This window comes from Bacillus ndiopicus (genome assembly GCF_000612805.1).
Taxonomy (GTDB): domain Bacteria; phylum Bacillota; class Bacilli; order Bacillales_A; family Planococcaceae; genus Metasolibacillus; species Metasolibacillus ndiopicus.
Genome location: NZ_HG964408.1, coordinates 1 through 57671 on the forward strand (window position 1 = coordinate 1; position 57671 = coordinate 57671).

The 57671-nt window shown below is 37.8% G+C and carries 58 protein-coding genes and 3 riboswitches; of the genes, 50 read left to right on the forward strand and 8 right to left on the reverse strand.

The features are described from left to right. Positions 1 to 422: 422 nt before the first annotated feature. From TY13_RS15155 to TY13_RS15200, 10 genes are all read left to right on the forward strand, one after another. Positions 423 to 1157 (forward strand): pseudouridine synthase, encoded by a 735-nt coding sequence (locus TY13_RS15155; protein ID WP_042477866.1) that lies wholly within the window; start codon positions 423 to 425, stop codon positions 1155 to 1157. A 217-nt stretch (positions 1158 to 1374) separates the two neighbouring features. Next, entirely contained in the window at positions 1375 to 1911 is a 537-nt protein-coding gene (gene resA, locus TY13_RS15160; RefSeq protein ID WP_042477869.1) for a thiol-disulfide oxidoreductase ResA, read from the forward strand. Between the two features lie 11 nt (positions 1912 to 1922). Then, entirely contained in the window at positions 1923 to 3578 is a 1656-nt protein-coding gene (gene resB, locus TY13_RS15165) for a cytochrome c biogenesis protein ResB (protein WP_042477871.1), read from the forward strand. Continuing rightward, the gene (ccsB, locus tag TY13_RS15170) at positions 3575 to 4807 is read left to right on the forward strand and encodes a c-type cytochrome biogenesis protein CcsB (RefSeq protein WP_042477873.1); all 1233 of its coding nucleotides are present in this window, start codon (positions 3575 to 3577) and stop codon (positions 4805 to 4807) included. The genes resB and ccsB overlap by 4 nt, the downstream gene beginning before the upstream one ends. Positions 4808 to 4992: 185 nt before the next feature. Next, positions 4993 to 5709: a response regulator transcription factor gene (locus TY13_RS15175; RefSeq protein WP_042477876.1), complete on the forward strand. Its 717-nt coding sequence runs from the start codon at positions 4993 to 4995 to the stop codon at positions 5707 to 5709. Continuing rightward, positions 5702 to 7474 (forward strand): ATP-binding protein, encoded by a 1773-nt coding sequence (locus tag TY13_RS15180; RefSeq protein WP_042477878.1) that lies wholly within the window; start codon positions 5702 to 5704, stop codon positions 7472 to 7474. Before TY13_RS15175 ends, TY13_RS15180 begins: the two co-directional genes overlap by 8 nt. A gap of 141 nt (positions 7475 to 7615) precedes the next feature. Next, a complete protein-coding gene (locus tag TY13_RS15185; protein ID WP_042477880.1) occupies positions 7616 to 8143 on the forward strand; it encodes an RNA polymerase sigma factor SigX in 528 nt (175 codons plus the stop codon). Then, positions 8143 to 9363, forward strand: a complete 1221-nt coding sequence (locus TY13_RS15190) for a hypothetical protein (RefSeq protein WP_042477881.1) — start codon at positions 8143 to 8145, stop codon at positions 9361 to 9363. The genes TY13_RS15185 and TY13_RS15190 overlap by 1 nt, the downstream gene beginning before the upstream one ends. Before the next feature lie 481 nt (positions 9364 to 9844). Continuing rightward, a riboswitch (FMN riboswitch) is annotated at positions 9845 to 10021 on the forward strand. 259 nt (positions 10022 to 10280) lie between these two features. Continuing rightward, entirely contained in the window at positions 10281 to 10865 is a 585-nt protein-coding gene (locus tag TY13_RS15195; RefSeq protein WP_042477884.1) for an ECF transporter S component, read from the forward strand. Positions 10866 to 10917: 52 nt separating this feature from the next. Continuing rightward, positions 10918 to 11367: a GNAT family N-acetyltransferase gene (locus tag TY13_RS15200; RefSeq protein ID WP_042477885.1), complete on the forward strand. Its 450-nt coding sequence runs from the start codon at positions 10918 to 10920 to the stop codon at positions 11365 to 11367. A gap of 52 nt (positions 11368 to 11419) precedes the next feature. On the opposite strand, the gene TY13_RS15205 is transcribed toward TY13_RS15200, so the two are convergent. Beyond that, positions 11420 to 13084 carry an ABC transporter substrate-binding protein gene (locus TY13_RS15205; RefSeq protein WP_042477888.1) on the reverse strand — a complete coding sequence of 555 codons (1665 nt, stop codon included), beginning with the start codon at positions 13082 to 13084 and terminating at the stop codon, positions 11420 to 11422. Positions 13085 to 13177: 93 nt separating this feature from the next. On the opposite strand from TY13_RS15205, the gene TY13_RS15210 reads away from it, so the two are divergent. From TY13_RS15210 to TY13_RS15255, 10 genes are all read left to right on the forward strand, one after another. Beyond that, positions 13178 to 14368 carry an MFS transporter gene (locus TY13_RS15210; protein WP_042477890.1) on the forward strand — a complete coding sequence of 397 codons (1191 nt, stop codon included), beginning with the start codon at positions 13178 to 13180 and terminating at the stop codon, positions 14366 to 14368. Positions 14369 to 14575: 207 nt separating this feature from the next. Further along, positions 14576 to 15790 (forward strand): Y-family DNA polymerase, encoded by a 1215-nt coding sequence (locus TY13_RS15215; protein ID WP_081797030.1) that lies wholly within the window; start codon positions 14576 to 14578, stop codon positions 15788 to 15790. Between the two features lie 13 nt (positions 15791 to 15803). Continuing rightward, positions 15804 to 16139 (forward strand): YolD-like family protein, encoded by a 336-nt coding sequence (locus tag TY13_RS15220; RefSeq protein ID WP_042477893.1) that lies wholly within the window; start codon positions 15804 to 15806, stop codon positions 16137 to 16139. Next, the gene (locus TY13_RS15225) at positions 16132 to 16482 is read left to right on the forward strand and encodes a hypothetical protein (protein ID WP_042477895.1); all 351 of its coding nucleotides are present in this window, start codon (positions 16132 to 16134) and stop codon (positions 16480 to 16482) included. Before TY13_RS15220 ends, TY13_RS15225 begins: the two co-directional genes overlap by 8 nt. Positions 16483 to 16505: 23 nt before the next feature. After that, a complete protein-coding gene (locus tag TY13_RS15230) occupies positions 16506 to 16829 on the forward strand; it encodes an aconitate hydratase (RefSeq protein WP_230199456.1) in 324 nt (107 codons plus the stop codon). A gap of 77 nt (positions 16830 to 16906) precedes the next feature. Continuing rightward, entirely contained in the window at positions 16907 to 18118 is a 1212-nt protein-coding gene (locus TY13_RS15235; RefSeq protein ID WP_042477899.1) for a Bcr/CflA family efflux MFS transporter, read from the forward strand. Between the two features lie 155 nt (positions 18119 to 18273). Further along, entirely contained in the window at positions 18274 to 19398 is a 1125-nt protein-coding gene (locus TY13_RS15240; protein WP_154661623.1) for a helix-turn-helix domain-containing protein, read from the forward strand. Further along, a complete protein-coding gene (locus TY13_RS15245) occupies positions 19395 to 19595 on the forward strand; it encodes a PLDc N-terminal domain-containing protein (RefSeq protein ID WP_042477903.1) in 201 nt (66 codons plus the stop codon). The genes TY13_RS15240 and TY13_RS15245 overlap by 4 nt, the downstream gene beginning before the upstream one ends. Further along, a complete protein-coding gene (locus TY13_RS15250) occupies positions 19592 to 20467 on the forward strand; it encodes an ABC transporter ATP-binding protein (protein ID WP_042477905.1) in 876 nt (291 codons plus the stop codon). The genes TY13_RS15245 and TY13_RS15250 overlap by 4 nt, the downstream gene beginning before the upstream one ends. Beyond that, positions 20464 to 21246, forward strand: a complete 783-nt coding sequence (locus TY13_RS15255) for an ABC transporter permease (protein ID WP_042477908.1) — start codon at positions 20464 to 20466, stop codon at positions 21244 to 21246. The genes TY13_RS15250 and TY13_RS15255 overlap by 4 nt, the downstream gene beginning before the upstream one ends. 60 nt (positions 21247 to 21306) lie before the next feature. Here the strand turns inward: TY13_RS15255 and TY13_RS15260 are convergent, their stop codons facing one another. Continuing rightward, a complete protein-coding gene (locus TY13_RS15260) occupies positions 21307 to 22080 on the reverse strand; it encodes a glucosaminidase domain-containing protein (RefSeq protein ID WP_042477909.1) in 774 nt (257 codons plus the stop codon). A 219-nt stretch (positions 22081 to 22299) separates the two neighbouring features. Here TY13_RS15260 and TY13_RS15265 point away from each other — a divergent pair, with 219 nt between their 5' ends. Both TY13_RS15265 and TY13_RS15270 read left to right on the forward strand, forming a co-directional pair. Further along, the gene (locus TY13_RS15265) at positions 22300 to 23034 is read left to right on the forward strand and encodes a polysaccharide deacetylase family protein (RefSeq protein ID WP_042477911.1); all 735 of its coding nucleotides are present in this window, start codon (positions 22300 to 22302) and stop codon (positions 23032 to 23034) included. Between the two features lie 116 nt (positions 23035 to 23150). Then, positions 23151 to 24011, forward strand: coding sequence for a YitT family protein (locus TY13_RS15270; protein WP_042477913.1), 861 nt, complete (start codon positions 23151 to 23153; stop codon positions 24009 to 24011). 270 nt (positions 24012 to 24281) lie between these two features. Here TY13_RS15270 and TY13_RS15275 read toward each other — a convergent pair whose 3' ends face one another. The 3 genes from TY13_RS15275 to TY13_RS15285 are packed head-to-tail and all read right to left on the reverse strand — an operon-like array spanning position 24282 to position 26863. Beyond that, positions 24282 to 24803 (reverse strand): YfiT family bacillithiol transferase, encoded by a 522-nt coding sequence (locus TY13_RS15275; protein WP_042477915.1) that lies wholly within the window; start codon positions 24801 to 24803, stop codon positions 24282 to 24284. 57 nt (positions 24804 to 24860) lie between these two features. After that, positions 24861 to 25916, reverse strand: a complete 1056-nt coding sequence (locus TY13_RS15280) for an LLM class flavin-dependent oxidoreductase (protein ID WP_042477917.1) — start codon at positions 25914 to 25916, stop codon at positions 24861 to 24863. Positions 25917 to 25918: 2 nt separating this feature from the next. Next, positions 25919 to 26863, reverse strand: coding sequence for a ring-cleaving dioxygenase (locus tag TY13_RS15285; protein WP_042477919.1), 945 nt, complete (start codon positions 26861 to 26863; stop codon positions 25919 to 25921). Between the two features lie 259 nt (positions 26864 to 27122). Here TY13_RS15285 and TY13_RS15290 point away from each other — a divergent pair, with 259 nt between their 5' ends. Further along, the gene (locus tag TY13_RS15290) at positions 27123 to 28106 is read left to right on the forward strand and encodes a ring-cleaving dioxygenase (protein WP_042477920.1); all 984 of its coding nucleotides are present in this window, start codon (positions 27123 to 27125) and stop codon (positions 28104 to 28106) included. Positions 28107 to 28119: 13 nt separating this feature from the next. Then, on the forward strand, positions 28120 to 28737 hold the full coding sequence (locus tag TY13_RS15295; RefSeq protein WP_042477921.1) for a nitroreductase family protein: 618 nt from the start codon (positions 28120 to 28122) through the stop codon (positions 28735 to 28737). Positions 28738 to 29042: 305 nt separating this feature from the next. Here TY13_RS15295 and TY13_RS15300 read toward each other — a convergent pair whose 3' ends face one another. Beyond that, positions 29043 to 29822 carry an enoyl-ACP reductase FabI gene (locus TY13_RS15300; protein WP_042477922.1) on the reverse strand — a complete coding sequence of 260 codons (780 nt, stop codon included), beginning with the start codon at positions 29820 to 29822 and terminating at the stop codon, positions 29043 to 29045. A gap of 183 nt (positions 29823 to 30005) precedes the next feature. Further along, positions 30006 to 30254, reverse strand: a complete 249-nt coding sequence (locus TY13_RS15305) for a ferredoxin (RefSeq protein ID WP_042477923.1) — start codon at positions 30252 to 30254, stop codon at positions 30006 to 30008. A gap of 330 nt (positions 30255 to 30584) precedes the next feature. Between TY13_RS15305 and TY13_RS15310 the strand changes: the two genes are divergently transcribed. The 13 genes from TY13_RS15310 (at position 30585) to lepB (ending at position 43519) form a co-directional block, all read left to right on the forward strand. Beyond that, entirely contained in the window at positions 30585 to 32942 is a 2358-nt protein-coding gene (locus TY13_RS15310; protein ID WP_052344358.1) for a response regulator, read from the forward strand. A 15-nt stretch (positions 32943 to 32957) separates the two neighbouring features. Then, positions 32958 to 33326 (forward strand): response regulator, encoded by a 369-nt coding sequence (locus tag TY13_RS15315; protein WP_042477925.1) that lies wholly within the window; start codon positions 32958 to 32960, stop codon positions 33324 to 33326. Positions 33327 to 33340: 14 nt separating this feature from the next. Further along, positions 33341 to 34366, forward strand: coding sequence for an HD domain-containing phosphohydrolase (locus tag TY13_RS15320; RefSeq protein ID WP_042477927.1), 1026 nt, complete (start codon positions 33341 to 33343; stop codon positions 34364 to 34366). A 109-nt stretch (positions 34367 to 34475) separates the two neighbouring features. Next, positions 34476 to 34522: riboswitch (PreQ1 riboswitch) on the forward strand. A gap of 119 nt (positions 34523 to 34641) precedes the next feature. After that, positions 34642 to 35142: a preQ(1) synthase gene (queF, locus tag TY13_RS15325; RefSeq protein WP_042477929.1), complete on the forward strand. Its 501-nt coding sequence runs from the start codon at positions 34642 to 34644 to the stop codon at positions 35140 to 35142. Beyond that, positions 35143 to 35186: riboswitch (PreQ1 riboswitch) on the forward strand. A gap of 10 nt (positions 35187 to 35196) precedes the next feature. Continuing rightward, entirely contained in the window at positions 35197 to 35862 is a 666-nt protein-coding gene (queC, locus tag TY13_RS15330; RefSeq protein ID WP_042477931.1) for a 7-cyano-7-deazaguanine synthase QueC, read from the forward strand. Next, complete coding sequence (locus TY13_RS15335; RefSeq protein WP_042477933.1) at positions 35859 to 36392, forward strand: VUT family protein; 534 nt, start codon at positions 35859 to 35861, stop codon at positions 36390 to 36392. Before queC ends, TY13_RS15335 begins: the two co-directional genes overlap by 4 nt. A 389-nt stretch (positions 36393 to 36781) precedes the next feature. Further along, the gene (locus tag TY13_RS15340; RefSeq protein ID WP_042477935.1) at positions 36782 to 37804 is read left to right on the forward strand and encodes a helix-turn-helix domain-containing protein; all 1023 of its coding nucleotides are present in this window, start codon (positions 36782 to 36784) and stop codon (positions 37802 to 37804) included. Further along, complete coding sequence (locus tag TY13_RS15345) at positions 37805 to 39241, forward strand: RecQ family ATP-dependent DNA helicase (RefSeq protein ID WP_042477936.1); 1437 nt, start codon at positions 37805 to 37807, stop codon at positions 39239 to 39241. Positions 39242 to 39351: 110 nt separating this feature from the next. Further along, on the forward strand, positions 39352 to 40041 hold the full coding sequence (locus TY13_RS21440) for a LysM peptidoglycan-binding domain-containing protein (protein ID WP_042477938.1): 690 nt from the start codon (positions 39352 to 39354) through the stop codon (positions 40039 to 40041). Between the two features lie 123 nt (positions 40042 to 40164). After that, entirely contained in the window at positions 40165 to 40929 is a 765-nt protein-coding gene (locus tag TY13_RS15355) for a metallophosphoesterase (RefSeq protein ID WP_230199457.1), read from the forward strand. A 16-nt stretch (positions 40930 to 40945) separates the two neighbouring features. Next, positions 40946 to 41926, forward strand: coding sequence for a YpdA family putative bacillithiol disulfide reductase (locus tag TY13_RS15360; protein ID WP_042477942.1), 981 nt, complete (start codon positions 40946 to 40948; stop codon positions 41924 to 41926). A gap of 133 nt (positions 41927 to 42059) precedes the next feature. After that, complete coding sequence (locus tag TY13_RS15365) at positions 42060 to 42482, forward strand: hypothetical protein (protein WP_042477943.1); 423 nt, start codon at positions 42060 to 42062, stop codon at positions 42480 to 42482. Between the two features lie 380 nt (positions 42483 to 42862). Next, positions 42863 to 43519: a signal peptidase I gene (gene lepB, locus TY13_RS15370; protein WP_081797018.1), complete on the forward strand. Its 657-nt coding sequence runs from the start codon at positions 42863 to 42865 to the stop codon at positions 43517 to 43519. A gap of 209 nt (positions 43520 to 43728) precedes the next feature. Here the strand turns inward: lepB and TY13_RS15375 are convergent, their stop codons facing one another. Beyond that, positions 43729 to 44700, reverse strand: coding sequence for an asparaginase (locus TY13_RS15375; protein ID WP_042477947.1), 972 nt, complete (start codon positions 44698 to 44700; stop codon positions 43729 to 43731). Positions 44701 to 44864: 164 nt separating this feature from the next. Between TY13_RS15375 and prsW the strand changes: the two genes are divergently transcribed. The 13 genes from prsW (at position 44865) to TY13_RS15440 (ending at position 57275) form a co-directional block, all read left to right on the forward strand. Then, positions 44865 to 45539: a glutamic-type intramembrane protease PrsW gene (gene prsW, locus TY13_RS15380; protein ID WP_042477949.1), complete on the forward strand. Its 675-nt coding sequence runs from the start codon at positions 44865 to 44867 to the stop codon at positions 45537 to 45539. Positions 45540 to 45660: 121 nt separating this feature from the next. Further along, positions 45661 to 46479 (forward strand): spore cortex-lytic enzyme, encoded by an 819-nt coding sequence (sleB, locus tag TY13_RS15385; RefSeq protein WP_042477951.1) that lies wholly within the window; start codon positions 45661 to 45663, stop codon positions 46477 to 46479. Positions 46480 to 46493: 14 nt separating this feature from the next. Then, on the forward strand, positions 46494 to 47771 hold the full coding sequence (locus TY13_RS15390; RefSeq protein WP_042477953.1) for a PepSY1/2 domain-containing protein: 1278 nt from the start codon (positions 46494 to 46496) through the stop codon (positions 47769 to 47771). Positions 47772 to 47858: 87 nt separating this feature from the next. Continuing rightward, positions 47859 to 48509 (forward strand): flagellar brake protein, encoded by a 651-nt coding sequence (locus TY13_RS15395; RefSeq protein ID WP_042477955.1) that lies wholly within the window; start codon positions 47859 to 47861, stop codon positions 48507 to 48509. 122 nt (positions 48510 to 48631) lie between these two features. After that, positions 48632 to 49303 carry a (d)CMP kinase gene (cmk, locus tag TY13_RS15400; protein ID WP_042477957.1) on the forward strand — a complete coding sequence of 224 codons (672 nt, stop codon included), beginning with the start codon at positions 48632 to 48634 and terminating at the stop codon, positions 49301 to 49303. 100 nt (positions 49304 to 49403) lie between these two features. Then, complete coding sequence (gene rpsA / locus TY13_RS15405) at positions 49404 to 50549, forward strand: 30S ribosomal protein S1 (protein ID WP_042477959.1); 1146 nt, start codon at positions 49404 to 49406, stop codon at positions 50547 to 50549. Between the two features lie 381 nt (positions 50550 to 50930). After that, entirely contained in the window at positions 50931 to 51578 is a 648-nt protein-coding gene (locus TY13_RS15410) for a hypothetical protein (protein ID WP_042477960.1), read from the forward strand. A gap of 134 nt (positions 51579 to 51712) precedes the next feature. Continuing rightward, positions 51713 to 53023, forward strand: coding sequence for a ribosome biogenesis GTPase Der (der, locus tag TY13_RS15415; RefSeq protein WP_042477962.1), 1311 nt, complete (start codon positions 51713 to 51715; stop codon positions 53021 to 53023). Positions 53024 to 53039: 16 nt separating this feature from the next. Then, the gene (locus TY13_RS15420; RefSeq protein ID WP_042477964.1) at positions 53040 to 54050 is read left to right on the forward strand and encodes an NAD(P)H-dependent glycerol-3-phosphate dehydrogenase; all 1011 of its coding nucleotides are present in this window, start codon (positions 53040 to 53042) and stop codon (positions 54048 to 54050) included. A gap of 182 nt (positions 54051 to 54232) precedes the next feature. Beyond that, positions 54233 to 54493 carry a DUF2768 domain-containing protein gene (locus tag TY13_RS15425; RefSeq protein WP_230199458.1) on the forward strand — a complete coding sequence of 87 codons (261 nt, stop codon included), beginning with the start codon at positions 54233 to 54235 and terminating at the stop codon, positions 54491 to 54493. 25 nt (positions 54494 to 54518) lie between these two features. Further along, positions 54519 to 55235: a hypothetical protein gene (locus TY13_RS15430; protein WP_042477966.1), complete on the forward strand. Its 717-nt coding sequence runs from the start codon at positions 54519 to 54521 to the stop codon at positions 55233 to 55235. A gap of 98 nt (positions 55236 to 55333) precedes the next feature. After that, complete coding sequence (gene spoIVA, locus TY13_RS15435) at positions 55334 to 56812, forward strand: stage IV sporulation protein A (protein WP_042477968.1); 1479 nt, start codon at positions 55334 to 55336, stop codon at positions 56810 to 56812. 190 nt (positions 56813 to 57002) lie between these two features. Continuing rightward, on the forward strand, positions 57003 to 57275 hold the full coding sequence (locus TY13_RS15440) for an HU family DNA-binding protein (RefSeq protein WP_042477970.1): 273 nt from the start codon (positions 57003 to 57005) through the stop codon (positions 57273 to 57275). The last annotated feature ends 396 nt before the right edge of the window (positions 57276 to 57671 follow it).

A 57671-nucleotide genomic window follows, 5' to 3' on the forward strand; every position in this document is an offset into this window, starting at 1 on the left:
TCATGGAAAAGCGCAGATAACTCGAGAAATCCGCAGATAAATCATGAAAAAGCGCAGATAACTCAAGAAATCCGCAGATAAGTCATGAAAAAGCGCAGATAACCCAAGAAATCCGCAGATAACTTGAGAAATCCACAGATAACCCATGAAAAAGCACAAATAACCCGAGAAAATGTAGCTGCTCCCACAGCCGTCTTAGATTTTGAAGAGAGACCTGCACGACGCAGGGCAGCTAGCTTGAAAAAAATCTGGACTAGAGTTAGGCAAGGCGCAATTGATTGTGTGACAAATTTGTCACGTCTAATTGTGAAATGGAGCTATTTTTCTTTAATAATGAGGCGAAATGTGACATAATTTTCAACAGGTTCAAGCGTAAAGTGCGGTTTTCGAGTGAACGAACAGTCAATCAATGAGGTGATCTTATGGAACGATTACAAAAAGTCATTGCTTATGCAGGCGTAGCATCACGCCGTAAAGCGGAGCAGCTAATTGTAGAGGGTAAAGTAAAAGTAAACGGTAAAGTTGTCAAGGAGCTTGGTACGAAAGTATCTAATTCCGATACAATCGAGGTAGAAGGTGTAAAGCTAGAGAAGGAAGACAAAGTATATTTCCTTTTATACAAACCAAAGGGCTATATTTCTGCGGTAACAGATGATAAAGGACGTAAAACGGTAACGGATATTTTTAAAAAGCATGTACATCAGCGTATTTTCCCAGTTGGTCGCTTGGATTACGATACAACAGGTTTACTGCTGTTAACTAACGATGGGGAATTTTCTTATTCGTTAACACACCCTAAATTTAAAATTGATAAAACCTATGTTGCGCGTGTGAAAGGTGTACCAACAATCGAAGGTTTAAAAAAGCTACAGCGCGGTATCAAATTGGAAGACGGTAAGACAGCGCCAGCAAAAGTAAGTATGACATCATTTGATGAGCAGGCAGGCAAGGCGATCTGTGAAATCACAATTCATGAAGGAAAAAACCGTCAAGTGCGTAGAATGTTTGAGGCAATTGGTACGCCAGTTGTAAAGCTTAAGCGAGAGCGCTTTGCATTTTTAGATTTAACAGGTTTAAGTCCTGGCGAATATCGTGAGCTAACTAAACATGAAGTAAAGTTGCTTCGCGTTTTGGCAGAAACAGGAAAGATTGACTAATTAGATTTTTAAAATCTACGAGAAGCTTTTAGATAAACAATTTGGCAAGAGTCCCATTATCTATTAAATGTGCATTTATTTTGTCACTTATAGAGGAAGGGGCTTTTACTAAGTTAGGCTAAACGTTCATAATTCATTCAAAAGTACTTAATAATAAAAAATTGTTATTTGTTATAATAATAAGCGGAATATGCTGTGTGAGGAGGATTTTACGCAAATGGAAAAAAAGAAAAAACGGTCAATTGTGCGTGGGATTATTTTAGGCGTATTGCTCGCTGCAATTGTTTATACAGTCTATACTACAGCGACAAAGGATAAAATAAAAATATTACAAGAAGGCTCTCAAGCACCAGATTTCGAGCTTGTTGATTTAAATGGTGAAACACATCGTTTATCAGATTATAAAGGAAAAGGTGTATTTTTAAACTTCTGGGGTACTTGGTGTCCACCGTGTGAGCGTGAAATGCCTGCTATGGATCGTCAGTACAAAGTATTTAAAGATCAAGGTGTTGAAATGTTGGCAGTGAACATTGCCCAATCAGATTTTGAAGTGCAAAGTTTTATTTCAAATTTAGGTGTAGACTTCCCAGTTGTTATTGATAAAACGAGAAGTGTTCAAAAAGCGTATAATGTTGGTGCGGCATTACCAGCGACGGTTTTAGTTACACCTGAAGGCAAAGTGAAAAAAATTATTACCGGTGAAATGACTGAAGCAGATATCGCTGGATTTTTGGAGTCGATTAAACCGGAATAGGAGTTTGAATGATGGAAAAAATCATTTGTACATGTAAGCATGTAAACCCTGTGGGTACAAAGCTTTGTGAAAAATGTGGACGCCCGTTAACGACAGAAGAACAAGAAAAATCAGTAGTTGATATGCGTTATGATGGAATTGCAATACGTTCTAAAACACATAATAAATCAATTGTAGATAAAATTTGGAATTTCTTCTCGAGTGTTAAAGTAGGTATTGCTTTAATTATTATTACGCTTATTGCGGCTTCTATTGGAACAATTTTTCCACAGGAGTTTTATGTCAACGTTGCAACAGAAGCTGAAAAAGCAGCATATTATAAAGATATATATGGAACAATAGGATCTCTTTATTATAATTTAGGATTATCCGATTTATATTCATCATGGTGGTTCCAAATAATTGTTGGAATGCTTGGTGTATCAATTATTGTAGCCAGTATTGACCGTGGTATACCGTTACATCGTTCATTAAAAAATCAACGAGTAAAGCGTCATGCAAGCTTTATGAAGCGTCAGCGCGTTATTACAGAAGGTCAGCCGTCTGAGCAAGCTGATAAAACACTTGATTTAATTGAACAACAAATGAAACAGTTAAAATACAAGGTCCGCCGTGAAGATAATGCATTATTCGCAGAAAAAGGGCGTTTTGCACGTTACGGCCCGTATATTAATCACCTTGGTTTAATTATTTTTTTAGGTGCAGTTATGCTGCGTTTAGTACCAGGTTTTTATGTTGATGAATCAATGTGGCTACGTGAAGGTGAAACACGTGCTATCGATGGAATGGATGGATATTTTTTACACAATGATAAATTTATTCTAGAAACATACGACAATGATCCACAAGGTGAGCAATTGCGCCAAGGTGTCAATGTAGTTGCGAAAAACTATCAAACGAATGTTACGCTTTATAAGCAAAAAGAAGGTGCAATCGCTGGACAAACTTCTGATTTGGAGGAAGTAAAATCGTACGAAATTCGTGTCAATCATCCATTGAAGCATGAGGATTATTCAATTTTCCAAATGGATTATCGCTTAAATGAGCTAAAAGTTATGCATTTCGATTTGCAAAATAAAGCGAGCGAAAAATCATTAGGAGCAATAAGCATCGATTTAACAGATCCAGAAAAGGAATATATAATCGATGATCAAACAAAAGTAGAACTGGCTTTATATTTACCAGATTTCTCAGGTTTTAAAGATGGTGTGCCACAAACAGCGTCGCCATTCCCAAACAACCCGGCATTTATTTTCCGCATGTTTACACCAGAAACACCAGAGGGGGAAACAAGCTTCGTATCGATTGGTCAACCAGCAATGGAGCCTTTAGGAAACAACCAATACAAAATGAAATTTGCTAGTGTGGAAACACGCAATATGTCAGGCTTAACGATTCGTAAAGATAAAACGATTCCAATTTTATTTGTGGGTGGCATTATCTTTATGTTAGGTGTTGTTATTGGCTCGTATTGGAATCACCGTCGTTTATGGGTTGAGCAGCTAGAGGATGGAACAATCCGCCTTGCTGCCCATACAAATAAAAACTGGTTCGGTATGAAAAAGGATTTAAATGCTTTAACAACTCATGCTCATTTACCACAATATGTGGACCAAGTAGAGGAAGAGCAGGAACAAAAGGAAAAGGAAGGTGACAATACCTTATGAGTTTACTTCAATTAAGTGGCTATTTATTATTTACAGCCTTTGTTTGTTACTTAATTGCGCTTGTATTATTTGGTGGTGCTATTAAACCAGCAAAAGTAACAAATGCGCCAGCCTCAGCTGAGAAATGGGGCAAGCTAGCGATTACGGTAACAATTATTGGTTTTATCGCCAATATCGGTTACTTTATTACACGTTGGATACATACAGGACATGCACCTGTAAGTAATATGTTCGAATTTACAACTGCATTTGGTATGTTTATAATCGGAGCGTTTATTGTTAGTTATTTCATGTACCGTGTACCAGCGCTTGGCATTGTCGCGTTGCCAATTGCTATTTTAATTATCGGCTATGCAGCTATGTTCCCAAGAGAGATTAGCCCATTAGTTCCTTCGTTAAAAAGTCACTGGCTAGCAATTCACGTTATAACGGCTGCTATGGGGCAAGCTGTATTGGCCATTAGTGCTGTAGCTGGCTTAATTTATTTATTAAAGCATGTGAACTTGAAGAAAGACTCAATGGAGCGATTCTTCTTAGAAGCTGTTATGTTTTCTTTAGTTCTTGTAGTAGGCTTCATTGTGTCTTCCATTACATTTAATGCAATGGGCTATAGCGCAACGTATCAATACACAAATAAAGAAGGTAAAACAGGCGTTATTGAATATCATAATCCTGCATTATTCGGGATGAACGAATATGTAGAAGTAAAGCTAGTTGATGCAGAGAAAAAAAAATATGAGCCTGTTGTGGAAGCAGAACAATCATTCCAACCATTAGCAGAGATGCCGCCGATTGTTAATGCTAAAAAATTAACGACAGTCGTTTACTCTATCCTATTTGGTACAGTTATCTACTTGCTAATCCGCTTAATTGGTCGCCGTTCAATTTCTGCGATAGCACAGCCATTTGTACAAAGAGTCAATTCATCATTAGCTGATGAAATCGGCTATCGAGCAGTACTAATTGGTTTCCCAATTTTCACACTGGGAGCGCTAATTTTCGCGATGATTTGGGCGCACGAAGCATGGAGCCGTTTCTGGGGCTGGGACCCGAAAGAAGTATGGGCACTGATCACATGGTTATTCTATGCAGCATTTTTACATTTACGCCTATCAAAAGGTTGGGAAGGTAAAAAATCAGCTTGGCTCGCTTTAATTGGTTTTGCAATTATTGTGTTTAACTTAGTTGTAGTTAACTTAATTATTGCTGGTTTACATTCGTATGCGTAATTTGACGAAATAATGAAGAGCTGAGATTGTCCGAAAAGCAGGCTGGTATGCCACTTTTCGGACAATTTTTTTTGCACAAATAATAATCATATGATTGAAGTTGCAAGAATATGCAAGTTCACTTTTCAATTTGATGTCGAAACGGTACAATAGAAGATGTAGAAAGTAGGAAAGGGGATACACCAGTGTCTGAAAATATTTCTGTATTAGTAGTAGATGATGAAGATCGTATTCGCCGTCTATTAAAAATGTATTTAGAGCGTGAAGGATATACTGTGGATGAGGCTGAAAATGGAGAAGAGGCGGTTGCAAAGGCGTTTGAACATGATTACCATTGCATCCTTTTAGATATAATGATGCCTGAAAAAGATGGTCTACAAGTTTGCGAAGAAATTCGTGAAAAGAAAACAACGCCAATTATTTTACTGACAGCAAAAGGCGAGGAAGCAAACCGTGTACAAGGTTTTGAGCTTGGCGCAGATGATTATATCGTGAAACCATTTAGTCCACGTGAAGTGGTACTGCGTTTAAAAGCAATTTTACGACGTTCTGCGGCATTTGCACCTGTTTCAAATAGCTCTACATCTAAAGATTTAGTCGTGTTCCCACATTTAACTATTGACCATGATGCGCATCGTGTTACTGCGGATGGTGTAGAAGTAAATTTAACGCCAAAGGAATATGAACTTCTTTATTTTCTAGCAAAATCACCTGATAAAGTATTTGACCGTGAGCAATTATTGAAGGAAGTATGGCATTACGACTTCTTCGGTGATTTACGTACTGTAGATACGCATGTAAAGCGTCTACGTGAAAAGTTAAATCGCGTGTCGGAAAGTGCGGCAAAAATGATTGTAACTGTTTGGGGCGTAGGCTACAAATTTGAGGTTGTGAATGAATAGAATATGGAATAGTATTGTCGGGAAGCTATGGGGAACCATATTGCTTCTCGTTTCCTTTGTATTATTTATTTTCACGGTGTTTATGCTAGAGTTTCTAGAAAATTATCATAGTACTCAAGCAGAAAAGACATTGCGTCAAACAGCGTCAACTATTGCGAATATTGTTGATGGTAATTTAACGGATAATTCACCCTATGAAATTATTCGCAACGTGTTACATGAGGAGACTAATGCACTTATTGTAGAAAACCCTGATGGCGCTGTTTATGCTATTCAAGAAGGAATTAATAAAGAAAGTATACAAAAGCGAATTTTGGAAAATAAAGAGTTTGAAAATATTTATGCAAGTAATCAACCAATTTTGCAGGAAATGATTTTACCATCGCAAAAAGATCAGGATAAGATGGAAACATATGTTGTACTGGCATTCCCTTTAAAGAGTGATGCAGCTTTACATGGTGCAGTATTTATTTATCAAAACCCTGATGCAATGCATGAAACAAGTAAGGAAACGACAAAAATAGTCTTTATTTCAGCATTTATTGCCTTTGTGCTAACAACGTTCTTTGCCTTTTTCTTATCAAGTCGTATTACATATCCGCTAAGAAAAATGCGTGAATATGCATTTGAAATTGCAAAAGGGCGTTTTGATTCGCAAGTGCCAACAACACAAAATGACGAAATCGGACAGTTAGCTGTTGCTTTCAACCAAATGGGGCGTCAGCTGAAGCACCATCTTGAAGTCATTAACCAAGAAAAGGAACAGCTATCTAGCATTTTAACATCGATGACAGATGCAGTTATTACGTTCAATCGTGATCGGACGATTTTAGTAAGCAATCCACCTGCTGAACGACTCTTACAAAAATGGTTTGTTGCAAAAGGAGCACAAAGCACAAAGCCGATTCCTCCTGAAATTTATCATATGTTAGATCATGTACTAGATTTTGAGGATAAAATTGAAGAGGAAATTGAAATGGAAGGCTCCTATTACAGTATTACGATTAGTCCACTCTATAGTGGAGAGTTAGTGCGTGGTGCGGTGGCGGTAATTCGTGACCAAACGGAGCAACACCGCTTAGAGAAGCTACGTTCAGATTTTATTGCTAATGTTTCACATGAATTGCGCACACCAATTGCGATGCTACAAGGCTATTCTGAAGCTATTTTAGATGGTGTAGTTGTAGATGAAGATGAGCGCAATGAAATGATTAAAATTATTTATGATGAGTCACAGCGTATGGGACGACTAGTGACGGATTTACTTGATTTAGCACGTATGGAATCAGGTCATATGCGATTATATAAAAATCTCGTTCCAATTATACCTGTACTCGAACGCATGACACAAAAATTTGCGCAAGTAGCAAAGGAAAAGCATGTAGACTTACGCTTCGTTTCAAATATCGAGGATGACGTAATGATTAACATTGATGAAGATCGCATTGAGCAAGTTTTAACGAACTTAGTCGACAATGCACTACGTCATACACCTGTTGAGGGTGCTGTAACGGTATCCGCGACGTATGAAAAATCCTATGTGAAAATTGAAGTGCGAGATACAGGGATTGGTATTCCAAAGGATGACTTACCATATGTTTTTGAGCGCTTTTACAAAGCAGATAAAGCGCGTACACGCTCAAAAGGTGGCACAGGCTTAGGCTTGGCCATTGCGCGTAATATCGTTGAGGCTCATAATGGAAATATTGCCGTAACAAGTGTCGAAAAAGAAGGAACTGCATTTACTTTTTATTTACCATTGTAATAGAATAAAGGGTGTGGGAAAATCGGTTTTCCCACACCCTTTATTTATTTCGATTAAAAAATATGTAAAGATTCCCAATGAATAAAATGAAACTTTTTTACTGTATGTACGACTAATTTTATGAGGATGGAGGTGGAATGGATGAAAGAATCCATTTTCCATCGATTATATGATGAATATCACCAAGATGTATTCCAATTCCTAATCTATTTAGTGAAAAACAGATCTGTTGCAGAGGATCTTTCACAGGAAGTATATATTCGTGTACTAAGAGCGTATGACAAATTTGAAGGAAAAAGCTCAGAAAAAACATGGCTATTTTCCATTGCTAAAAACGTAGCAATCGATTATTTCCGTAAAAATAATGTGCGTGAACGGCATACATTTGATGCGTTTGAATGGGAAAGCGAGCAGCTTATTTCTTCTGCCCAAACACCAGAGCAATTTATAGAAATGAGCGAGGATATGCGCCAGCTATTAGAGGCATTGGAGCTATGTACGGGCGACCAAAAAATGGTTATCGTTATGCGCTATTTTCAAGATTTGTCGATTGGAGAAGCAGCTGAAATTTTAGGCTGGACGGAGAGCAAAGTCAAGACGACGCAGCATCGTGCAATTAAAACATTGCGGGGTATTTTAGAGCAAAATGGAAAGGAGGTAAATTCGTAATGAATACGAAATGGGATGAAGAAAATATCGAGAAGCTATTGATGCAGGCACCAAAAATCCAAGACCACCGTTCCAAAGAGGAAGTTTTTGCAAAACTCCAAGCTGCAGGTGCTTTTGAAGAACCACAGCCAGTTATTCAACGTAAGCGTCGTTCATATAAGCGAATTACAAGCTTTGTGGCAGCAGCTGCAATTACATGCGCAATTGGGATACCAATGTTTTTAACGATGAATGGGGAAGAGGCTGAAAAGGTTAGCAATGTAGCAATACAAAATATGGACGATAAAGCTAATGAAAATGCTAATGATAGTGCCAATGACAGTGCTAGTTATAGTGCTAAAACTAATGAAGAGGCGGCAGTAACTCCTTTTTCCACACCAAATGATACAGCAGCAGCACGTGCTATGGCACCGATTGATTCTACCGCTATTTATGAAGATACGGTAGGTGAGGGAGAAGTATTTACAGTCAGCCTAGCAGGCGATAATGATGTAAGTATTCCATCCGCAATTGTTATCCCAAAAGAAAAGCTTGTTGAGGATTTTGGTAAGGAGAAGCCTTCACAAGTTGAAATGTATAATTTATACGCACCAAAGCTTAACGAAGAGGAATTTGGATTTGAAGACTATCATCCCTTAGAAGGGCAAATTACTGAAAACGGACAGGAGCTTGTGATTGCGCTAGAACATCCAGAAAATTATCCAACTAAGAAAAATTTAAAAGCATTAAAAGAAACATTCCCGCAATATGGGGAAGTCCTTTTAGAGCAGGATGCTAATACTAGCGAAACAGCAGATAAAGCAGAGCTTGCGGCAATACCATTAAACCAAAACTACAGCTACTATTTATTTACACAACAAGATAAAAAATATTATGTACAGCAACCAGATGTAACATATGAAAGTGTAGATGAGGCAATTTTAGGCATGGTAGGGCATAGCACGGAGCAGTATGAGTCAGCTATTATTGAAGGTATTAGCTTTACTGTAACTGTCGCTGATAATGTGCATGTTAAGTTTAATGAAACATTGGATTTAGAAGCATTAGACTATGTGAGAGCAAAACAAATGCTAGAAGCAATTATGCTAACAGCTGCAGAATTCCAGCAACAAGTTGTTTTTGAAAATATTAAGCAAGCAACATGGGATCACTATGATTTTACAAACCCGATGCCAATACCTGTAGCACCAAATGAATTACCAATTGAAATGTTACAGTGAAGCGATTTATCGCACCTCCATTTGTTAAATATGGAGGTGTATTTTTATGAACTGTAACTTTGATGGGCGAACTAGTTATTTAGATTTATCTTGATTCAGTAGAAAACGACCACCTCTACAGGTGGTGAGATGAATGCTATACTTTGTTTTCTATGATTCAGTGGGTGTACAAACACTCACTGAAATAGAGAAACTCAGTCTAAGAGCGCCACGTCCTATGACAACGACTGAGTAACCAGCATTGTGTTGACCCAAACGCCCCGGCGGATGTCACAGATTTTTGAAGAGAGGCCTGCACGATGCAGGTCAGTTAACCGTTGTCACAGGACGTAACGGTTTTAGGTTAACTTCCACTCAGCTCGAGAAAAATCTGGGCTAGAGTTAGCCTTGGCGTAATTGATAAAAGAGAATTCCAAGCAAAAGAGTTTACTTTTAAAAAATTTCTTTTATAATAGGGGGTGTAACAATAAATTTAATATTGATTCATCTTCGGGGCAGGGTGTAATTCCCGACCGGCGGTAATTGAAATTGCAATCTCCGACCATTCACTTGGAGGACATTGCTTACGTATTTCATAAGCCCGCGAGCCCGCTTTGGCGGTGCAGGATTTGGTGTGATTCCAAAGCCGACAGTATAGTCTGGATGGGAGAAGGTGAAGGCGCAGTCGTCATTTCGCGGAAATGTCATATTTTGCTGTGCATAAGTCTAATAATATAGGCTTATTTTAGCGCGGCAATTTACGATAAAATAGCTTTGGTAGCGTGCTTTTTAAGTATGCTCAAAGTTAGGAATATGACTTTCTTTAAGTGTGCTTATTTCTCCCTTATACAATATATTGTATAAGGGTTTTTTCGTGAATGGCATAGGACTGTCCTTTCTTCTTGCAAGAGTGAATCAGCAAAGAGGAGAGATTTTTTATGCGTAAGCAAAACTTGAAGTTACGTTCAACCGTAACAATCGCAATGTTAAGTAGCATCTCATTTTTATTAATGATGCTCGATTTCCCACTACCGTGGTTCCCAGTATTCCTAAAAATTGATTTTAGTGATGTACCAGCGTTGATTGCAGCGATTACAATGGGACCAGTTGCTGGTATTGTAGTAGAATTGATTAAAAATATTTTAGACTGGTTATTCAAAGGAGCTCCAACAGGTATTCCAGTAGGACATATGGCAAACTTTGTAACAGGTATTTTATTCATTTTACCAACTTATTATTTTTATAAAAAATTCAAGACGATTCCTGGTTTAGCAGTTGGGTTGGCAGTTGGAACGTTTGTGATGTCTGTTGGTATGAGCATACTGAACTATTTTGTATTCCTACCAATGTATACTTATTTCTTAGGCTGGGGCTCATTCGATATGTATGAAACGATTGTATTAGGTATTTTACCGTTTAATATAATTAAAGGGGCCATTATATTAACTGTTGCGATTCTGTTATTCCGCACGATGAAAACATGGATTGACAAGCAACAGTCAACTTATTTATCATTAAAATAATCTAAAGCCGAGCTGCTCTATAAGCTCGGCTTTTTTATAGGAGTGAACTAAAATGATTCGAATACTCGAAGCAAATGAACGACTACCAATGGATTTGCTTTTATTAGCAGACCCATCTGAAGAAATTGTAACTGATTATGTAAAGCGTGGGTCTTGCTATGTAGCTGAGCGCGATGGACAAATAGTTGGTGTTTATGTACTATTACCAACAAGACCCCATACAGTAGAGCTTGTCAATGTAACAGTGGACGAACAGTGGCAAGGACAGGGAATAGGTAAGCAGCTTGTACTGCATGCGATTGCAAGCGCGAAACTAGCACATTATAAAACAATCCAGCTAGGTACAGGTAATTCGAGCATTGACCAGCTTGCGCTTTATCAAAAATGCGGCTTCCGTATTGTTGGCGTAGACCGTGATTTCTTTATCCAACATTATGATGAGCCGATTTTTGAAAACGGCATTCAATGTGTGGATATGATTCGTTTAGAAATTATCTTGTAGAGGATCTGGCAAAACGCCAAATGCAGCGCTGGAAGTCACTGCATTTGGCGTTTTATTCTATGCGGTAAATTTTTTTGTAGTTGATTTTACCATGTGTATTAAACTGGATATTGTAAAATGGGTCATTCTCCCTTATATAAAAGACATGCTGGCGATGTGTTAAAAACTTTAAAATGTAGTTATCGATTAAGTGCTCCTCTACCTCATACAATATTTGCATTGCCACTTCGTCATCCTCACACATGGCAACTTGTTCTAGCAAATTCTGTACTTTATCGCTACCTAGAAATGCACAAATGGGTGAGCGATCGCTATTTAATCCATAGAGCCAACCTAATAACTTATCTTCCCCGACAGCAATGCCACCAACAAAAATATCATATTGCTGAAGCCGATACTCGGTTGTTGCATGTATAGGCATTAAAGTCACTTCATGTGGAATATGATGTGCTGTTAAAAATGCGCTTAAAATTTGTGCTTCGCGCAAATGGTTGGCATGTTGGCGAATTTGTTGGACACCAATACGTAAATAAGGAAAATCTAGTGGCGGCAGTGGGACAGTTGCTTGTTGCTTTCTATTATTGGTTGTTAAAAAACTGGTAGCTATAGTTTCGCCTTCTTCTGTTAAACAAAAGCTTGCCGTATCAATTGCCTCAAATAATGCACGTCGATACTTTATATCACGTAATGGGCCCCGCGTTGCATTGAATAAAATAAAGTCAGCACCTTGCTCTTGAAATATGATTTTTTGCTGTGCTATATGTGCATCGAACGGTATAGCACTAATCCCGAATTGATTGACGTTAGATGTAAAAATAATATCTACATCATCCAGCCATGGACGCTGTTGAAAGTATTTTGGAAAAACGGATAAGCGCATATGCTGCTCGTTCTTTTCAGCGATATAAAATGCACCGCAGCCAGGAGGGATGCCTTGTGCACCATCTGTAATCCATTTGGCAGGTACAATTGCTAAACGATAGCCACACAAAAGACGTGGTAATAGCATTGTAGGTTGAACAAGTTCTATTATGAAGTGATATGAACTCGTTACTGTAAAGCGTGCTTCGGGTAATATTTTCTTTTCGCAAGCTCTTGATAATGAAGCAACGATATCCTCACTTGTTAGCTTTGTCCCGTCATGAAAATAAATATCTTTGCGCAATGTGAAAAGCCAGCGCTTTGCATCAACTGTTTGGAAGCCGTAGACTAAATTTGGCTTAACGCTTTCACTTTCATTACAATAAATAAACAACGGTTCATGTATTTGATGATAAAAATGCATGTCATGTCGGGAAATCCCATTTAATGGATCTCCGTTTAACGTAATGTCGAAATAAGGATAGCGGAACACCTCTCGCTCGTCTTCATTTGAAAAGCCATAACGTTGCTGTAACCACCCCTCTACCTGTGGGTGCGCTAGTACATCATGCTGCTGTAAAAATTCATAAGCCTGTTGAAATTGTTGCTGCTGCCAATAATGATCGAATGCTAAATAAATGGCATCGAGCTTTGTTAATTGTAAAAGCAGTAAAGGTTTTTTACCACGACCTTGTGCAGTATGCCACTTTAGCCATCCGCATTCCTCATATTTTTTCACAAGCACCTTCGCATAGCGTGTGGAGCAATTCCATATTTGTGCTAGCTCCGCAATCGATGTTGTGCGACTTTCTCCTACCTCGAAATGTTCATAAAGCTTTAATATGTATTGGTACATAGCTCCTCCTGTAAAAAGGTGAACAATAAAAATAAAGTGCTCACTTTTTGTTCCTCTATTTTCATTTTACACTAAATTGCAGGAGGTGCTTACGTGAATTTATATCGTAATCGTAATTTTTTATTATTGTACATAGGAACAATTGCATCAACTATTGGCTACCAGCTATATAATTTTATTTTGCCGCTTTTTATTTATGATTTAACGAAGTCAGCACTGGCAATGAGCACGATGCGTATCGTTGATTTTCTACCAAATGTCTTGCTCGGTATGCTAGCAGGGGTACTTGTCGATCGTATGAATCGCAATGTGATGTTGAAATATACGGGCTTTATAAAGGCACTGCTCGCTACGATTTTAACAATTACTATTTTGCTAGACGCTGTACAGCTTTGGCATATGTATATTTTAGGGTTTTTAATGGCAACTGTCAGCTATACGTTTGGCAACGCGCAGCATGCTATTGTGCCACAGCTATTTGAGAAGTCGCTAATGACTGAAATTCAAGCGAAATTTTCGTTTATTAATACGCTTTTTTCAATTTTGGGTCCGTCGCTTGCAGGGATGTTGCTTGTTTTTATTGCGTATGATTACTTATTTATCATTTATGCATTGTCGTTAGTTATTATTTGGCTCAGTGTTTTCTTTTTAGATGAAACAACAACACCAGAGAGACCGAGTAAGCAATCTATGTTAGCAGATATGAAAGAAGGTTTTGTGGAGTTATTAGGGAATAAAACATTGTTTTATCCGACGATTGCCATTTTATTTGCGAATTTAGCAACAAGCTTTATTATTGGGGTACAAGTTTTTTATATAGTTGATGTATTACAGGAAACAAAGGAGCAGCTTGGCTTTATGTATTCAATTGCTGCTATAGGTGGTCTAATAGGTGCGAAATTACTTCAGCCACTGCGTAAAAAATGGGCGCGTGGCAAAATATTCACAACGATTTTTTTAATCGATAGCGGCGTATTATTGTTATTCTTTTTTGCGACAACATGGTGGCAGCTTGGTATATTATTAGCATTTCGTACATGTACATCAGTTATTATCAACATTATCTATTTAGCAGTCCGTCAAGAATCTACGCCAAATCATCTGCTAGGACGTGTAGCAGGTACATCGTCCATGTTTATGAAGCTTGCACTACCTGCGGGCTTATTCATTGGTGGGCTATGGGCAGAGATGCTACCAATTCCGTATATATTCCTATTATCAGCATGTATTGTGCTTGCGATTTATGTCGTGCTGACTAAGCGTCAATTTAGTATGGTGGAATAATTCAAAATGGAATTTTATGTATTAAATGTTTTTTAAAGTAGATGTTAAAAAGGGTATGTCTGCAAAAAATTTTTTGGAGCATGCCCTTTTCCTATATATACCACTTGTAAAATCGAACAAATGTTCATAAAATAAGAACAAACGTTCCTTGGAGGAGTGGTTAATTTGTATGATAATTGTCCAGACCGCGCTATATTCTGTATTGATATGAAGTGTTTTTATGCAAGTATCGTAGCGATGTTACACGGGCTAGATGTTTTAAAAACGCCAGTTGCAGTAGTAGCAAATTTTGACCAACCAGGTAGCGTAGTACTTGCTGCATCTCCCTTAATGAAAGAAAAATTTAGTATCAAAACGGGTAGTCGTCGTTATGAAATACCTAAACATCCTGACATTAGATTGTTTGAACCTAAAATGAGTTTCTTTATTCAAATGTCAATGACGATTACAAAATTGATCTCTAATTACGTCCCAGTTGATGCTATACATGTCTATAGTATAGACGAAAGTTTTGTTGATTTAACCGGTACTGAAAAGCTTTGGGGTTCACCTGAAGAAACGGCTAAGGAAATTCAAAGGGCTATTCTTGACCAATTTAATATACCTAGTGCAGTAGGTATGGGACCAAATATGTTAATAGCCAAATTAGCTTTAGATCTTGAAGCAAAGAAAACAGGTTTTGCTAAATGGACGTATGAAGATATTCCAAAGAAATTATGGCCAGTTCGACCACTTTCTGAAATGTGGGGAATCGGTAAACAGATGGAAGCAAACCTAAATGCTATGGGGATACAAACAATCGGTGGTTTGGCTAATACAGATTTAAAGGAATTAGAAAAGCACTTTGGTATAATGGGCAATCAACTCTACTACCATGCATGGGGAATCGATTTATCCACATTAGGGGAACCATTAATAACAAACGGAACTTTAAGTTTTGGGAAGGGCCAAATGCTGATGAGGGATTATCATACACGCAAGGAAATCTCTGTAGTGCTTCTTGAAATGTGTGAGGATGTAATGAAGCGAATGCGGGATGCTGGTTATGTTGGTCGTACAATTAGTGTGGGTCTTTCTTATAGTCGAAATGCTATGACCAAAGGATTCTATCGTTCTAAAACGATTGCAGTACCAACAAGCGAAACACTTGTGATGTATAAAACTTGTATTGAATTACTGGATAAACATTTTGCAGATGAACCAGCTCGCCAGTTGTCTGTCCGAATATCCAACCTGGAAAGAGAGCATAGTATCCAATTAGATTTATTCGATGATCGTAAGCTACAGCGTCAAATGATCGGTCCCACAATGGATGCAATACGCAACAGGTTTGGAGCTACCTCAATATTAAGAGCGGCTTCTTTCACAAAAGCTGGTACAGCTATTAATCGAGATCGCTTAGTTGGCGGTCATTTGGCATAGGAGTGATTTATTAATGATACAGGACAGAGGTAATATTAAATGGGCATCGATGATGTTGCCGGAGCATTTAGAGCTTCTTAGAGAGTATAAACAACAAGAGCGTACAGAACAGCCAAAAGAATTGACTGAGTGGGAACTGGAAGAACTACAAAAAACAATTAATCAAGCTTTTAATCAGCAATTGGACATAAAATTAGAAGTGTGGAAGGACTATAAAATTACACAATGGACTGGAATAATTAAAGCGATTACTACTAATGAACTTATACTTGAAACACTACTTAAAACGAAAAGTATTCCAATCCAAAGTATTCAATCAGCCCAATTGGATGCTGATTATTATGATTAAAGCTGACGAAAGACAGTTACTTCATAAGTATCTTTTGTTAGAGCTAGCAGTTAAATCATTGCAGGTTGACTATGGTAAATTAGAGCAGTTTAAAATGAAAACGGTATTTCTCCCAATAATGGATTCATTGCTAAAGGATCTAAGACAAGAATATTTTAACCTCAAACGAGAACTTGCACAAAAACGTATACGAGTAGTAGGCTGGCAACCAGTAGATGAATATTTTAGTGACGTGCAAGTTGCCACTGCAGGTAATGATGTAGTACTTCGTTATGCAAATCAAGCTCTTAAATCACAAGTGGAAAAGTTGTTGAATAATCATATACGTGTAGCTTTAGAGTAAAGATTGTTCTAGCTATTCATGTATTGGAACTAGCCATTCGCACATTACAATCGGATTATTCGCAGTTGCGTGCATTAAAAATGCATAAGCTTTACGCGCATATGATTGAGCAATTCTTAAAAAATTTGCGTCTAGAGTATGAGACGCGCAAGCAACTATTGGTGAAAAAGAATATTCGCTTTGTGCAGCTAGTAAAAATAGATGAATATTTCTGTGATGCTTTATTAGCGACAGCAGGTGAGGATTTAGCAATGCGTTATGCAAATCAGGCATTAAAAAGAGAGGTAGAACAGTTGCTTATAAAAGAGCTAAAAAACAAAAGCCTTTTTTCTAAAAAAGATTTATAATGAAAGTATTCATTTTGAAAATCGAAATATTAAGGGGCGAGTTAAGCCCTTTTTGTTTTGTAAAGAAGGTGTATTTTATGGAGAAAAATCCTACAGGAAAAAGGCGTATTATACTTGCATTTATTTTAAGCTCACTGGCAATGCTAGGGCCGTTCAATGTTGATATGTATTTGCCGAGCTTTCCCGAAATAAGTACCGATTTAGGTGTAAAGGCATCACTTGTGCAGCTTAGTTTAACCACTTTTTTATGTGGGCTAGCGCTAGGGCAATTTATTATAGGTCCAATTAGTGATAGTTTAGGTAGAAGAAAGCCGCTATTAATTTCTTTAGCATTGTTTTCAGTCTCCTCCTTTATTTGTGCATTAGCGCCGAATATTACAGTGCTTATTATCGGTCGCTTTTTACAGGGACTCACAGCGGCTGGAGGAATTGTTTTATCACGTGCGGTTGTAAGTGATGTTTTTACGGGAAGAGAGTTTACGAAATTTTTCGCGCTGTTGATGGTTATTAATGCTACAGCACCAATGATTGCACCAATGACAGGTGGCGCTGTTTTATTACTACCATTTGCAACGTGGCATACGATTTTTTATTTTTTAAGCGTGTTAGGCTTAGTCATTATGCTTGTTGTTGCAACGAAATTAAAGGAATCATTGCCTCTTGAGCGAAGACAGCCTGTGTCTATCAGGCATTCACTCAAAACAATGGCAAGTCTTGCTCGTGATCGTTCCTATATCGGTTATGCGCTAATTGTTGGTATTATCCATGGAGGCAGCTTTGCTTATGTAGCAGGTACACCGTTTGTTTATCAAGGAATTTATGGCGTGTCACCACAAGTATTTAGTATTTTGTTTGGGATAAATGGGCTTGCGATTATAGCAGGGAGTTTTTCCGTAGGGCGCTTGAGCGATAAATTTCATGAACGCAATTTATTGAAAACGGGTGTATTAATGGCATTTAGCGCAAATACATTGCTATTAATAATGGCTATTATTCAAGGGCCGTTAGCGCTCATTGTATTGTCATTATTTATTTATATGTCCTCGATTGGTATTATTTTGACAAGCGCATCAACATTAGCTTTAAAGTCGCAAAGACATCGTGCAGGAAGTGCCAGTGCTTTAATTGGTATGTTGCCACTATTAGTAGGCTCTATTATGGCACCATTAGTAGGCTTGAACGAAAGCTCAGCAGTGCCGATGGGAGCAATTATGTTCACTACGTCATTAATAGGCTGTGTTATTTTCTTTACGCTGACGAAAAAAGCCGAGGCAATAACAGAAAGCTAAAAGAGCATATTGTGATGGTTTTAGATTGTTAGCTCAAAAAAATTTGAATAATAGGAATCGAAAGTAAACCATCAGTTGACTTATTCCACTAAAATAAACGAACTCTCGCTAGGTAACTGAGCGAGAGTTTTTTATAATGAAGATAAGGGGGCGGGATGATGCAGCATTTTCAGTTTGCAACAAAGCTAACATATAAACGAAAAGAGCTAGGTGTGACGCAAGAGCAGCTTGCGCAGTATGTAGGAGTGTCAAAGGCGGCTGTATCTAAGTGGGAGAAGGGGCAAAGCTACCCAGATATAACATTGCTACCGAAACTTGCGACTTATTTTAATATTACAATTGATGAATTGTTGGGCTATGAACCACAAATGACGAAAGAACGTGCCCGAATCGTCTACGCAGAATTGACGAAAAAATTTAGCCAGCAAAACTTCCATGAAGTGCAACAAGAAATAGAAGCATTGCTAACAGAGTATTACGCCTGCTATCCATTCGTATTGCAAATGGCACAACTTTATTTGAATTATTATAAGCTTGCAGATAATCCGACTGAAATACTGCAGAGGATTGATGAGTTATGTCAGCGAATTATTGGGCAATGTGGAGATTTGAAGATTGTATATGAAGCGGAAATGCTACAAGCCTATGTAAAGCTGGAGCAGGGGCAATTTGAGCAAGTTCTAGAGATTTTAGGTGAGGAGGCACGAATGCAATATGGGGCAGAGCATCTTATTGCAATTGCATTAGCGATGCGTGGCGACCTTGAAAAAGCAAAAGAAACATTACAAGTGAGCATGTATCAGCACATGCTTGGCACAATTAGTAGTGCGACAAATTCATTGCAGCATGAAATTATTAACCTAAGCTATTTTGATGCTACTATTCAACGAGTTGAAGCGATGATGCAATTGTTTGCTGTTCAAAAATTAAATATGAATGCAGGGCTCATCTTTTACTTGCAGGCAGCATCAGGCTATGTACAACAGCAGCGCGAGCAACAGGCGATAGAAATGTTAGAGAAATACTGCCAAATATGCTTAAATATTAAGTTTCCAATTGAGCTACGTGGAGATAGCTATTTTTACTTACTAGATAATTGGATTGCCAAAAATATTCATCTTGGTGCACAAGCACCACGCGATGAGCAATCCATTAAACGCGATTTACTAGCAAGTATTACAAAACAGCCTATTTTTGCAGGCATTGTACAGCATGAAAGACTGCAAAAGATGTTATCTAAAGTAGTGAAACATCTACAAATTGAGGAGGAAATTTTATGAACGGTTTTGAGCAAGTTCCATGGGCGTTAATTGCGCCTGTGTTAGTAATACAATTCATTTTAGCGATAGTGGCTCTTGTTGATTTAAAACGTATTCATGCTACAAATGGACCGAAATGGTTATGGGTAATTATTATTTTATTAATGGGTATAATAGGGCCAATTGCTTACTTCATCATTGGGAGACGACAATCATGACTTTATTACAGGTTGAGCAATTGACAAAAAGCTTTGTAGGGAAAAATGTAGTAGATAAGGTCAGCTTTGCATTAGAGCCATTAACAGCTACAGCACTTATTGGACCAAATGGTGCAGGGAAAACGACGACAATGTCAATGATTGTAGGGCTGCTACAACAAACGAGCGGTACGGTTACGATGCAAGGAGTGCTAGATATACGACATAGTATCGGCTTTTTACCACAGTATCCACAGTTCTATCCTTGGTTATCTGCTTTAGAATATGTAGAAATGGTTGGGAAATTGAGCGGTGTACCAGCAAGGGGTTTACGTGAAAAAAGTGTAAAGATGCTAGAGTATGTAGGGCTAGGTGATGTACTACATAAAAAAACAGCAACCTTTTCAGGGGGAATGAAGCAGCGCCTCGGTATTGCCCAAGCAATAATTCATGACCCAAAGCTATTGCTATTAGATGAGCCCGTATCAGCACTTGACCCTATTGGACGACAAGAAGTAATGAATTTATTAAAAGAAATACAGCAGCAAACAACGATTTTATACTCAACGCATATTTTACATGATGCAGAAAAAATGACAGATCAAGTGCTATTTATGAAAAATGGGCAATTGGTAGAGCAAGGCTCATTAGTATCAATTCAGCAAAAATATGCTGACCCAAAGTACCTTATACAGTTTGTACAGGAGCAAGATGCAGCAAACTTTGCTATGCGTTACGAAGGACAATTAGATGGGCTTTACGTCTATTTACCAGCTCAGCAGCCAATGCAGCAAGTGTTGAGCTCATTAGTTGCTGAACAAAAAGAGATTGTTAAAGTAGAGCGTGTAACGGCAAGTTTAGACGAAATTTTTATGAAGGTGGCGTATCAATGACACAGTTTTCGGTATTGCTGAAAAAGGAGTTTTTAGAAAGCTGGCGCAGCTTTAAATTTTTATGGATTCCACTCGTTTTTATACTTTTGGGTGTTACAGAGCCATTAACGAATTATTATATGGAAGATATTTTAGCAGCAGTTGGCAATATGCCTGAAGGATTTCAAATGCTTTTTCCAGAGCTGACAGCAGCCGATATTTTATTATCAACAACAGGGCAGTATCAGTTAATAGGGCTACTTGTTTTAATTAGTGCATTTATTGGCTCCATTAGTAGAGAGCGTCATAATGGGACAGCAACATTGCTGTATGTTCGTCCGATTTCAGCAACAACAGTCTTTGCGAGTAAATGGATAATAGCTTCACTCGTTAGTATTATAAGTGCGGTGTTAGGTTATGTAGCAAGCATGTACTATACAGCCATTTTATTTGGTTCAGTGGCTGTGAGTGATTTCGTGAAAATGCTGTTAACGTATTGTGTTTGGCTATTGCTTGTTATGGCTATTACAATAGCGATGAGTGCAGCATTTCAGACGGGGGCAGCGGCAGCGATCGCAATCGTACTTTTACCTGTAGGCTTATTAATCGATTCGGCGATTGGTAGCTTTTGGCCTTGGACACCTTGGAAGCTGGCAAATCACGGCTTAAGCTTTGTGACAGAAACAGTAGTTATGAAGGATTTTGGTATGGCACTGCTTTTCACGGCGATTGCAATTATTAGCTTTATTGGAATTGGCATTTTGGCGACAAAACGTAATTGGCGTTTAACAAAGGTATAAAAGGAAAGGAGAGAAAGGAAAATGGATTATCCTTTCTCTCCTTTCTCTCCTTTCTCTCCTTTATTGTATTACTGTCTCATAAATCATTAACGTTTGTCCTTCTTGTAAATTGCTTGATTGAAGCTTATTCCATTGCTTCAACGATGTAACACTCACATTATAGTTTTCTGCGATACTGTATAAAGAATCATCTGCTGTCACGGTTACTGCCGTTTTATTTTCAATTGGATAATCGTATTGAGTTAAGTCGTATTGTTCAATTAATTGATTGAGCTTATGTTCATATTTTGAATCGGTGGCATAAGTGCCCGTTAAAAAGCTTGTAACATCTTGGTATGAGGAGGTATTACTTTTAAATGCATCATGATAAAATGTCTTATCCCATGAAACACCATTGCGTAATAAATTAGCATAGTCCCGCAAGGAAGCCTCGTATGAAGGGTATTTTCGAAACTCATCTAAAATGGTTGTTAGGTTACCATTTCCGTCATCTTCCTGTGTTTCAAGAGTAATAGATTCATTTTTATACTTGCCTTTAATACCAAATAAATTGTAGTTAGGCTCAGAGGCGAGTCCACTTTGTCCTTTATTACTTTCTAAAATCGCCTGTGCAAGCATAACAGACGCATATAAATCATTTTCAGCAGCAAGCTTACGCGCAGTTTCCCCTATTGTACCAATAAATTGTTCCACACTTAAATCTTCTTCAATCGGCTTAGTAGCAGGCTGCACATATTGATTAGAAGAAAAAATTTTCAATAATATATATATTCCAAGCACAAATAACATCATAACAATGCCTAGTGCGAATAATAATCTTTTTAATAGCTTCATACGCGCAAGCGCCCTCTTTCTTTGAAATTACTATTAAAAATTGTAGCATGATAAAGTTTATCACGCAAAAATTTCCCTTATTTCGAAGAAGAAGAACGATTTGAGGAATTTGTTGCATCTACCTGCTAAAAAATACTACGCAGCTGTTTAAAAATCCGAGCATTTTTTATGCACATCCTACAAATACTATCGTTAAAATATAATGTAGGATGTGAAGTGTTGAAAAAAATATACGTATTCGTGACGCTAGTTCTTTTACTTGCTGTAGGTAGTTTTTTTCAAACAAATGAAGAGGCCGCAGCAAATCGTAGTAGACAATACTATGAAGAAGCTGGACAAATCGTTTGGGATATTAATACAGAACAAAAAATTATAGCACTGACCTTTGACGATGGTCCCCATAAAGTATATACGTCAGAAATTTTAGATTTGCTTGCATTGCATGGAGCAAAGGCTACTTTTTTTGTTATTGGTGAAAATGCAAAGAAAAATCCAGAGCTTGTGATGCGCATATATGAAGAAGAGCATGAAATTGCGAACCATACGTATACACATCCGATAAAAACGACCATACCAAAACTGATGAAGGAAATTGAACAAACATCAGAGGTTCTTCAAAATATTACGGGACATACGCCAACGTTATTTCGCCCTGTCGGAGGGCAGTATACAGACGCAATGATTGATGCAATTGCAGAAGCGGGCTATAAAGTGGTTATGTGGTCATGGCATCTTGATACAGAGGACTGGAAAGAGCCTGGTGTAAAAAAAATCATTCGCATAGTGAATAGTGCCAAAGAAGGTGATGTCATTCTATTCCATGATGGAGGAGGTAATCGTCGACAAACTGTCGAGGCATTAAAGCAAGTTTTACCAGAGCTAAAAAAACAAGGCTATACTTTTGTAACAATTTCAGAACTACTTGCAATACAGCAGTCAACAATTCAAAAATAGTAAAGAGGCCCCACTCTATCCAAAGAGTTTTGAAACGTGGGGCTTTTTTGCTTTCCTCAATAACTAAATTGCGTAATAATAGAAAAGTAATAAATAAAGTGGGAGTTGGTTTATGAATGGATATAGGTACAAGAGGCGACTTTATTCGTCGTGTAATACTAATTATTATTGGTGCAGCTATTGCAGCCTATGCACTAGAGGCAGTATTAATTCCAAATGCGGTAATTGACGGTGGCGTAACGGGTGTCAGCATCATGGGGAACTATCTTTTTGGTATTCCATTAGGTGTTTTGCTATTCGTCTTAAATTTACCTTTTATATATTTAGGCTATAAGCAAGTAGGTAAAACATTTGCGATATTTAGTTCTATTGGGATTGTAGCCTTGTCGATTTCAACAGTATTAATGCATGGCATGGAGCCGATTTTAGGTGAAAAAGATCCCTTGCTAATCGTCTTATCTGGTGGTGTTATGCTAGGTGTTGGTATCGGTATTGTATTGCGTAATGGTGGTGCGTTAGATGGTTCAGAGGTACTTGCTGTTCTCGTATCACGTAACATACCTTTTTCAGTAGGGGACGTTATTTTATTTATTAATGCCTTTATTTTTACAGGGGCAGGATTTATTTATGGCTTGGAAAGTGCATTATATTCAGCTGCTACATATTATATTGCGAAAGTTATGATTGATGTTATTCAAGTAGGTCTTGAAAGCTCAAAATCCGTACAAATTATTAGCAAAAATACACGCGATATTGGACAAGCGTTACAAGACCGACTTGGGCGCGGTGTTACATACACACCAGGTACAGGCGGATTTTCAAATGAGCCAGTAGAGTTAATCCATTGTATCATTACTCGAATGGAAGAAAATAAAGTTTTAACAATCGTTAAAGAGCATGACCCAAACGCCTTTATTGTTATTACAGACGTAGCAGAAGTGCGCGGTGGTAGCTTTAAGAAAAGAAATATTCACTAAAAGGGCAGTCGAGAATGCTTAGTATTCTCGACTGCTTAATTGTATTTTATAGGTATTTAAACTGGGAGGAAAAATTCGCAGATAAATCATAAGAAAGCGCAGATAAGTCATGAAAAAACGCAGATAAATCAAGAAATTCGCAGATAAGTCAAGAAATTCGCAAATAAATCATGAAAAAACACAGATAACTATAAGAAATTCAAAATAGTCTACTCAAAGATATTGATAAATGAAAAATAGCATCCCCTGATATGAAGGGGATGCTCGTTTTTATGCAATTTTACGCTGCAATGCTTGCTTAATGTGTGCTAAATGATGAGCACCATGCCAAGCATATAAACCGATGCACTCTTCAAGAAGTATCTTCCCAGCATCGGGATGAATGAAGCTGCTTTTTAATTGCTTATCAGTCAAGCTTTCTAGTATTGTAATCCAACGTGTAGTTAGGGCAGTTAGACACGTTAAAGAAATATTTATAGGCAAAGCAGAGTCAGGTAATTCAGCCCATTGATCTTCTGCATAAGGTTTAATTGTAGGCTCATTTTCTGTTAGCGCTAGCTTAAAACGGATATAACTATTCATATGGCTATCTGCTATATGGTGAATAAGCTGACGAATTGTCCAGCTATTCTCGCGATAGCGATAAGCAAGTTCAGTATCTGTTAAGTCTGCCGTTAAATCGTTCAGTTGCTTAGGAAAAGTTTTAATTTGTTTAATCCAATCATTAATTTGTTGTGCTGAAATCGGCTGTGGGCTTTGAAATTCTCCGATAGGGTAACGCTCATCTTGCATTATGCAACACCTCTTTTATTTTCAATAATAATTGAAGCTATGCTAAAAATACAACGGTTATTGCTGTGTATGTTTTTTAATAGCAGGAATAATTTCGTTCCCGATTAATTCGATATTTTTCATTACTTGATTGAAAGGTACACCGCCAAAGTCGATTTGCGCCATAAAGCGTTGCTGACCGAATAATTCATATTGGTAAAGCATTTTTTCAATAATTTGCTGTGGGCTACCGACCATTAAAGCGTCTTTTGTATCGCTAGCTAGCTCAATTTGTTGTCTAGGATAGCCATTACCACGAATTGTTAAAAATCCGCTATTCAAATGCGGGTACATTTCGTCGATTGCTTGCTGTGTTGTTTCTGCAACATAAAATAAGCTTGTTGTCGCAATTGGCAAATTAGCTGGGTCGAAACCACTTTCTGTAGCGGCTTCACGGTAAGCATCGACTGAAACTTTAAAGTTTGCAGCTGGTCCACCTAGTGTAGTAAGCATCATTGGAATGCCCATATGTCCTGCTTTAATCGCGCTTGCAGGAGGTCCACCAACAGCCCGCCAAATTGGTAATGAACCTTCCTTTGGCTGCGGATAAATCATTGCATTAATAAGTGGTGGTCGGAACTGTCCTTCCCACGTAATTTTTTCCTTCTCATTTAGCTTCATTAATAGCTCTAGTTTTTCTTCAAATAAATCCTCGTAATAGGCTAAATCGTAGCCGAATAGCTCGTAAGCACCAACACGAGAGCCGCGCCCTGCAACAATTTCAGCACGTCCGTTGGAAATTAAGTCGATTGTTGCAAAGTCCTCGTATATGCGCACTGGGTCAGCCACGCTTAATACAGTAGCAGAGCTAGTAATTTTAATACGCTCTGTTGCCTGTGCAATTGCTCCTAAAATAACTGTATGTGCCTGAGATGTAAAATGCGTTTGATGGCTTTCGCCTACAGCAAATACATCAATGCCAGCTTGCTCAGCTAGTTTGCTTGCCTCAATTATTTCTTGAATACGTTGCTGTGCTGAAATGCGGTCACCTGTTAATGGGTTGGCAATATGGTCACCTAATGAATAGAGTCCAAATTCCATTCCTTTTGTTGTATCGATACGATAGTTTTGCATTATCATTCGTCTCCTTCGATTGGTTGCAAATGTGCTTCAATTTCAGCACGCTTGTCTTCCAAAAACGGTGGTAAATCCAATTTTTCACCAAGTGTTGTTACATCACCATCAATTGTGAAGCCTGGGCCATCAGTCGCAATTTCAAAAAGAATACCATTGGATTCACGGAAATATAAGCTTTCGAAATAATAGCGGTCGATAATTCCAGATGTACGGAAGCCGCGTTCTTTTACACGTTCCTCCCAATAAGCTAGCTCCTCGCTATTACGCACGCGAATTGCTAAATGATGGATGCTGCCACGACCAGGTTTTTCACTAGGCCCATCAAGCTCTTTAATAACGATTTCTCCAAAAACTTGCCCTTCAACAGATTGAAAAATTGCTTCATTTGCTGTGCGACTAATTTCTTTATAATTGAACATTTGCAATGTACTTGCTATTTTATCAAGGCGTTTTACTGTTATTTCCACAGTACCCATACCTAAAATTTGATGCTCGGTAGGAACAGGGGATTTAGCCCATGTTTGCCAGAAATCAATCACCTCGCCATTTGCAGCGAGAAGCACCATGCGTAAGCCATCCTCATCTTCGAAATGAAGAGCTGGGCGGTTTGCATATGTCGTAATTTCACTATGCTTTACATTAAAGCTCGCAAAGCGTTTTTGCCAATAAAGTAAGCTTTCTTCTGTTGGTACAAGTAAGCCTATTTGAGTGATGGCATTTGTTCCGCGGTGTGTGCGTCCGATAAATGGCATTTCAAAAAACGATAATTCTGTACCTGGACTACCTGTTGTATCACCATAAAATAGATGATACATCGATGGATCATCTTGATTTACTGTTAGTTTTACACGGCGTAATCCTAAAATATGTCGATAGAAATGGTTATTTTGCTTCGCATCTTTTGTTAGCATTGAAATATGATGATGTCCTGGAATAGTATACATATCAATCGCTCCTTGTATGTTGTTGTTTCTCACTTTACTACTTGAAAATGTAATATGCAAGAAAAATATCTCGAATTCGAGATGTTTTTTTAGAACTATTGACATCTTCAAATATGTGTGGTAAATTTATCTCGAATTCAAGATAAATTGAATTCTGAAAGAACACCTAATTAAAATTAAGCAGAACCAACATGTTTCAAGCTTAATGCTTATAGAAAGACTATGAACAACTATAAATAATATATTGGAGGAATAACAAATGAATCATTTAAAAGGAATCCATCACGTAACAGCTATTACAAGCAGTGCAGAAAAAAATTATGAGTTTTTCACTAATGTATTGGGGATGCGTTTAGTAAAGAAAACAGTCAACCAAGATGATATCCAAACATACCATCTATTTTTTGCAGATGATAAAGGTTCTGCAGGAACAGATATGACATTTTTTGATTTCCCAGGTATTCCACAGGGAGTACATGGTACAAACGAAATTTCAAAAACATCATTCCGTGTGCCAACAGATTCGGCCCTTGATTATTGGGTAAAGCGCTTTGACCGTTTAGAAGTAAAGCATTCAGGTATTAAGGAGCAGTTTGGTAAAAAGACTTTATCTTTTGTCGATTTTGATGATCAACATTATCAACTAATTTCCGATGAAAATAATAGTGGTGTTGCTTCAGGTACACCATGGGAAAAAGGTCCAATTCCATTAGAATACGCGATTACAGGATTAGGACCAGTATTTGTTCGCATTAGTGATTTTGCTTTCTTTAAGCAAATGCTAGAAAAAGTGATGCTATTTACTGAAATTGCACAGGAGGATTCATTCCACTTATTCGAAGTAGGTGAGGGTGGTAACGGAGCTCAAATTATCGTTGAGCATAATGCGGTGTTACCGAATGCACGTCAAGGCTTTGGAACAGTGCATCATGCAGCATTCCGTGTCGAGGATCGCGCAATGTTAAACGAGTGGCAAAATCATTTTGAAAGCTTCGGTTTAAACACGTCAGGCTATGTTAACCGCCATTTCTTTGAGTCGTTGTACACACGTGTTGCACCACAAATTTTATTCGAGCTTGCAACAGACGGCCCAGGATTTATGGGTGATGAGCCATACGAAACATTAGGCGAGAAACTTTCTTTACCACCATTTTTAGAGCCAAAACGTGAGCAAATTGAGCGTTTAGTACGACCAATTGATACAGTACGTAGCACGAAAACTTTTGAAAAAGAATACGAATAAGGGAGTTAGCAGCATGGATTTTCGACAGCTAATTGAGCAGCGCCGCTCAGCTAATAATTTTGTACAAGGTGTGCCAATTACAGAGACTGATTTAAAAGCTATTTTCGATGATGTAAAATATGTCCCAACAGCATTTAATTTACAGCACCCACATTATTTCGCTGTTATTGACGAAGCAAAGAAAGAGCAAGTACGTGAAGCAGCTTATGGTCAATATAAAGTGCATAGTGCATCAGCAGTAATTATCGTAACGGGAGATCGCTATGCCTATCAGCAGACAGAAGCTATAAATCAAGGTATGCGTGACTTAGGAATAATTAACGAGAGTGAGCTACAGGATCTTGTAAAAGAAAATACAAACTTTTACGAAGGTCGTGGAGAGCAGTTTATGAAGGAAGAGGCAATTCGAAACGCTTCATTATCTGCGATGATGTTTATGTTAGCCGCAAAAAATCGCGGTTGGGATACGTGTCCAATGATTGGCTTTGATCGGAATAAGGTGCGTGAGCTACTACAAATCCCTCATAATCAAGAAATTGTATTAATGATTACGATTGGTAAAGAGAAAACAGAAAGCCGTCGTTTAAGAGGCTACCGTAAACCAGTAAATGAATTCGTTCAATTTATTTAGTTAGAAAAAGCGATTTCGCATAACTTTGCGAAATCGCTTTTTTATCTTGATTCAGGGAAAACTCCTACCCCTACAGGTGGTGAGACGAATGCTCTATTTTGCTTTCTACGGTTCAGTGGGTGTCCATACACTCAATGAAATAGAGGAACTCAGTCTAAGAACGCCCCATCCTTGTGGCAACGACTGAGTGACCAACATCACGTTGCCACAAACGCCCCGGCGGATGTCACAGATTTTGAAGAGGAATTTCTCAAGCTAGCTTGAGAAAAATCTGGACGCAATTACGCCAAGGTGTAATTGGTGATTTAACCCATAATATTGTAACCAGAATCAATGTAAATCGTTTCGCCAGTTACCCCACGAGATAGTGTGCTTAGCATTACAATTGTCATGTCAGCTACTTCTTCTTGGTTTGTATTGCGTTTTAATGGTGCTTTTTCTTCAATTTGACGTAAAATTTGATTGAAGCTTGGTACACCTTTTGCTGCAAGTGTGCGGATTGCACCAGCAGAAATTGCATTGACACGGATATTTTCTGCACCTAAGTCAGCTGCTAAATAACGCATAGCTGCTTCTAAAGCTGCCTTTGCGACACCCATTACATTGTAGCCATCTAATACGCGCTCTGCTCCTAAGTAGCTCATTGTAACAATTGAAGCGCCATCTGCTAAATAAGGTTTGGCAGCTTTACTAACTGCTACTAATGAATAAGCACTTGTATCTTGTGCAAAAGCGTAGCCTTCACGTGATGTTTCATGGAAGCGATTTTTTAAATCTTCAGCATGTGCAAAGGCAACTGAATGAACGATACCGTGAACTTGGCCAAATTGTGCGCCGATTTGCTCAAAAGCTTGTGCAATGCTGTCATCGCTATTAACATCACACTCTATTACAGCAGTTTTATAGTCTGTGTAATCCGCTAACATTTTTTCAATTTTTCCTTTTGAGCGCTCTTTTCTATATGTGAAAATAACGTTTGCGCCTACTTCAAATAATTTTTTGGCAATACCCCATGCAATACTACGTTCATTTGCAACACCCATAACAACAATGTTTTTATTTTTTAATTGTAAAATATCCATCATTACACTCCTTTAGTACAATAATATCTGTTATTAGTACCAACTACTAAAAATAACTATAACATGATAAAAAAAAGCACGCAATAGATTTTTCTATACTCGGTACTCTAGCCTTAATATCGTAAACAAAAAAGCAGGGTATCTGGAATGTAGGAATTAACCAACATTTCAGATACCCTTCATAATTTATTCGTATTTTAATGCGTCACCATCGAATGATTCGTCAGCTACTTTAATTGAATCCGTTGGGCAGCCTTCAAAAGCATCTTGCATATCCTCTAATAAATCCTCTGGAACTGCACATGTTCCCATGTTTTCATCTAAAATAACGAAGGCAATCCCTTCATCGTCATAATCATAAATATCTGGTGCAGCAGCGCCACAAGCGCCACAAGCGATACATGTATCTTTATCGACAATTGTATATTTTGGCATTGTATTCTCTCCTTTTTTCCGTTCGCTTTCTCATAAGCTTCTTTCTTATTCTATAGTGGTTTACTATACTTTTCAACAGTCAATGCTCGTTTTTCATACAAATGTCTAATCCACCAGTTGAAGTATTGAGTTTAATAATTTATATTTAATATTATTTAGTATAGAAGGTTCATTTCATCTTGACTAAATGGGTGTTTGGGCATCTGCTGAATCAAGATAAAAGTCCCGGTGAATGTCACAGATTCCCCACGCGAGCTTGAAAAAAATCTGGTCTAAAGTTAGCCAGGGCATAATTAATAGTAGATTATAATGACAAAAGGAGGATTTGGGATGGAGCATATACATGGATCACATGATACGATACTAGTTATTTTTTCATATATTGTAGCGGTAGTAGCATCATATACTGTGCTTGATTTAGTAGGGAGAATTAGCAATTTAAAGGGGAAATCAAGGCTACTTTGGTTATTATTTGGAGCAGGGGCAATGGGAATGGGTATTTGGTCGATGCACTTTGTTGCTATGCTAGCATTTTCATTACCCGTACCAGTTGCCTACAATATCGTTATTGTGATTGTTTCTGTTATAGCTGCAATTGTCGGTTCGTTCTTTGCATTGCATATAGTATGCCGCAACACTCGTTTAAGTTTATCGCGTTTATTGAGTGCAAGTGCTTTATTAGCTACAGGAATTGTGGCGATGCATTATATTGGTATGGCAGCAATGCAAATTGGTATTTCATACAATAATAATTATGTATTATTATCGGTAGTTATTGCATTTCTAGCATCTTTTGCAGCGCTGTGGCTGGCATTCTTCTTTAAGAGTGGGGAAGGAAATATAAAAAAATACGCTAAGCTTGGTAGCGGATTAGTTATGGGCGCAGCTATTGCTGGTATGCACTATGTTGGGATGTATGCAGCACACTTTTACATAGATGAACGTATGGCATCTGGTACGGGAGTCATTTTTAATCAACAGTTTTTAGGCTACTTTATTTCAGGTGGCACACTGTTTTCTTTAATTACATCTTTATTTGGGATTTATTTATCTAATAAAATTTCCTTTAAAGATTCAGAAATTGCAGAGAAAACGAAAGAAATTTACAAAATGAATGAGGAACTAAAGGAGCTTAATAGCAATTTAGAATTGCTGGTGAAAGAACGTACAGCACAGCTTGAACAGGCTCATGACGAAGCCATTAAAGCAAATATGGTGAAAAGTAAGTTTTTGGCAAATATGAGCCATGAATTGCGTACACCGCTGAATGCGATTATCGGTTATAGCGAAATGCTGGCTGAGGAAGCAGAGGAAATAGGTGAAACATTATTTGTTGATGATTTAAGTAAAATACGCAACGCAGGGAGGCACTTGCTATCATTAATAAATGATATATTAGATATATCCAAAATTGAAGCTGGTAAAATGGAAGTACATTATGAGAAAGTAGCTATTCAACAGCTTGTGCAAGATGTCATTGCAACAGTTAGACCGCTTGTTGACCAAAATAATAATGAATTAATAACGCGAATAGACGATGGAGAAATGACAACAGATGTTACAAAGCTAAGACAAATTTTAATTAATTTGATTAGCAATGCTAGTAAATTCACGAAAGATGGCACAGTGACATTAACGGTTGCTGAGGAAGCGCGTAAAGCACAAACAGGCTTCAGCTTCCGTATTCAGGATACAGGAATTGGCATGACGGCAGAGCAGTTAGAAAAGCTATTCCAGCCATTTACACAGGCCGATGCATCAACAACGAGAAAATACGGTGGGACAGGGCTCGGATTAGCGATTAGCCAAAGCTTTAGTGAGATACTGGGTGGTGAAATTAGCGTTGAAAGTGAACTAAATGTGGGAAGTACATTTACATGTTGGCTACCAATATCATCAGTCGAGGAGCTTGCTTTAGCTAATAAGGGAGAAGTACAAAAGCATGAAAAAAAGAGCAAGGTAAATATTTTACACATCGATGATGATCCGTTAAATCATCAGTTAATGAAGCATTATTTAGCGAAGGAAGATTGGACATTAGCCTATGCTTCAAATGGTCAGGAAGGATTAGAAATGGCAAGGCAGCTACAGCCTGAAGTTATTTGCCTAGATATATTAATGCCAAGCATGGATGGTTGGAGTGTACTAACTGCTTTGAAAAATGATGAGGAGCTACAGCATATACCTGTAATCATTTGGTCGATGGTAAAGGATGAGCCTTTAGGTTATTCGCTCGGTGCTTCAGAATATTTAACGAAGCCAATTAATAAAGAATCCTTAGTAAGTACATTGGAGCGTTATGTTGCAGAAAAGCAACAATTACAAGTGCTTGTTGTAGAGGATGATATAACGACAAGCGAATTAATGACGAAATTATTAAATAAAGAAGGCTATGCTGTAACGCAAGCTCGCAATGGTCAACATGCAATTGATTGTGTTAAAAATGAAAAGCCACAATTAATATTACTAGATTTAATGATGCCTGAAATGGACGGATTCCAATTTATTAATGAATTGAGGGAAACTGCAGAATGGCGAGAAATTCCAGTTGTTGTCGTAACTGCTAAAACATTAACAGGAGAAGAGCATTCAAAGCTAAGTAGCTATGTTGAAAGCATCGTGCAAAAAGGGATGTTCAAACATAAAATGCTATTAGAGAAAATCGAAGAAATTTTAATTAAAGAGTAAAAAGGATTTGATGAAATGCAAACTATTTTGCTTGTAGAGGATAATGAAATGAATCGCGATATGCTAGCGAGAAGATTGATTCGAAAAGGATTTTCTGTAGTGACGGCAGAGGATGGGCAACAAGGAATTGACTATGCAATAGAGCAGCAGCCAGCATTGATTTTAATGGATTTAAGCTTACCGGTGATTGATGGCTGGGAGGCAACGAGGAGATTAAAGGAAAATGCGGCGACGAGGCATATACCAATCATTGTTTTAACAGCGCATGCAATGAAAGAGGACGAAGAAAAGGCCTATCAAGCAGGTTGTGATGATTATGATACAAAGCCCGTAATACTAGAGCGTTTACTTGAAAAAATAACGAAAGCGTTAGCAAGTAGATGAATGGAGCGGAAAGAATGGAAGAAATAAAACAAGCAAAAATTTTAATTGTTGATGATCAAGAATACAATGTTAGTTTGTTAGAGCGCATTTTACGTCGTGCAGGATTTGAGCATATCTATAGTACAATGGACCCTTTTCAAGCAGAGCCACTTTTTAATGATAAAGAGCCAGATATTGTTTTACTCGATTTGCATATGCCAGGGATGGATGGTATACAAATTCTTCAACATATTCGTAGTAAAGATGCTGTTTTACCAGTGTTAATGTTAACAGCAGATCTCACACCTGAAGCTAAAAAACAGGCATTTCAAGAGGGGATTAGCGATTTTTTAACGAAGCCTATTGATCGAATTGAGCTTGTTTTACGTATGACGAACTTATTGCAAACGCGTGTGCTATATGGACAGTTGCGTGAGCAAAATCAATTATTAGAGGAAAAAGTGCAGCAAAGAACATGGGAATTGCAGCAGGCGAAATACGAGATTTTAAACTTATTAGCCAAAGCGTCGGAGTATCGGGATGACGAAACAGGTGAACACACACAGCGGGTAGGACATTTATCTGGCTTAATAGCAGAGCGTTTAAATTTATCGCAAGCTGAAGTCGAGCTTGTTCGTTTAGCTGCACCTTTACATGATATTGGAAAAATCGGTATTCCTGATCATATACTGTTAAAGCCAGGTCGCTTTGAAGTAGATGAATTTGAGCGAATGAAAACACATACGACAATCGGAGCAGATATTTTAGCGGATAGTGTATTTTCAACGTTAAAAATGGCACGCAAAATCGCCATTGCACACCATGAAAGATGGGATGGGACAGGCTATCCAAACGGGATTGCAGGAGAGGATATTCCCATAGAGGCACGCATCGTTGCATTAGCAGATTTTTATGATGCACTTACGCATGAGCGCCCATATAAAAGAGCGTGGACACCAGAAGAGACGATTATTGAAATTAAAGCACAAAGAGGCAAGCATTTTGACCCTGCCGTTGTAGATGTGTTTATCGAGTTATTTAATGAGCAGTTAGTTGTATAGCATGCATAAGGGCAAATTAATCGAATTAGTATAAGAATTTGTCAATTATTGCGTTGACGTATTTCCGTATATTTGATAGGCTAAGAACAGATTTAATACTAAAACTTTAATATTAGAGGTTCATAGCTAATACCCTCTATAAAAAACTATGGATATGTCACGTAAACCGTCCAATGACGGATACAATGTTTCGATTCATGTTGTCAAATATATAGAAAATAGCAGAGCCTCTTTTAAAAGTTTAGTCTTACTCAACTTTTCAAGGAGGCTTTTTTATGTCTAGTCGTACAGAGCAAGAAGGTTTAGGAGATTTAACATTGTTAGGTAATCAACAGGTCAAATATCCGACACAATATTCACCAGAAGTGTTGGAAGCTGTAGATAGCTTACATACAGAACGAGATTATTTTGTGAAATTCAATTGTCCAGAGTTTACAAGCTTATGTCCTATTACACAACAACCTGATTTTGCGACCATCTACATTTCGTATATTCCAGATAAAAAATTGGTGGAAAGCAAGTCATTGAAACTTTATTTATTTAGCTTCCGTAACCATGGAGATTTTCATGAGGATTGTGTCAATATCATTATGAATGACTTAATCAAATTATTGGACCCGCGTTATATTGAAGTGTGGGGGAAATTTACGCCACGTGGAGGCATCTCCATTGATCCGTGGTGTAATTACGGAAGACCAGAGACAAAGTATGAAAAAATAGCGGACTATCGTTTAATGAACCACGATTTATACCCAGAAAAAATTGATAATCGTTAAAAGAAAGAGGTTTTTAGCAACCCTCTAAAAAAAACTAAGAAAAGAGGCTTCTTGATGAAAAAGGAAAAAGCCATCATTGTATTTAGTGGTGGACAGGATAGTACAACTTGTTTATTTTGGGCATTAAAGCGTTTTGAAGAAGTGGAAGCAGTGACATTTGATTATGGTCAAAAACACCTATTAGAAATTGAATGTGCTAAAAATATCGCTCAACAGCTTGGAGTAAAGCATCATATTTTAAATATGTCATTGTTAAACCAGCTTGCTGTAAGTGCATTGACACGTCAAGAGGTAAGCATTGTGGAAGGAAAAGATGGTGGGCTACCATCAACATTTGTGCCAGGGCGCAATTTGTTATTTTTATCATTTGCTGGTGTATTGGCAAGCCAAGTTGGCGCAAAGCATATTGTGACAGGTGTTTGTGAAACAGATTTTAGCGGTTACCCTGACTGTCGCGACATTTTTGTCAAATCGTTAAATGTAACGCTTAATCTAGCGATGGATGACACGTTTGTTGTGCATACTCCATTGATGTGGCTGGATAAAGCGCAAGCTTGGCAAATGGCAGATCAGCTTGGGGCATTTGAGTTTGTGCGAGAAAAAACGCTTACTTGCTATAACGGTATCATTGCAGATGGATGTGGGGAATGCCCAGCATGTAAGCTTCGTCAAAATGGGCTTCAAAAATATTTAAAGGAAAGAGAGGGACAAACAGTATGAGAATTTTCCTTTATTTAGCCTCGATTGCCATTGCCAATATTGTAACAGCACGCTTTGCGCCCTTCGAATTAGGAATATTTATTGTGCCGATGGGAACATTTTTTGTCGGTGCAACTTTCATCTTCCGTGATCTTGTACAAAATAAATATGGACGTAATAAAACATATTTATTTATTCTAATAGCCTTGCTTTTATCAGCGGTTGTTTCCTTTTCATTAGGTGATACATTGATGATTGTTGCTGCATCTGCATTATCGTTTGTAATTTCGGAAACAGCTGATACAGAAATTTATACTCGCTTGAAACTGCCAATGGCTTGGCGTGTATTTTATAGTGGTATTGTTGGAGGATTACTTGATTCAACAGTTTTCGTCATTGTTGGCTTAAGTCCACTTGGCGCTGGATTTATTCCATGGGCAGCAGTACCAGCAGCCATTGCTGGGCAGATTATCGTCAAAACAGTGCTACAAATGATAGGTGTATTTGCAATCATTCAAGGGCAAGCCTTGCGCGCAAAGCGCTTCGTATAAAGGATTTAGTAAAAGAAAAGCTAGTAGGAGAGTGGATTTTTCCTGCTAGCTCTTTACATTTTGGAGGATGATGTACTATTAGAGTAATCCGTTAAAAAGCATGTACTTGCTATCTGATTGCAATAAAAATTCAATGTTCTAGAAGTCTTCATTCGATTTCCATATAGCTGTTTGATTTTGATGACAACACCGATTTCATAGCTTCCTTTATAATTTTCCGCTATTTTTTCTCCTACTTTTCTATGATTATATTCCATAATGCATATGACTATTAGTGATATATTATGAAGTGAACTATTAATCGTCATGGAATAAAAGAGTACAATAGGTTTTTTCAATTAACTGCGCTATACTTAAAGTAATTTGTCGAAAGAAAGTGGGGAGCCGCATTGATTTTTCAGCAAATTTTATTAGATATTTTCTTGAAATTAAATAATGAAAGAACGGTATCTTCTGCATACCATTTGCTGCGCGGCAAAAGATCGGGACAAACGATACAAGATGTTGGTATTTTCTCTTTGCATGCTTATTTTAGCTTATTACCGAAGCTTACAAGGCAGAAGTTTGATGGTTTTGTTCAACTTTTTGCGGAAAATGGCTATTTACAGATGGATGATGCGGGTTATTATTCTTTGACATCAAGAGGGATAGAGCAAGCTAGAAAAGGAGTGCCATGCACCTTTGATAGCTGGCATTATAGGGGCAATGAGCATATTTTTTATGAGCGACTTTCCCTTATTGTTCAAGCATTATCGCATCAATCTGCTAATATAAAGGCATTTATCCCTATTCAACGTGATGAGGGGATTCAGTACTTTGCTCGTCAGTTTTTATTGCGCCATCAATATCAGTCTGGAGCTTTGCAAGTTCTATTATTGCAGGAAATTACCAATAGCTTAGAAGCACTTGCTGTGACAGAGGAGCAACGAGAGCTGTTAATTAACCGTTTAACTGGTGTTGATTTACCAGGCTTTACGTGGCAGCAGCTTGCGTATCAAGCAGGGCGTGCCGAAATGGATAGCCAGCTTCTTTATATTTCGGCTTTACATAATTGGCTAGGGCATATTGAACATTATCCGTATCTAGCTGATATTGCGCAGCAGCTCCGCATCAGTATGCCGCTAACAGACTCTGCCTACCAAACAGCAAAGCTTTTTCAGCAAGGCCTTTCGCTCCAACAAATTGCGAGTAAAAGAAATTTAAAGCAAAGCACGGTAGAGGATCATTTAGTGGAATTAGCCATGAACGATATCACATTCCCAATCGAGCATTTTGTTAATCAGGAGGAACTAGTGCAAGTAAATAAAGCTGTCCTATCATATGCTACCAAAAAATTAAAAGTGTTACGTGAAGCTTTACCGCATCTTTCTTATTTTCAATTACGTCTAGCATTAGCGAGAGGAGGCAATTAAATGTTGGAGCAAGCATTGCAAAAACATTTTGGCTACACGAGCTTTCGAACAGGGCAAAAGGAAGTGATTGAGCAGCTTTTGGCAGGACGGGATGTTATTGCGCTTCTGCCAACAGGTATGGGAAAATCAATGTGCTATCAGCTACCAGCATATTTATTGGATGGACCAGTCTTAATTGTTTCTCCGTTGTTATCTTTAATGCAGGATCAGGTAGATCAATTGAAGCAGTTCGGTGAAAAACGGGTTGTAGCATTAAATTCCTTTTTAACTGCAGAGCAAAAACGTTATGCACTACATTTTCTACATCAATACCGCTTTATTTTTGCATCGCCAGAAATGCTTATGCAGCCACAAGTAAAAGAACGGCTTAGAGCGATAAGGTTAGGGCTTATCGTAGCAGATGAGGCACATTGTATTTCACAATGGGGCTTTGATTTTCGACCTGATTATTTGCGTTTAGGTGAAATCATTCCAAAGCATAATAAACCACCAATATTAGCCCTATCCGCTACTGCTACCCAAACGGTATTGCAGGATATTGAAAGATATTTACATATGCAGTCCCCATTTTATTTTTTACATTCTGTCAACCGTCCAAATATTCATTTAGCAAAACGCTTTTTTCAACAGAAGGATGACAAAATAAATTGGATACTTGAGCATGTTCAGACGACAGATGGACCAGGCATAATTTATACGCAATCTCGCAGCAAAACAGAGACGCTCAGCATGGCATTGCTAGAGCGAGGTATTGCAGCTGCGGCGTATCATGCGGGGAAAGAAGCGGAGGATCGCCAATTTATTCAGCAGCAATTTTTAGTTGGAAAGCTTGAGTGGATTGTTGCAACGAATGCTTTTGGTATGGGCGTACATAAAGGGGATATAAGACAAGTAATTCATGAATTTATGCCAGCCAATATCGCTAATTATATGCAGGAAATTGGTCGTGCAGGTAGAGATGGTCAGCCAGCAGTAGCCACATTACTGTATGCAGATGGAGATGAGCAATTCTCTCAATTTATCGTGACAGAGGATTTGCCAAAAATGCAGCATATCGAACATTACCTAGCCAATGGTGATCATCCAATGCGTATGCTTGATGCTGGGGAAATTTCTGAAACGGCTTTCCGAGTTTTACATTATTGGATGCAGCAGGAAAGCAGTGAGGCTGTGCAAAAGCGATTGCAGCAAATGGAAATGGACAAATACAAAGCAGTGCATGAGATGTTACAAATAGTGCAAGCAACCGATTGTATGAGGGAGCGTCTCGTCAATTATTTTGGTCAGCAATTAGCAGAAAAAACGCCAAATTGCTGTCAAAATTGTGGACTTGTTTTTGAAGAGATTCTTTCTGCAAAGCAAACTGTCGAAGAGCCAGAAAAGATATTAACATGGCAGGAACGTTTACAACGAATATTGCTATCTTCTCTACGCTAGGGAAAAAGTACCTCTCTATGTGCGAAAGCTAAAGCCAAGGTGCAATTGATTTTTTTGTAGAATTTAGTCATAATATGTTTATAGAATAGTAGTGTAAGGAGGGGTGTGTTGTGACACAAGAAAATTATAGAGAAAAAATTGAAGAACACCGTCAAGAAATAGAGTTTGATGGTCCGTTAGAAAGAAAGTCACGCACAAGAAAGAAACCTAAACAGCGAAAAAGCCGACTTATTCGAAATATGACGATACTTTTTATCTTTATACCTTTACTTGTATTAGGCTATGTACAATTTTTTTACGAGCCGAAAAGTTTAGCAGGGGAGAAAGATGATTCGGTGACAGTAGAGCCGAACAAGCCATCAATAGAAAATAATGAAGAACAAATAGCGGCTGCGGAAAAAGAAAAGGAAGCGGCAGCGAAGGAGAAAGCTGAGAAAGAAGCAGCGGCGAAAGCGCAAGCAGAAAAAGAAGCATTAGCAAAGGCGCAGGCTGAGAAAGAAGCAGCGAAAGTACAGGCAGAAAAAGAAGCGTTAGCAAAGGCACAGGCCGAGAAGGAAGCAGCAGCGAAAGCACAAGCAGAAAAAGAGGCAGCAGCAAAAGCACAGGCTGAGAAAAAAGCGAAGGAAGACGCAGAGCGATTAGCTTCAGCAAAATCTCATACAGTTCAGCCGAATGAAAACTTATACCGCATATCTTTGAAATATTATCCAAATGATGCGAATGGTGTACAAAAAATTATGCAGGCTAATAATTTAAGCTCTGAAAATATTGTCGTTGGACAAACGCTTATTATTCCGTAATAGGACTTATTTGAACGATTAACAGGATTTTTGTAATATACTAAAGGGGCTACTTAGAAGGAGTTTATCTTTCTAGGTAGCCCCGTTTTTGTAAGAATTGCTATTGAATAGAGGTTTTTAATTGTGAAGTTCATAATAATAGGATTAGGGATTATATGCATATGTATTATGTATATGTGGCGTCAGGCATTTGAAAATAATGTGCGCTATCATACTTTACAGCTACAAGGCCAAACCCCAGAAAGCTTGCGTATTTTTTTTATTTCAGACGTTCATCAGCGTGTTATTGATGAGCGAATGCTACAAGCAATAGGAAAAGTAGGGGCGGTTATTATCGGTGGAGATTTATGCGACAGGCGCACATCGTTCGAGCGGGTGCGAATCAATATTCAGCAACTTCAGCAGCTTGGTGATATATATTTTGTTTGGGGAAATAATGACCATGAAGTGGGAGAGCAGCGTTTACGTCATTTATTTGCCGAAATGAATGTGAAGATACTTGAAAATGATGCACAATTACTTGTTGGAGAAAATCGCATATGGCTTAGCGCAATTCAGGATACATCCACGAAAAAATATAATTTTGAGCAAGCATTTGCAAAATGTCGAAAAGAGGATATTACATTTTTTATTTCACATAACCCGCAAGTTTTTTATCGTGTGCAGCGCTACTTTACCCCGCAGCTTATGATGGGAGGCCATTTGCATGGCGGGCAAATCCGCTTTTGGAAATTTGGTCTACATCCAAAAGGCTCTTATTCTGTGCGGAATGGGATTCCGACACTTATTAGCAATGGTTATGGTACAACATTACTACCACTACGTTTAGGGGCAAAGCCAGAATGCCACGTGATAGATGTGACAATTGAGAGAAATGGAACACGTTGAAGAGGAGAATAGTAATATGCAAAAAGTAGATGCTTTGATTGTAGGTGGTGGCCCATGTGGCTTAGCGGCAGCAATCAAGTTACAGGAAATTGGCTTACAGCCGGTAGTTATCGAAAAGGGGAATATTGTAAATTCATTATATAATTATCCGACACACCAAACTTTTTTCAGTACGAGTGAAAAACTAGCGATTGGCGATGTGCCGTTTATTGTTGAGGAGCGCAAACCTCGTCGTAATCAAGCACTTGTCTATTATCGCGAGGTTGTGCGAGCAAAGGAAATAAATATTCACCGTTTCGAAAAGGTAGAAAAGGTCGAAAAAATTAGTGATATATTCATTGTGACAACGAGCAAAGCAATATATGAAACACCTTATGTAATAATTGCCACAGGGTACTACGATAACCCAAATTATATGGGCATTACAGGTGAGGATTTGCCAAAAGTATATCATTATTTTAAAGAGGCTCATCCATTTTTTGATACGCAAGTAGTAGTGATTGGCGGTAAAAATTCGGCAGTAGACGCAGCATTGGAACTGCAAAAAGCAGGTGCTCATGTCACAGTCGTCTATCGCGGTAGTGAATATTCCCCAAGTGTGAAGCCATGGGTGCTACCTGAATTTGACGCTTTAGTGCGTTCAGGTGAGATTACAATGCACTTTAATAGCGAGGTAGAAAGCATTAGTGAGCATGAGGTTGTTATTCAGAAAGCTGGCCAACAACAACGTATTGCCAATGATTTTGTCTTTGCGATGACAGGTTATCACCCTGACCATAATTTTATTCGCGCAATGGGCGTAGCAATCGATGAAGCAACAGGTCGACCACATTTTAATGAGGAAACAATGGAAACAAATGTCCCAAATCTATTTATCGCAGGTGTTATTGCAGCAGGCAATAATGCCAATGAAATATTTATTGAAAATGGGCGTTTTCATGGTGGAATGATAGCGCAGTCGATTCAGGGGAAGTTTAAAGTGAAAAGACGCCCCTAAATTGAATAGGCTTCTAATTTAAGGTTAGCAAAGGTAGATATAAAATATAATTAGTGCAATTTTAATACCACAACAGTGTATAAAAATTAGGGAGAGAGCAAAGCACTGGCATAAGATAAGGGAGATGAAATATATGCTTTTTCGGGTAGTATTAGCACTGCTATTAAGTACACTAATTTCATTAACTTTAATTTTTGGTTTGTTAATGGGCGAATGGCAATATCCGCTAGAGTTAATAATAATGGTTCCACTTTACGGCTTATTGTTCAGCCCGATTATTTTAATTTATGGGGTTTTGTCATTTTACATAGCAGAATTCTTTTCGCGAAAATGGAAAAGTCCTATCCAGGTAGCCAGTAAAGCTATCGTTCTTATCTTATTAGCTGTAGTAGCTAAGTTTATTTTACCATCAGACGCGCATATAATTTTTATGAATATCGAATTAGAGATGACACTTATTACAGCGATTTCCATTGCAATTATCGCTTCCATCATAGATGAGCTATTAAAGTCAAAGTGTAAATGGTTTAATGGAAAGTTAGTTGAAAATAATTAATGATATGCTTTTGGAGAAATTCTTGAACGAAAGAAATTATATTCTATTAAAAATAATTTATTAGCTTAAGGCAGACATTTTCATGATGGAATGATTGTTAAGGCGATTCAGGAAATTTTGAGCTATAAAATTAAATATGCTCCCAATTTAATTTGATAAATTTTTTATCTATGCTTAGTGGGAGCATATTTTTTAATGTATTCAATTGTGAATACATTATTTCTATAATGTTTTATGAAAATAGCTCTTTTTTGTGTTTTTTCGGTATACTCGAAAAAAATAGTATTTTGAATGTTCTTTAAGTTTAATATCTTATCATTAAAAACTGATTTGAGTTAGCTGTGGCGTAATTGATAAATTCGCAGAAAAGAGGGGGACAGATGAAGAAGAGATACATGATTCTTAGTTTCTTTGTAGCTGTGATAATTATTGTAGCATTCGTTGCTTTACGAAAAGAAAAGGTGCTAGTTGATACAACGACCCCAGATAGACTAACAACCGTAGAGCAGACAACAGATACCTTTTTAGTAGAGTGGAGCTCTGACACGATGGATCGTGGCAACCATGATTTAGAAAGCCATGAGCATGGTAATCTCGTTGTATCTTCCAATATTCCTGCGTTGCAACGAGGAATGATTGTCTATTATGAAATAATACCAAAGTTTTTACAGGAAAACCCCAATTTAGAATCACCAACGCTGGGGCGCATTGTTGGCTTGCCGGGAGAAACGGTAGAAATAAAAAAAGGCAAAGTGTATATAGACGGACAGCGACTTGACGCATTTTACGGGGAAGCAACGAAGTTTGGTATGAATAAAGAGCAATGGTATGCGCAAGAGAATAAAAGGCCTCAAACGAAGGAGCAAGAAAAACAAACGAAAGCATATTATAACTTAGCGATGTCAAAAGTAACTGTGGAAGAAGGGACAGCTTTTGTATTAGTTGATGCTTGGTGGCGAGGGAGTGATAGCCGTAATTTTGGTTTAATTCCAATGGAGACAGTGAAAGGTATTGTGCTTGGATATGAAGAATTGTAAAAAATAGGGGCTACTTAGAATAGAAAAAATTCTAAGTAGCCTTGTTTTCGATATATAGAAATTGCGAGGAAGACAATAATAAAAATAAAATTTATTTGCTAATTGAGTAGGGGGTTACATAAATTCGATTACAGTCATAAAAAGAAAAAACCGAATTATCTAATGAACTATTCATGTCATAAGATAATTCGATCTGTTTTGATTCTAGATTAGAAAAACTCCCTCAACTCAACAGGATGGTGCACTTGATTTAAGCCAATTAATAGCTTTAAACGTGCCTTTTGACCATTAATACCGTTAGCAAAAATGACACCTGCATCCTCAAGCTGTTTGCCGCCCCCCTCATAGCCATAGACGCCTTCTGCGATACCGTTAAAGCAACGTGATACGAGAATAACTGGCATGCCTTCTGCGACAAGTGTTTTGAGACGTTTAGCCACAGCTGGTGTAACATTACCTTGCCCAAAGCCTTCTAGTACAAGTCCGTCATATTGTAGGGTGGAAACGGCATCAATCATATCTGCTTCCATTCCAGCATAAGCCTTTAATAATGCAACTCGTTTTTCGATTTTTTCAACCTCAACAAATTGGCGTTTCACGGGCATATGATGAATATGCACGGTCTTTTTTGTAATCAAGCCAATCGGTCCGTATTGCGGGCTTTGGAAGGTGTTGACGCTAGAAGTTGATGTTTTTGTAATATTAAATGCGTGATGTATTTCATCATTCATCACAACAAGCACCCCTTTTTCGCGCGCCTCCTGTGAGCAAGCCACACGTACTGCCTCTACTAAATTGTAAACGCCATCTGCTCCAAGCTCATTGGAAGAGCGCATTGCCCCTGTTAAAACGATTGGGAAATTATAGCGTGTTGTCAAATCTAAAAAATACGCTGTTTCCTCTAAAGTATCTGTACCATGTGTTATAACTACACCATCAATGGCATATTTATTGACATGCTCAGCTATACAATCGCGTAGAAGCAACATTTCGTTTGGTGTAATATGTGGCGATGGTAAATTAAAAGCTTCAACCTCAATAATATTTGCATAGGTCGATAACATATGTTTTTCCGCCGTTAGCGGGTTTTGCTCATTAGGCATAACCGCACCTGTTTCAGCGCTCATTTTCATTGAAATTGTACCGCCTGTATGAATTAATAAAATAGTTTTTTTTGACATAAAAATCCCCTTTTGAAATCAGTATCGATGCATTTAATGTTATAATAACAATATCTAAATAAATTGTTAAGGAACGTTTTCATATTAGGTGTGTTGATGATACAAAATTCCGGCATATACATCAACACAAAGGTTTTCATATATAGAGAAAAGGGGCTTACAATATGTTTATACTACTCTCAGCGGCGATAGCTCCAGCATTAGCTCTTTTAGGCTATTTTTATATGCGCAACCAAATGGCAACAGAACCACGTAGAACCTTGATTCAAGCATTTTTATACGGAGCGGTTATCACATTCCCTATTTTATTTATTCAATATGTAGTTGGAGAAGAAGGAACAATTACGAGTCCTTTTATGACGAATGTTGTGTTTACAAGTACAATTGAAGAGTTTTTTAAATGGCTTATTATTTTTGTTCTTATTTTTCGTCATGTGGAGTTTGATGATCCGTACGATGGAATATTGTACGGTGCAGCTGTTTCGCTAGGCTTCGCTACTGTTGAAAATGTTTTATATTTACTATCGTTTGGCTTAAATACAGCTTTCGTAAGAGCATTACTTCCTGTTTCAAGCCATGCATTATTTGGTGTCGTGATGGGCTATTATTTTGGGAAAAGCAAGTTTTCCAATAATGATAAGTGGAAGGATTATTTATTTTTTTCTATATTCATTCCAATTATGCTGCATTTTAGCTATAACTTAATTTGGACTTTAGGTGGCAATTTTATTTATTTAATGGTGCCATTTATGCTTTTTTTATGGTGGTTTGGTTTACGCAAAGTAAAGCTTGCTCATCAGCATTTAATTGAACATTTAATAGAAAATAATAGACATTGAAGATAGCAGTAGTGAAAGTAGGACACTCATCCAACTTTCATTACTGCTATTTTGTATTATTTATTAAAAAAATGTATAAATCAATGTACACTCCGCATGCTATGAAAAAGGAGAGGTGTGCATGAGAAAAAAATTATTCATTGTTTTCCTGCTTAGTATGCTCTTTCTGCAACCACAGCAATCCGATGCCTTTTCTGCACAAATTATTCAGCGAGGTGCATTTGGGGATGATGTTATTGAGCTACAGGCCAGGTTGCAATATTTAGGTTACTACCATGGCAAGATTGATGGGAAATTTGGTTATGGCACATATTGGGCATTGCGTGAATTTCAACAGGCTTATGGTTTAAGTGTTGATGGAATCGCAGGTAATACAACAAAGAAAAAACTAGTTGCCCAGTCAGACTATAATGAAAGCTTTGTGAAAGAGCAAATAGCTAAAGGTAGCCAATTTACACATTATGGTGGTATGCCACTTGAGCACCAAGTAAAAGGCGGCGGTACTAGTGCGAGTAGTGGTAAAAATAGTTCAAATAGTGGTAAAAATAATTCAAGTAGCGGCTCTATGCAACTCCCAGCGAACTATACAGAACGCGATTTGCAGCTAATGGCGAATGCTGTTTTTGGAGAGGCGCGCGGTGAGCCGTATGAGGGACAAGTAGCTGTAGCAGCTGTCATTTTAAACCGATTAGAATCACCCGATTTTCCAAACACAATTTCAGATATTATTTTCCAACCGCTTGCTTTTACAGCAGTTGCGGATGGGCAAATTTGGTTAACGCCAAATGAACGAGCGAAGCAGGCTGTTCTTGATGCAATGAATGGTTGGGATCCTACAGAAAATGCCCTATACTATTTCAACCCAAAAACAGCGACAAGTAAATGGATTTGGTCACGTCCACAAATTAAGCAAATAGGTCAGCATATCTTTTGCTATTAGAGAAGAGGTGAAGTATGAGAAATGCAGTTTATTTATTAGGTATTGTTGTTTTGATTTTGGCTGTTTATGCGTATGATGTGACTGTAAAGCAGCGCTCGTTAGAAAGGGCTGTACATGCAAATTATACAAATGAGCTAACAAATGCATCAGAAAAACTCTCTTTATTACACTCATCTATTTCGAAATCAATGCTTTTTAAAGATGAAAAGGCATTGCATCGGGAGCTTGATACAATTTGGCGCGTAAGTAATGATATGCGCAATTCAGTTTCACGTTTACCTTTACATCAAGATGTAGCAAATGATTGGATGCGTTATTTAGGGCGTATAGGAGATGAGGCAAAACGATCTGCGGCTTCCAAAGATACTTCAGAATGGCGAAAAAAGATGGAAGCGGTTAATGGTAATTTGCATGCGTTAACAGAAGAATGGACTGTTGCTACAGCAAATTATTTTCAACAAGATGGCGATTTTAGGAAATGGTCAAAAATAACATCTGATGAAGTAGGCGATTCATCATTTGCGAAAGTATCTGCAGATTTAAAAAGCTTTAATGAAACAGATTTTCCTTTAACAGCAAGTGAAAGTGATTATCAGAAAAAACGTGAATTACAGCATTTAATGGACGAGCCATTAACAAAGGCACAAGCGTTGGAAAGGTTAAAAACAGTATTCCCGCTAATTAGTGATGCCACAATGACGGTTACAAAAAGTCGAGATGATGCTCCTTATCCGTTTTATCATATTCAATTTGTTAGAGGGTCGCGTATAGGCTATGCGGATATTACAGAAAAGGGCGGCCATATTTTATCGTTTTTATTGGAGCGACCAATGAAAAATACGGCGTTATCGCATGAGGAAATTGTACAGGCAGCAGAAAAAGCAATGGCGGACGCAGGATTTAAAGATACAGTTATTACAGAAATGCGAGAGAATCATATTGCTTGGCATTTTGTTTTTACTCGTAAAGTAGATGATGCGCTCGTATATCCTGACAGCATTCAAGTGAAAATTGCTAAAGATAGCGGAGAAGTGCTTGGTATTAATGCGATGGAATATATACAAAAAGAAACAATTAAAGAGCAAGAACTAAACCCAATTGATTGGTCAGCGTTTTTTGGTGAAGGCGTTGTTATAGAGGATGAAAAGAAGATTTATACAGAAAATGATGCATACGAACTGCGTTTATGCTATGAAGTTATCGCAAGGTTGCCTAATAAACAGTACGAAACGTTTCGCGTAGTTGTAGATGCTACAACGCATGAAGTTATTCAAATTGATACATTATCCTAAATTGATACTGACGAATAATAATATAGATAAATTGGAAGCCTCGTGAGATAATAGACATAGAAAATGTCGATGCACGAGGAGAAAATCATGGAATTGAAAATTGGAACGATGTTAATATTAGAGCCTATGTATACAGAACAATCAGAAAAATTTAGGTGTAAAGTAGTGGAAAAAGAAGACGATATTATTTACGTGGATTATCCAATTAATGATTTCACAAAAAAAACAGCATTTTTGCTTGAGGGAGCACAGTTTCACGTAATGTTTTACGCAGAAGGCAATAGCTACAGCTTTACAACAAAAGTGGTGGGGCGAAAAAATAATCGTATACCGATGATTATGCTATCATGTCCACCAGACAATGAATTTATAAAAATTCAGCGAAGAGAGTTTGTACGTGTTGAAACGCCAGTGGACATAGCTATTGAATATAGAGATACCTTTTACCAATTTATCGCACAAGATATAAGTGCAGGAGGGTTGTCAGTTCGTTTAACACAACCTGTTAAATTTCAGGAAAACGACACTGTTCAATTAACTATCGTACTTCCTTTTGTAAATGGTGAAATTAGATATGTCCAAACAGACGCACGCATTGTTCGCATATTCGAGGAAAACGAGAGACAGCTCGCATCGATGCAACTTACTGATACGGATGATGTTGATAAACAGCATATTGTACGCCTATGCTTTGAACGCCAATTACTTCAACGCAAAAAAGAGCTAAATGAATTATAAAACGAAGGCTGTAAGGAAAGCAGGATAACTTGCCTTCCTTACAGCCTATTTTCAAGTTATTTGGCTAACTATACAGCTCTTTTTCATATATAATGTAATGGTAAGGAAAGTAGGGATAAATAATGGCAAAACGAATTCAAATTGCAATTGATGGTCCTGCAGGTGCGGGGAAAAGTACAATTGCAAAAATTGTCGCGGAAAAACTAAATTTTACATACATCGATACAGGAGCGATGTATCGTGCTGTAACGCATAAAGCGATACAGCAAAACATACAATTAGATGATAGCGATGCACTTGCAAATATGTTAAGTGCAACAAAGATTGAGTTAGCGCCGTCTAATAATGGTCAGCTTGTTTACGTAGATGGTGTTGATGTAACAGACGTAATTCGTTCAAATGAAGTAACGGCGAATGTTTCTCAGGTAGCTGCACATGCTAATATACGTGAAGTTTTAGTTTCGATGCAGCAGCAATTAGCTGCAGGTGGCGCTGTCGTGATGGACGGGCGAGATATTGCTACACACGTCTTAACAGATGCGGAACTAAAAGTGTTTATGTCAGCTTCTGTAGAAGAGCGTGCTCGTCGCCGTTACCTTGATAATGAACGCCGAGGGATTCAATCATCTATTGAGCGTTTACAAGAAGAAATTGCTCTCCGTGATAAATTGGACAGCGAGAGAGAGGCTTCACCGTTAATTCAAGCCATTGATGCTGTGTATTTAGATACGACTGATTTAACAATTGATGAAGCAGCAGAGGCAATTTTGAAGTTAGCATATGAGGTTATGTAAGCAGTATTGAAAAGATTTTTCTATGACAAAAGGGGAAATTTTTGTTTTTATTCATTATTTCGAATAAAATAAAAGTGGAACATGCGAAGGAGGGTTACATATGTCTGAAGAAATGAACTTAGGATTAGAAAAGGAATTTCATGAAGGAGATATTGTGAAAGGTACTGCGGAGCAGGTGGACGATAAATCTGTTACTGTTTCGATTGAAGGAGCCCCATTTGAAGGGATTATTCCGATTAGTGAGCTTTCAAGTCTACACATTGAGAAGGCATCTGATGCTGTTTCAGTAGGCGATGTATTTGAGTTGATGATTACTAAAGTAGAAGACGAAGCATATGTGTTATCTAAGCGTAAAGTAGACGCATTGAAAGCATGGGATGATTTAATAGCAAAATTCGAATCAGGCGAAACATTCGAGGCGGAAGTAAAAGATGTTGTAAAAGGTGGCCTTGTTGTTGATTTAGGTGTTCGTGGCTTTGTACCAGCTTCGTTAGTAGAGGATTATTTCGTAGAAGATTTTGAAGATTATCGCGGTAAAACGATGAGCTTTAAAATTACAGAGCTTGATAAAGAAAAAGGACGTTTAATCCTATCTCACCGTGCAGTAGTTGAGAAAGAAAAAGCTGAACAGAAAAAGCAAGTGATTGGAAATATTAAACCAGGCAATGTACTTGAAGGGAAAGTTCAGCGATTAGCTGCTTTTGGTGCATTTATTGATCTTGGTGGAGTTGATGGGCTTGTGCATATTTCACAAGTGTCACACGACCATATAGACGATGTTTCGACTGTTTTAACAGAAGGGCAAGCTGTAAAAGTAAAAGTTCTATCTGTTGATGTAGACAATGAGCGCATCTCACTATCAATTAAAGATACGCTACCTGGACCGTGGGAAAATATTGAGGAGCGCGCTGCAAAAGGCTCGGTTTTAACTGGTACAGTTCGCCGTCTAGTTTCATTTGGTGCTTTCGTGGAAGTATTCCCAAATGTAGAAGGGCTTGTGCATATTTCACAAATTTCACATAAGCATATTAATACACCACATGAGGCATTAAAAGAAGGTCAAGAGGTACAAGTAAAGGTGCTAGATGTTAATGCTGCGGAAAAACGTTTATCACTAAGCATTAAAGACCTTATCGAAAATCCTGATAAAGAAGAAGAGTTCGATTACGAATTACCTGAAGAAAATACAGGCTTCTCATTCAGTGATGTCATCGGTGATCAATTAAAAGGTTTTACAAAAGAATAATTTCTAGTATAAGCACATTTAGTGAGTGAAAAGCTCATTCAAATGTGCTTTTTATTTTAATTCATTAAATCTTTACTGCGACGGGTAACCGCAATAATAAGTATCCTTTTGTGCCGAAATTGTAGCGAAAGGCATAAATAAAGAAAACTCTATCTTCTGTAGATGATAAGATGAATGCCTATTTTGCTTTATGTGATTGAAATCGAAAATTTTGAAGAAAATGTCACCAATAAATTGGGTGAAATTTGGTTTAAAGGGAATACGTATATATTTAACGAATTTTTTCACTGTAAACTATTGACTTTAAAGTAAAGTGTATGTATTATTTGTTCTTGTGTAATATCAATATTTTTATCAAACATCTATGTAGGGAGCAAGAACATGAAAAAATTATTATTATCAGCATGCTTTGGTTTACTATTATTAGCAGGATGTGGTAACGAAGCAGAAAAAGCAAACAATGAGCCAGTAGAAAAAGAAGATGTTGTCAAAGAACAAGAAGAGCAAAAAGTTGTAACGTTTGAGGATGTTGATGCTGAATCAAAAACATCAGTAGAGAAATTTGTTAAAAAATACAATGCAATGGTTGAGATAATGAAACAGGACGAAGAAGAGCCTATAGAAATTGCTAGTATGCCAGAGCCAATTACGAATGAGTTAACAGAAGAAGAAAATGGTTTTTCACAGAAATTATTGGATACAGATATTTTAGGATATGCAGGTCATTATACAATAACTGCTAAGTATAATACGGAGAAAAAAGTAACAGGTTACAATTTAAGTGTAGAGGGTATTGAGTTTGATTTACAAAATGATGAAGGCGATGAATTGTTAGAATTCTTTACTTCTGCAGCAACACTTACAGGTTCTCTTGGCTTAGACATTGATTTATATGAAACAGAATTTACGAATGCTTTAGAAAATGATTTGGACAAACATACATTTACAGATGGAGACTATACGATTTCAGCCAATTTGGCAGATTTCTTTGCAGGTGAAATTGTAATTGACTTCGATTTAACAAAATAATAGCATTAATGTAACGGATAATTCTCACATATTGTTGGGGTTATCCGTTTTTTACTTTAGTGCATTACATGCTATAATAAAAAAATTCGTGTATAATTACGTAGAGATTCGAAAGTTGGAAGGATGAAGTACAGATGACAAAACCGGTAATCGCCATCGTAGGACGTCCGAACGTGGGAAAATCAACAATTTTTAACCGTATTGTTGGAGAACGTGTTTCAATCGTGGAAGATATTCCAGGTGTCACACGTGACCGTATTTATAGTTCGGCAGAATGGCTAACGCATGATTTTAATATTATTGACACAGGTGGAATTGAAATTGGGGATGAGCCGTTTTTAGAGCAAATCCGCCAGCAAGCTGAAATCGCAATCGATGAGGCAGATGTTATTATTTTTATGACGAATGGTCGTGAAGGTGTGACAGGTGCTGATGAGCAAGTAGCGAAAATTTTATATAAAACAAAAAAACCTGTTGTACTAGCTGTCAATAAAATTGACAACCCAGATATGCGCGAAATGATTTATGACTTTTACTCATTAGGCTTTGGTGAACCTTGGCCGATTTCTGGCTCTCACGGCTTAGGCTTAGGTGATTTGCTTGATGAATGTGCGAAGCATTTCCCTCAAGAGGACGAAGTACAATACGATGATGATGTTATTAAGTTTTCATTAATTGGTCGCCCAAATGTAGGGAAATCTTCTTTAGTAAACGCCTTTTTAGGGCAAGACCGAGTAATTGTCAGCAATATTGCAGGTACAACACGTGACGCTATTGATACGCCGTATACCTACGAAGGTCAAAAATATGTCATTATTGATACTGCGGGTATGCGTAAAAAAGGGAAGGTGTACGAGTCTACTGAGAAATACTCAGTACTACGTGCACTTCGAGGGATTGAACGCTCTGACGTTGTATTAGTTGTAATAAATGCAGATGAAGGCATACAGGAGCAGGATAAAAAAATTGCTGGCTATGCACATGAGGCTGGAAAAGCTGTTATTATCGTTGTTAATAAATGGGATGCCATCGAAAAAGATGAAAAAACGATGAATTTCTATACACAGCAAATTCGTGAGCATTTCTTATTTTTAGACTATGCACCGATTGTTTTTGTATCGGCGAAAACGAAGCAACGTGTACATCAAATTTTACCTGTTGTACAGCGAGTTAGTGAAAACCATGCGATGCGCATTCAATCTTCTATTTTAAACGAAGTGATTGAGGATTCTGTAGCACGTAATCCGGCACCTTCTGATAAAGGTCGTCGATTACGCATTTACTATGCAACACAAGTGGCGATTCAACCACCGACTTTTGTTGTATTTGTTAATGATCCAGAATTAATGCACTTTTCATATGAACGTTTCCTTGAAAATCGCATACGTGAAACATTTGATTTTGAAGGAACGCCAATTCGCTTAATTACTCGTGCACGCGATTAGTTATGGAGGGGAAGAAATGGAACGAGTAACCGTTTTAGGAGCGGGTTCTTGGGGTACTGCCCTTGCTATCGTACTTGCTGAAAATGGACATAATACGCTTCTTTGGACACATCGACAAGACCAGGCTGAAGAGATTAATAATCAGCATACAAATAAAAAATATTTACCACAAACGGTACTGCCAACAAATTTAGTTGCAACAGCTAACCTTACAGAGGCTGCAGAACATGCATCAACAATTGTTGTAGCAGTACCAACAAAGGCAATTCGAGAAGTATGTGGCAACCTATCAAAATTGCTACCGAAAAAGGCGCTTTTCGTTCACGTGTCGAAAGGCATTGAACCAGATACTTTACTGCGTATTTCTGAGCTGATGCGTGAAAGTATCGGTGCGGATTTGCTTGAAGATATCGTCGTATTATCAGGTCCAAGTCATGCGGAGGAAGTCGTTTTGCAGCACCCGACAACAGTAACAGCCGCATGTGAAAATCCTTTAGCAGCAGAAAAGGTGCAAGACTTATTTATGAGCGGTTACTTCCGCGTTTATACAAGTGAGGATGTAACAGGTGTCGAAATTGGCGGAGCTTTGAAAAACGTTATTGCATTAGCTGCGGGTATTACCGATGGTTTAAATTATGGTGATAATGCGAAAGCGGCACTGATAACACGTGGTTTAGCGGAAGTTACTCGTCTAGGTGTAAAAATGGGTGGTAATCCATTTACTTTCGCTGGCTTAACAGGTATGGGAGACTTAATTGTAACATGTACAAGCGTACATTCACGCAACTGGCGTGCAGGTAATATGCTGGGAAAAGGTATGCCACTCACAGAAGTTTTAGAGCAGATGGGCATGGTTGTAGAAGGAATACGGACAACGAAGGCAGCACATCAGTTGGCCTTGAAATATGACGTAGCAATGCCAATTACCGAGGCCCTTTATGATGTGTTGTTTAATGGTAAAACACCAAAAGAGGCAGTCGATGAATTAATGATTCGTATGAAAAAGCCTGAAATAGATGAATTTTAATCAATAGTAAGTAAAGTGTCATAAATTATTCATAAATGGCGCAAGCTTTTAACTATATGGGTTGTTCTAGAAAGTTTGTTTATCAACTTTGAGAACAGCCCTGTTATTTTGTTTAGGAGAGCTATATAATTTACAATGGTGTGTATGAGACTACATAGTTGAATAGAAAGGCGGTTTTATTAGTGAACAATCAAATTATGGACGCATCCCACTTATTATTAAACACAGCACGTGGTCCATTAGCACATATACCTGCACTTGATGTTATGTGGATATCATTTTATTCGATGGGCTTATTGTTTTTTTCTGTTCTAATAATTTCAGCTACTCGCAAATGGGTGAGCAATATCTTTTTATCATTTGTGTTAAAATTAATCGCTTATGTAATGTTAGCTACTGGCGCATTTTTAATGGTATTAATCGTTGTAACATGGCCGAATTAAAATAGTGAAGAGGGGAAAATTTATAATGAAAACAAGATGGACAATGCTTGTGACCATATTTTTATGTACGCTCTTGCTGACAGCTTGTATGTACCCGGAGGAGCGCAAGGCTGAAAATCAAGTACCTGATGTGGAGCAATTGGCATCTGTACAACGTGCAATCACAGAGTATCAAGCAGATACAGGTGTTCTACCAATAAAAACACGCGATATGGATACCGATATTTTTATCAAATATTTAGTTGATTTTGAAAAGCTTGTACCAAAATATTTAGCATCACCACCAGCAAATTCATTTGAAAAAGGTGGACTTTTCCAATATATTATTTGGAATCCAGAAGAAAATCCGACAGTAAAGCTTGTTGATTTACGAGTACCAGAAAAAATCCGTGAGGTAAAAATACGCTTTGTAGGCACCAAATATCCACAATATAAAGATAGTATTACACCGTATATTTATACAATTAATTTCAAAAACATAGGCTACAAGGAAGATGTTACAGTAGCAAGTCCGTATTCTACTAATCAATTACCAGTGATTGTGTCTACACAAGGAGAGCTATATGTGGACTATTCTATTGATTTACATCAATTTATCAAGGAACAAGGGCTGACACCGAAGCCAGGTGAGGATATTCGCATGCTATTAGCAGAGCACTATCCCGTTGTACCTGCATATTCATTGCCCTATACAGTTGATGATAATAACGAGCCAATCTTTATGTATGAGCCGGCAAAGTAAGTAAAAAGCATGAAATCAAGTTGGAAAATTTGATTTCATGCTTTTTCATATTTATAGCTACATAGGCATAAGTTTATACAAGTAAAGGAGGAGCGCCTATTAGCGAACAAATTTTTCAGCAGCTTGCAGAACGAACAAATGGGGACGTGTACATCGGGGTTGTTGGTCCCGTCCGTGTAGGGAAATCAACATTTGTAAAAAAAGTAATGGAATCTCTAGTCTTACCGAATATTATGAACGAAGATGACCGTAAGCGCGCCTTGGACGAGCTACCACAAAGCTCACCAGGACCTGTTATTATGACAGCGGAGCCTAAGTTTGTACCTGCACATGCTGCACCGATTTCCATTGGTGACAACGGTTTAAGCTTCCGCATTCGTCTTGCCGATTGTGTTGGTTATATTATTAATGGTGCAAAAGGCTACGAGGATGAAAACGGGCCGAAATATGTGCATACGCCTTGGCATACAGAAGCCATTCCTTTTCAGGAAGCTGCAAAAATTGGCACAGATAAAGTAATACGTGATCATGCAAATATCGGAGTGGTGGTGACAACTGATGGTACTGTCAATGGTATAGAACGAAAGGCAGCAGCCGTAGCAGAAAGGGCTATTATTGAGCAACTGAAGGAAATTGGCAAGCCTTTTGTTGTTGTTATCAATAGCACGATGCCAGCGCGTGAGGAAACACGTAATTTACGCAATGAATTGTTTGAGGAATATCAAGTTCCTGTTATTGCAACTTCAATTGATCAGCTAACAACTACTGATATTGCTTATATTTTGCAAGAGGCTTTATATGAATTTCCAATTGAATATATCGAAGTTGAAAAGCCTGATTGGGTAGATGTGCTTGATAGCACACATTATATAAATGAGTCATTAACTGTTGCAGCAAACGAGATGGTAGGGCATGTAGAAAAAATACGTGATGTTGAAAAGGCAACAAACTTTTTGAAGACGCTTGAATTTGTAGAAAATTGTGAAGTTGAGCGTGTTGATGCAGGGTTAGGTGTTGTCACAGTACGTTTATCGATACAAAATGATATTTATAAAACGATATGCAATGAATGGCTAGAGCAGCCAATCGACACTAAAAAAGATTGGCTATTATTTATTAAAGAGGCATCTGAAGCGAAAAAAGCACAGGCACGTTTCCGTGATGCCATTGAGCAATCTCGTGTAGAAGGCTATGGTGTGACATTGCCAACCTTAGATGAATTTGAACCGAACGAGCCAGAATTAATCAAGCAAAATAATTTTTATGGTGTTCGAATGAAAGCAAAAGCACCATCTTATCATATTATTCGGGTAGATATGGAATCAGAATTTGCTCCGTTAATCGGCTCGGAATTTCATAGTCAACAACTGCTGAAAGATTTACAATATGCGTTTGAGCATGACCGTGAATCTTTGTGGCAAACACAACTATTTGGTACCCCACTCCATGAGGTTCTGAAGGAAAGTATTCGCTATAAAATGAATACTGTACCAAAAACAGCCAAAAAAAGGATGCGTCAAACAATTGAGCGCATGGTAAATGAAGGAGATAGAGGGTTAATTACGTTTATTATCTAGTGGTAAAAAAAACCTATTCCATAACAGGACAACGCTATTTTTAGTCGTTTTGTCCTGTTATTTGCATTTTCTTAAAAAAAATCGAGATTATTCGGACAAACATAGCTAAATTAAGTTGCGCCGCGGTTTTCTATGTGTTACTCTTTTTACATGATTTAGGTTCATGACCCTTTGAGAGGAGGTGAATGGTGTGAATAAAACAGAATTAGTAAACTCTGTTGCTGAAGCTGCAGGTCTTTCTAAAAAAGACGCTTCTAAAGCGGTTGAAGCTGTATTTGATACAATTCAAGGTGCTCTTGCAAAGGGTGACAAAGTACAATTAATCGGTTTTGGTAACTTTGAGGTTCGTGAGCGTGCGGCTCGTAAAGGTCGTAACCCACAAACTGGTAAAGAAATCGAAATTGCTGCAAGCAAAGTACCTGCGTTCAAACCAGGTAAAGCACTTAAAGACGCTGTAAAATAATTTCAGCGTCAGTGCAGTTACATAGAGCAGTCTTCAGTTCATACTGAGGGGCTGCTCTTTTTCTTTTGACTGAGAGGGAGGCAAATACCTACTCAATCAAAAAAAAAGCCCTAGCGAATTTCAAAGATTTTGAAGGAAGGCCTGCACGATGCAGGTCAGTTAATCGCTGGTGCGCGTAGTGACGGTTTTAGGTTAACTTTCACTCAGCTCAAAAAATGGACTTAAGTTAACACTGACGTAATTGATTAGATATTTTGATAAGTGTCCTTTGAACTTATTGTAAGGATATGCTACGATTCATTTGTTAGAAATGTCAATGTGATTGATTATGATTTAGTAATATTTTCTGTACCAAAAACAGGTGCATAGATAAAAGACTCCTACCTCTCTAGGTGG

Excerpts from the sequence above, each read along its gene's own strand:
- TY13_RS15190 (WP_042477881.1), top strand. The coding sequence starts at position 8,143 with ATGAATACGAAATGGGATGAAGAAAATATCGAGAAGCTATTGATGCAG.
- TY13_RS15365 (WP_042477943.1), top strand. The coding sequence starts at position 42,060 with ATGCTTTTTCGGGTAGTATTAGCACTGCTATTAAGTACACTAATTTCA.
- cmk (WP_042477957.1), top strand. The coding sequence starts at position 48,632 with ATGGCAAAACGAATTCAAATTGCAATTGATGGTCCTGCAGGTGCGGGG.
- TY13_RS15155 (WP_042477866.1), top strand. The coding sequence starts at position 423 with ATGGAACGATTACAAAAAGTCATTGCTTATGCAGGCGTAGCATCACGC.
- ccsB (WP_042477873.1), top strand. The coding sequence starts at position 3,575 with ATGAGTTTACTTCAATTAAGTGGCTATTTATTATTTACAGCCTTTGTT.
- TY13_RS15220 (WP_042477893.1), top strand. The coding sequence starts at position 15,804 with ATGATACAGGACAGAGGTAATATTAAATGGGCATCGATGATGTTGCCG.
- TY13_RS15250 (WP_042477905.1), top strand. The coding sequence starts at position 19,592 with ATGACTTTATTACAGGTTGAGCAATTGACAAAAAGCTTTGTAGGGAAA.
- queC (WP_042477931.1), top strand. The coding sequence starts at position 35,197 with ATGAAAAAGGAAAAAGCCATCATTGTATTTAGTGGTGGACAGGATAGT.
- TY13_RS15245 (WP_042477903.1), top strand. The coding sequence starts at position 19,395 with ATGAACGGTTTTGAGCAAGTTCCATGGGCGTTAATTGCGCCTGTGTTA.
- TY13_RS15270 (WP_042477913.1), top strand. The coding sequence starts at position 23,151 with ATGGATATAGGTACAAGAGGCGACTTTATTCGTCGTGTAATACTAATT.
- TY13_RS15185 (WP_042477880.1), top strand. The coding sequence starts at position 7,616 with ATGAAAGAATCCATTTTCCATCGATTATATGATGAATATCACCAAGAT.
- TY13_RS15205 (WP_042477888.1), bottom strand. The coding sequence starts at position 13,084 with ATGTACCAATACATATTAAAGCTTTATGAACATTTCGAGGTAGGAGAA.
- TY13_RS15280 (WP_042477917.1), bottom strand. The coding sequence starts at position 25,916 with ATGCAAAACTATCGTATCGATACAACAAAAGGAATGGAATTTGGACTC.
- resB (WP_042477871.1), top strand. The coding sequence starts at position 1,923 with ATGGAAAAAATCATTTGTACATGTAAGCATGTAAACCCTGTGGGTACA.
- prsW (WP_042477949.1), top strand. The coding sequence starts at position 44,865 with ATGTTTATACTACTCTCAGCGGCGATAGCTCCAGCATTAGCTCTTTTA.
- queF (WP_042477929.1), top strand. The coding sequence starts at position 34,642 with ATGTCTAGTCGTACAGAGCAAGAAGGTTTAGGAGATTTAACATTGTTA.
- TY13_RS15410 (WP_042477960.1), top strand. The coding sequence starts at position 50,931 with ATGAAAAAATTATTATTATCAGCATGCTTTGGTTTACTATTATTAGCA.
- TY13_RS15360 (WP_042477942.1), top strand. The coding sequence starts at position 40,946 with ATGCAAAAAGTAGATGCTTTGATTGTAGGTGGTGGCCCATGTGGCTTA.
- TY13_RS15290 (WP_042477920.1), top strand. The coding sequence starts at position 27,123 with ATGAATCATTTAAAAGGAATCCATCACGTAACAGCTATTACAAGCAGT.
- TY13_RS15295 (WP_042477921.1), top strand. The coding sequence starts at position 28,120 with ATGGATTTTCGACAGCTAATTGAGCAGCGCCGCTCAGCTAATAATTTT.
- TY13_RS15275 (WP_042477915.1), bottom strand. The coding sequence starts at position 24,803 with ATGCAAGATGAGCGTTACCCTATCGGAGAATTTCAAAGCCCACAGCCG.
- TY13_RS15315 (WP_042477925.1), top strand. The coding sequence starts at position 32,958 with ATGCAAACTATTTTGCTTGTAGAGGATAATGAAATGAATCGCGATATG.
- TY13_RS15225 (WP_042477895.1), top strand. The coding sequence starts at position 16,132 with ATGATTAAAGCTGACGAAAGACAGTTACTTCATAAGTATCTTTTGTTA.
- TY13_RS15195 (WP_042477884.1), top strand. The coding sequence starts at position 10,281 with ATGCGTAAGCAAAACTTGAAGTTACGTTCAACCGTAACAATCGCAATG.
- TY13_RS15300 (WP_042477922.1), bottom strand. The coding sequence starts at position 29,822 with ATGATGGATATTTTACAATTAAAAAATAAAAACATTGTTGTTATGGGT.
- rpsA (WP_042477959.1), top strand. The coding sequence starts at position 49,404 with ATGTCTGAAGAAATGAACTTAGGATTAGAAAAGGAATTTCATGAAGGA.
- TY13_RS15320 (WP_042477927.1), top strand. The coding sequence starts at position 33,341 with ATGGAAGAAATAAAACAAGCAAAAATTTTAATTGTTGATGATCAAGAA.
- TY13_RS15310 (WP_052344358.1), top strand. The coding sequence starts at position 30,585 with ATGGAGCATATACATGGATCACATGATACGATACTAGTTATTTTTTCA.
- TY13_RS15255 (WP_042477908.1), top strand. The coding sequence starts at position 20,464 with ATGACACAGTTTTCGGTATTGCTGAAAAAGGAGTTTTTAGAAAGCTGG.
- der (WP_042477962.1), top strand. The coding sequence starts at position 51,713 with ATGACAAAACCGGTAATCGCCATCGTAGGACGTCCGAACGTGGGAAAA.
- TY13_RS15260 (WP_042477909.1), bottom strand. The coding sequence starts at position 22,080 with ATGAAGCTATTAAAAAGATTATTATTCGCACTAGGCATTGTTATGATG.
- TY13_RS15335 (WP_042477933.1), top strand. The coding sequence starts at position 35,859 with ATGAGAATTTTCCTTTATTTAGCCTCGATTGCCATTGCCAATATTGTA.
- TY13_RS15215 (WP_081797030.1), top strand. The coding sequence starts at position 14,576 with ATGAAGTGTTTTTATGCAAGTATCGTAGCGATGTTACACGGGCTAGAT.
- TY13_RS15430 (WP_042477966.1), top strand. The coding sequence starts at position 54,519 with ATGAAAACAAGATGGACAATGCTTGTGACCATATTTTTATGTACGCTC.
- resA (WP_042477869.1), top strand. The coding sequence starts at position 1,375 with ATGGAAAAAAAGAAAAAACGGTCAATTGTGCGTGGGATTATTTTAGGC.
- TY13_RS15375 (WP_042477947.1), bottom strand. The coding sequence starts at position 44,700 with ATGTCAAAAAAAACTATTTTATTAATTCATACAGGCGGTACAATTTCA.
- TY13_RS15285 (WP_042477919.1), bottom strand. The coding sequence starts at position 26,863 with ATGTATACTATTCCAGGACATCATCATATTTCAATGCTAACAAAAGAT.
- TY13_RS15345 (WP_042477936.1), top strand. The coding sequence starts at position 37,805 with ATGTTGGAGCAAGCATTGCAAAAACATTTTGGCTACACGAGCTTTCGA.
- TY13_RS15235 (WP_042477899.1), top strand. The coding sequence starts at position 16,907 with ATGGAGAAAAATCCTACAGGAAAAAGGCGTATTATACTTGCATTTATT.
- TY13_RS15390 (WP_042477953.1), top strand. The coding sequence starts at position 46,494 with ATGAGAAATGCAGTTTATTTATTAGGTATTGTTGTTTTGATTTTGGCT.
- TY13_RS15240 (WP_154661623.1), top strand. The coding sequence starts at position 18,274 with ATGATGCAGCATTTTCAGTTTGCAACAAAGCTAACATATAAACGAAAA.
- lepB (WP_081797018.1), top strand. The coding sequence starts at position 42,863 with ATGAAGAAGAGATACATGATTCTTAGTTTCTTTGTAGCTGTGATAATT.
- TY13_RS15395 (WP_042477955.1), top strand. The coding sequence starts at position 47,859 with ATGGAATTGAAAATTGGAACGATGTTAATATTAGAGCCTATGTATACA.
- TY13_RS15180 (WP_042477878.1), top strand. The coding sequence starts at position 5,702 with ATGAATAGAATATGGAATAGTATTGTCGGGAAGCTATGGGGAACCATA.
- sleB (WP_042477951.1), top strand. The coding sequence starts at position 45,661 with ATGAGAAAAAAATTATTCATTGTTTTCCTGCTTAGTATGCTCTTTCTG.
- TY13_RS15305 (WP_042477923.1), bottom strand. The coding sequence starts at position 30,254 with ATGCCAAAATATACAATTGTCGATAAAGATACATGTATCGCTTGTGGC.
- TY13_RS15420 (WP_042477964.1), top strand. The coding sequence starts at position 53,040 with ATGGAACGAGTAACCGTTTTAGGAGCGGGTTCTTGGGGTACTGCCCTT.
- TY13_RS15200 (WP_042477885.1), top strand. The coding sequence starts at position 10,918 with ATGATTCGAATACTCGAAGCAAATGAACGACTACCAATGGATTTGCTT.